At 53.5% G+C, this 56,658-nt stretch carries 51 protein-coding genes, 3 pseudogenes and 1 riboswitch (1 of these 55 running past the window's edge); of the genes and pseudogenes, 16 read left to right on the top strand and 38 right to left on the bottom strand.

Features of this window, described 5'->3' with window-relative positions; genetic code table 11:
• Positions 1–92 precede the first annotated feature (92 nt).
• The 13 genes and pseudogenes from ETR37_RS02475 to ETR37_RS02410 all read right to left on the bottom strand — a co-directional run bounded on the left by ETR37_RS02475 (position 93) and on the right by ETR37_RS02410 (position 16,401).
• Positions 93–1,067: a quinone oxidoreductase family protein gene (locus ETR37_RS02475; RefSeq protein WP_015374325.1), complete on the bottom strand. Its 975-nt coding sequence runs from the start codon at positions 1,065–1,067 to the stop codon at positions 93–95.
• Positions 1,064–1,846, bottom strand: a complete 783-nt coding sequence (locus tag ETR37_RS02470) for a 2-phosphosulfolactate phosphatase (protein WP_015374324.1) — start codon at positions 1,844–1,846, stop codon at positions 1,064–1,066. Before ETR37_RS02470 ends, ETR37_RS02475 begins: the two co-directional genes overlap by 4 nt.
• Before the next feature lie 9 nt (positions 1,847–1,855).
• Positions 1,856–2,914: a phosphotransferase family protein gene (locus tag ETR37_RS02465; protein WP_011230532.1), complete on the bottom strand. Its 1,059-nt coding sequence runs from the start codon at positions 2,912–2,914 to the stop codon at positions 1,856–1,858.
• Positions 2,915–3,012: 98 nt separating this feature from the next.
• A complete protein-coding gene (locus ETR37_RS02460) occupies positions 3,013–3,597 on the bottom strand; it encodes a TetR/AcrR family transcriptional regulator (protein WP_044743271.1) in 585 nt (194 codons plus the stop codon).
• Positions 3,598–3,690: 93 nt separating this feature from the next.
• A complete protein-coding gene (locus ETR37_RS02455; protein WP_020756250.1) occupies positions 3,691–5,310 on the bottom strand; it encodes a long-chain-fatty-acid--CoA ligase in 1,620 nt (539 codons plus the stop codon).
• A gap of 21 nt (positions 5,311–5,331) precedes the next feature.
• Positions 5,332–6,114, bottom strand: a complete 783-nt coding sequence (locus ETR37_RS02450) for an SDR family oxidoreductase (RefSeq protein ID WP_129446848.1) — start codon at positions 6,112–6,114, stop codon at positions 5,332–5,334.
• A gap of 20 nt (positions 6,115–6,134) precedes the next feature.
• Positions 6,135–7,346 carry an acyl-CoA dehydrogenase gene (locus ETR37_RS02445; protein ID WP_015374320.1) on the bottom strand — a complete coding sequence of 404 codons (1,212 nt, stop codon included), beginning with the start codon at positions 7,344–7,346 and terminating at the stop codon, positions 6,135–6,137.
• 137 nt (positions 7,347–7,483) lie between these two features.
• Positions 7,484–8,389: pseudogene (locus tag ETR37_RS02440) on the bottom strand (NAD(P)-dependent oxidoreductase); the annotation flags it as partial.
• Positions 8,390–8,448: 59 nt separating this feature from the next.
• A complete protein-coding gene (locus ETR37_RS02435) occupies positions 8,449–9,234 on the bottom strand; it encodes an SDR family oxidoreductase (RefSeq protein ID WP_060788047.1) in 786 nt (261 codons plus the stop codon).
• A 101-nt stretch (positions 9,235–9,335) separates the two neighbouring features.
• Positions 9,336–9,554 (bottom strand): hypothetical protein, encoded by a 219-nt coding sequence (locus ETR37_RS02430; RefSeq protein WP_060788048.1) that lies wholly within the window; start codon positions 9,552–9,554, stop codon positions 9,336–9,338.
• A gap of 115 nt (positions 9,555–9,669) precedes the next feature.
• A complete protein-coding gene (gene odhB, locus ETR37_RS02425; protein ID WP_015374316.1) occupies positions 9,670–10,938 on the bottom strand; it encodes a 2-oxoglutarate dehydrogenase complex dihydrolipoyllysine-residue succinyltransferase in 1,269 nt (422 codons plus the stop codon).
• A 31-nt stretch (positions 10,939–10,969) separates the two neighbouring features.
• Complete coding sequence (locus ETR37_RS02420) at positions 10,970–13,822, bottom strand: 2-oxoglutarate dehydrogenase E1 component (protein ID WP_129446847.1); 2,853 nt, start codon at positions 13,820–13,822, stop codon at positions 10,970–10,972.
• Between the two features lie 602 nt (positions 13,823–14,424).
• Positions 14,425–16,401 (bottom strand): methyl-accepting chemotaxis protein, encoded by a 1,977-nt coding sequence (locus ETR37_RS02410; protein WP_129446846.1) that lies wholly within the window; start codon positions 16,399–16,401, stop codon positions 14,425–14,427.
• A 145-nt stretch (positions 16,402–16,546) separates the two neighbouring features.
• Between ETR37_RS02410 and ETR37_RS02405 the strand changes: the two genes are divergently transcribed.
• The 3 genes from ETR37_RS02405 to yyaC all read left to right on the top strand — a co-directional run bounded on the left by ETR37_RS02405 (position 16,547) and on the right by yyaC (position 18,133).
• The gene (locus tag ETR37_RS02405) at positions 16,547–16,747 is read left to right on the top strand and encodes a YbxH family protein (protein WP_014195319.1); all 201 of its coding nucleotides are present in this window, start codon (positions 16,547–16,549) and stop codon (positions 16,745–16,747) included.
• Positions 16,748–16,820: 73 nt separating this feature from the next.
• Positions 16,821–17,501 carry a GNAT family N-acetyltransferase gene (locus ETR37_RS02400; protein WP_060788050.1) on the top strand — a complete coding sequence of 227 codons (681 nt, stop codon included), beginning with the start codon at positions 16,821–16,823 and terminating at the stop codon, positions 17,499–17,501.
• A gap of 80 nt (positions 17,502–17,581) precedes the next feature.
• A complete protein-coding gene (yyaC, locus tag ETR37_RS02395; RefSeq protein ID WP_020754921.1) occupies positions 17,582–18,133 on the top strand; it encodes a spore protease YyaC in 552 nt (183 codons plus the stop codon).
• A gap of 48 nt (positions 18,134–18,181) precedes the next feature.
• Here the strand turns inward: yyaC and ptsP are convergent, their stop codons facing one another.
• The 4 genes from ptsP to glcT form a co-directional block, all read right to left on the bottom strand.
• On the bottom strand, positions 18,182–19,918 hold the full coding sequence (gene ptsP / locus ETR37_RS02390) for a phosphoenolpyruvate--protein phosphotransferase (RefSeq protein ID WP_015374285.1): 1,737 nt from the start codon (positions 19,916–19,918) through the stop codon (positions 18,182–18,184).
• The gene (locus ETR37_RS02385) at positions 19,918–20,184 is read right to left on the bottom strand and encodes a phosphocarrier protein HPr (RefSeq protein ID WP_011230496.1); all 267 of its coding nucleotides are present in this window, start codon (positions 20,182–20,184) and stop codon (positions 19,918–19,920) included. The genes ptsP and ETR37_RS02385 overlap by 1 nt, the downstream gene beginning before the upstream one ends.
• A 106-nt stretch (positions 20,185–20,290) precedes the next feature.
• Positions 20,291–22,315 carry a glucose-specific PTS transporter subunit IIBC gene (gene ptsG / locus ETR37_RS02380; RefSeq protein WP_033005500.1) on the bottom strand — a complete coding sequence of 675 codons (2,025 nt, stop codon included), beginning with the start codon at positions 22,313–22,315 and terminating at the stop codon, positions 20,291–20,293.
• A 231-nt stretch (positions 22,316–22,546) separates the two neighbouring features.
• Positions 22,547–23,404 carry a glucose PTS transporter transcription antiterminator GlcT gene (gene glcT / locus ETR37_RS02375; RefSeq protein ID WP_129446845.1) on the bottom strand — a complete coding sequence of 286 codons (858 nt, stop codon included), beginning with the start codon at positions 23,402–23,404 and terminating at the stop codon, positions 22,547–22,549.
• 201 nt (positions 23,405–23,605) lie between these two features.
• On the opposite strand from glcT, the gene ETR37_RS19980 reads away from it, so the two are divergent.
• Complete coding sequence (locus tag ETR37_RS19980) at positions 23,606–23,734, top strand: hypothetical protein (RefSeq protein WP_015374282.1); 129 nt, start codon at positions 23,606–23,608, stop codon at positions 23,732–23,734.
• A gap of 90 nt (positions 23,735–23,824) precedes the next feature.
• Here ETR37_RS19980 and ETR37_RS02370 read toward each other — a convergent pair whose 3' ends face one another.
• The 5 genes from ETR37_RS02370 to ETR37_RS02350 form a co-directional block, all read right to left on the bottom strand.
• A complete protein-coding gene (locus ETR37_RS02370; RefSeq protein WP_174520670.1) occupies positions 23,825–24,994 on the bottom strand; it encodes a cation:proton antiporter in 1,170 nt (389 codons plus the stop codon).
• A gap of 303 nt (positions 24,995–25,297) precedes the next feature.
• The gene (locus ETR37_RS02365) at positions 25,298–26,590 is read right to left on the bottom strand and encodes an ATP-binding protein (RefSeq protein ID WP_015374280.1); all 1,293 of its coding nucleotides are present in this window, start codon (positions 26,588–26,590) and stop codon (positions 25,298–25,300) included.
• A gap of 56 nt (positions 26,591–26,646) precedes the next feature.
• Positions 26,647–26,892: a YueH family protein gene (locus ETR37_RS02360; RefSeq protein WP_011230486.1), complete on the bottom strand. Its 246-nt coding sequence runs from the start codon at positions 26,890–26,892 to the stop codon at positions 26,647–26,649.
• 65 nt (positions 26,893–26,957) lie between these two features.
• A complete protein-coding gene (locus tag ETR37_RS02355) occupies positions 26,958–27,707 on the bottom strand; it encodes an SDR family NAD(P)-dependent oxidoreductase (protein ID WP_013523280.1) in 750 nt (249 codons plus the stop codon).
• Between the two features lie 269 nt (positions 27,708–27,976).
• Positions 27,977–28,651 carry a hypothetical protein gene (locus ETR37_RS02350; RefSeq protein ID WP_011230484.1) on the bottom strand — a complete coding sequence of 225 codons (675 nt, stop codon included), beginning with the start codon at positions 28,649–28,651 and terminating at the stop codon, positions 27,977–27,979.
• Between the two features lie 171 nt (positions 28,652–28,822).
• Between ETR37_RS02350 and ETR37_RS02345 the strand changes: the two genes are divergently transcribed.
• The 3 genes from ETR37_RS02345 to ETR37_RS02335 all read left to right on the top strand — a co-directional run bounded on the left by ETR37_RS02345 (position 28,823) and on the right by ETR37_RS02335 (position 30,215).
• Complete coding sequence (locus ETR37_RS02345; protein WP_011230483.1) at positions 28,823–29,017, top strand: hypothetical protein; 195 nt, start codon at positions 28,823–28,825, stop codon at positions 29,015–29,017.
• Positions 29,018–29,217: 200 nt separating this feature from the next.
• Positions 29,218–29,802, top strand: coding sequence for a cell wall hydrolase (locus tag ETR37_RS02340; protein ID WP_129446844.1), 585 nt, complete (start codon positions 29,218–29,220; stop codon positions 29,800–29,802).
• A gap of 233 nt (positions 29,803–30,035) precedes the next feature.
• Entirely contained in the window at positions 30,036–30,215 is a 180-nt protein-coding gene (locus ETR37_RS02335; RefSeq protein WP_033005507.1) for a YkvS family protein, read from the top strand.
• A gap of 32 nt (positions 30,216–30,247) precedes the next feature.
• On the opposite strand, the gene ETR37_RS02330 is transcribed toward ETR37_RS02335, so the two are convergent.
• From ETR37_RS02330 to ETR37_RS02295, 8 genes are all read right to left on the bottom strand, one after another.
• Complete coding sequence (locus ETR37_RS02330; RefSeq protein ID WP_020754933.1) at positions 30,248–30,931, bottom strand: NAD(P)H-binding protein; 684 nt, start codon at positions 30,929–30,931, stop codon at positions 30,248–30,250.
• 53 nt (positions 30,932–30,984) lie between these two features.
• Entirely contained in the window at positions 30,985–31,482 is a 498-nt protein-coding gene (gene queF / locus ETR37_RS02325; protein ID WP_081132884.1) for a preQ(1) synthase, read from the bottom strand.
• Between the two features lie 50 nt (positions 31,483–31,532).
• Positions 31,533–32,267 carry a 7-carboxy-7-deazaguanine synthase QueE gene (gene queE / locus ETR37_RS02320; protein WP_015374274.1) on the bottom strand — a complete coding sequence of 245 codons (735 nt, stop codon included), beginning with the start codon at positions 32,265–32,267 and terminating at the stop codon, positions 31,533–31,535.
• Positions 32,267–32,704 carry a 6-carboxytetrahydropterin synthase QueD gene (gene queD / locus ETR37_RS02315; protein WP_015374273.1) on the bottom strand — a complete coding sequence of 146 codons (438 nt, stop codon included), beginning with the start codon at positions 32,702–32,704 and terminating at the stop codon, positions 32,267–32,269. The genes queE and queD overlap by 1 nt, the downstream gene beginning before the upstream one ends.
• Positions 32,701–33,372, bottom strand: a complete 672-nt coding sequence (queC, locus tag ETR37_RS02310) for a 7-cyano-7-deazaguanine synthase QueC (RefSeq protein ID WP_015374272.1) — start codon at positions 33,370–33,372, stop codon at positions 32,701–32,703. Before queC ends, queD begins: the two co-directional genes overlap by 4 nt.
• 172 nt (positions 33,373–33,544) lie before the next feature.
• The gene (locus tag ETR37_RS02305; RefSeq protein ID WP_081132883.1) at positions 33,545–34,657 is read right to left on the bottom strand and encodes a GerAB/ArcD/ProY family transporter; all 1,113 of its coding nucleotides are present in this window, start codon (positions 34,655–34,657) and stop codon (positions 33,545–33,547) included.
• Positions 34,658–34,683: 26 nt separating this feature from the next.
• On the bottom strand, positions 34,684–35,769 hold the full coding sequence (locus ETR37_RS02300; protein WP_081132882.1) for a Ger(x)C family spore germination protein: 1,086 nt from the start codon (positions 35,767–35,769) through the stop codon (positions 34,684–34,686).
• Between the two features lie 11 nt (positions 35,770–35,780).
• Entirely contained in the window at positions 35,781–37,295 is a 1,515-nt protein-coding gene (locus ETR37_RS02295) for a spore germination protein (protein WP_081132881.1), read from the bottom strand.
• A 140-nt stretch (positions 37,296–37,435) separates the two neighbouring features.
• Here ETR37_RS02295 and ETR37_RS02290 point away from each other — a divergent pair, with 140 nt between their 5' ends.
• Positions 37,436–39,046 (top strand): methyl-accepting chemotaxis protein, encoded by a 1,611-nt coding sequence (locus ETR37_RS02290; RefSeq protein WP_081132880.1) that lies wholly within the window; start codon positions 37,436–37,438, stop codon positions 39,044–39,046.
• Positions 39,047–39,105: 59 nt separating this feature from the next.
• On the opposite strand, the gene ETR37_RS02285 is transcribed toward ETR37_RS02290, so the two are convergent.
• Together ETR37_RS02285 and ETR37_RS02280 are read right to left on the bottom strand one after the other, a co-directional pair.
• Positions 39,106–40,146: a YkvI family membrane protein gene (locus tag ETR37_RS02285; RefSeq protein ID WP_013145950.1), complete on the bottom strand. Its 1,041-nt coding sequence runs from the start codon at positions 40,144–40,146 to the stop codon at positions 39,106–39,108.
• Between the two features lie 107 nt (positions 40,147–40,253).
• Complete coding sequence (locus tag ETR37_RS02280; RefSeq protein ID WP_081132891.1) at positions 40,254–41,000, bottom strand: FixH family protein; 747 nt, start codon at positions 40,998–41,000, stop codon at positions 40,254–40,256.
• A gap of 267 nt (positions 41,001–41,267) precedes the next feature.
• Between ETR37_RS02280 and ETR37_RS02275 the strand changes: the two genes are divergently transcribed.
• From ETR37_RS02275 to hepT, 4 genes are all read left to right on the top strand, one after another.
• Positions 41,268–43,403 (top strand): ATP-dependent Clp protease ATP-binding subunit, encoded by a 2,136-nt coding sequence (locus tag ETR37_RS02275; RefSeq protein ID WP_129446843.1) that lies wholly within the window; start codon positions 41,268–41,270, stop codon positions 43,401–43,403.
• Positions 43,404–44,174: 771 nt separating this feature from the next.
• Positions 44,175–44,774, top strand: coding sequence for a hypothetical protein (locus ETR37_RS02265; RefSeq protein WP_129446842.1), 600 nt, complete (start codon positions 44,175–44,177; stop codon positions 44,772–44,774).
• A 186-nt stretch (positions 44,775–44,960) separates the two neighbouring features.
• Complete coding sequence (gene mntA, locus ETR37_RS02260) at positions 44,961–45,368, top strand: type VII toxin-antitoxin system MntA family adenylyltransferase antitoxin (RefSeq protein WP_129446841.1); 408 nt, start codon at positions 44,961–44,963, stop codon at positions 45,366–45,368.
• Complete coding sequence (gene hepT, locus ETR37_RS02255; RefSeq protein ID WP_033005519.1) at positions 45,358–45,777, top strand: type VII toxin-antitoxin system HepT family RNase toxin; 420 nt, start codon at positions 45,358–45,360, stop codon at positions 45,775–45,777. Before mntA ends, hepT begins: the two co-directional genes overlap by 11 nt.
• Positions 45,778–45,804: 27 nt before the next feature.
• Here the strand turns inward: hepT and ETR37_RS02250 are convergent, their stop codons facing one another.
• The 5 genes from ETR37_RS02250 to ETR37_RS02230 all read right to left on the bottom strand — a co-directional run bounded on the left by ETR37_RS02250 (position 45,805) and on the right by ETR37_RS02230 (position 50,792).
• Complete coding sequence (locus tag ETR37_RS02250; protein ID WP_129446840.1) at positions 45,805–46,458, bottom strand: TetR/AcrR family transcriptional regulator; 654 nt, start codon at positions 46,456–46,458, stop codon at positions 45,805–45,807.
• An 11-nt stretch (positions 46,459–46,469) separates the two neighbouring features.
• The gene (locus ETR37_RS02245) at positions 46,470–47,495 is read right to left on the bottom strand and encodes an ABC transporter permease (protein ID WP_129446839.1); all 1,026 of its coding nucleotides are present in this window, start codon (positions 47,493–47,495) and stop codon (positions 46,470–46,472) included.
• Complete coding sequence (locus ETR37_RS02240; RefSeq protein WP_033024957.1) at positions 47,492–48,220, bottom strand: ABC transporter ATP-binding protein; 729 nt, start codon at positions 48,218–48,220, stop codon at positions 47,492–47,494. Before ETR37_RS02240 ends, ETR37_RS02245 begins: the two co-directional genes overlap by 4 nt.
• A gap of 129 nt (positions 48,221–48,349) precedes the next feature.
• Positions 48,350–48,868 carry a GNAT family N-acetyltransferase gene (locus ETR37_RS02235; RefSeq protein WP_033024955.1) on the bottom strand — a complete coding sequence of 173 codons (519 nt, stop codon included), beginning with the start codon at positions 48,866–48,868 and terminating at the stop codon, positions 48,350–48,352.
• A gap of 229 nt (positions 48,869–49,097) precedes the next feature.
• Positions 49,098–50,792 (bottom strand): M3 family oligoendopeptidase, encoded by a 1,695-nt coding sequence (locus ETR37_RS02230; protein ID WP_033024954.1) that lies wholly within the window; start codon positions 50,790–50,792, stop codon positions 49,098–49,100.
• Positions 50,793–51,091: 299 nt separating this feature from the next.
• On the opposite strand from ETR37_RS02230, the pseudogene ETR37_RS02220 reads away from it, so the two are divergent.
• The 4 genes and pseudogenes from ETR37_RS02220 to ETR37_RS02200 all read left to right on the top strand — a co-directional run.
• Positions 51,092–51,343 (top strand): annotated as a pseudogene (locus ETR37_RS02220) (transposase); the annotation flags it as partial.
• Between the two features lie 288 nt (positions 51,344–51,631).
• Positions 51,632–51,812: riboswitch (Lysine riboswitch) on the top strand.
• Positions 51,813–51,888: 76 nt separating this feature from the next.
• Positions 51,889–53,313, top strand: a complete 1,425-nt coding sequence (locus tag ETR37_RS02210) for an amino acid permease (protein WP_129446838.1) — start codon at positions 51,889–51,891, stop codon at positions 53,311–53,313.
• 122 nt (positions 53,314–53,435) lie between these two features.
• Positions 53,436–55,540: pseudogene (locus ETR37_RS02205) on the top strand (S9 family peptidase).
• An 18-nt stretch (positions 55,541–55,558) separates the two neighbouring features.
• Positions 55,559–56,107 (top strand): short-chain dehydrogenase, encoded by a 549-nt coding sequence (locus ETR37_RS02200; RefSeq protein WP_014195275.1) that lies wholly within the window; start codon positions 55,559–55,561, stop codon positions 56,105–56,107.
• Positions 56,108–56,168: 61 nt separating this feature from the next.
• Here the strand turns inward: ETR37_RS02200 and ETR37_RS02195 are convergent, their stop codons facing one another.
• Positions 56,169–56,658, bottom strand: partial view of a phosphate propanoyltransferase gene (locus ETR37_RS02195; RefSeq protein WP_033006192.1) — the 3' portion only. The gene runs 77 nt beyond the window's last position; the window shows 490 of its 567 coding nt (coding positions 78–567); its start codon lies beyond the right edge, outside the window — the gene reads right to left on this strand; it ends in the stop codon at positions 56,169–56,171.

The raw sequence follows: 56,658 nt of genomic DNA, 5'->3' as shown, positions 1-56,658 counted from the left end.
AAAAATCCTTTGTTTTGACCTTGTTAGGGTGCGAAATGTGAGGTTTGCCCTGAAGGCAGACAGCCTTTTGGGTCAGCCCCCCTCTTCTTTACTTATGGCACAAGCAATAGCTTGCCATGCGTTTTCCGCCCCTGCAGCAGCTGATGCACTTCAGAAGCCTGCTCAAGCGGGTAGACGCCGCCGATCATCAGCTTCAGGCTTCCTTCCTGCACCCACGCGAGCAATTCCCGCAAACTTTGTTCGTACAACGCCCGCTTTTTCATGATTTGCGGCAAGAAAAAGCCGATCACCGACCAGTTTTTCGCCATCAGCCGGACTGGATTGAGACGCGTCATTTCCCCGCTCGCCGCCCCATATACGACCAGGCGGCCGAACGGAGCGAGGCAATCGAGCGTCTGATGAAAGACATCGCCGCCCGCCATTTCCAAAGCGACATCGACGCCGCGCCCACCGGTCGCCTCCATCACGGCCGCCGCCCAGCTGTCTTTTGTATAATCAATGGTGACATCAGCGCCAAGCTGTTTGGCGAGCGCTCGTTTTTCCTCCGTGCTTGCCGTGGCGATGACCATTTTGGCGCCGAACCGTTTCGCCAATTGGACGGCAATCGTCCCAACGCCGCCGGCTGCGGCATGAACGAGCACCGTCTCTCCTTCTTCCAAGCGGCCCATCGTTTTGAGAATATGGTAGGCGCTTAGCCCTTGCACCGGCAAGGCCGCCGCCTGCCGGGCATCCATTCCATCCGGAAGCGGCACGACCGCCCGTTCATCGACGGCGACAAACTCAGCGTAGCCGCCGGATTCGATCAACGCGACGACGCGTTGCCCCGGGAGGACCGTTTGCACCTCCGGACCAACTTCACGGACAACGCCCGCCACTTCCGTCCCAGGTATGAACGGAAGCGGCGTCGGCACAACATAGCGGCCTTCCCGTCGGGCTGTATCCGCATAGTTGACGCCGATCGCTTCAGCTTCAATCACGACTTGCCGCCCCGTGGGTTTCGGACGTTCGCCTTCGCAAACACGCAAGACATCCGGTCCACCGTATTCAACGAATTGGACAAATTTCATGGCGATATCCCCTCTTTCGTTACTTTTGTCGACGCCATATCGCGCAGTTCCGGGCCGAACGGCCCCAGCTCAAGTTTTGGAACGGCAGAAAGCGACCCATGCCGGTTGATGTAGTCGATTTCTTTTTCCAAGCCGTACGCCGTCATCCAACGGCCGACGCGCGAGGCAGACAACACTTCTTTCGCCTTTCCTTCATCCGAATATTGCCGGTAAAAGAGCCATGCGGCCGTCGCGCTGTCGGACAGCTCCGCCGCGTTGATCCCTTGCTCGATCAAGCAGTGCACAAAGTAGCCGGCGCCATAAAAGTCTTCTAGGCAAAAACGGCCCGACGAGCCGGAACAAATCACAATGATCGTCTCTTCCTGATGTAAACGGCAAATATGCTCGCCGACCGCCGGGCTGTTCAGTAAGCTCGCCGCGTACACCGCACGGGCTGGCTGAGCTCTGCGAATCGCCACCGTGCCATTGGTCGTCGATAGCACGACTGTTTTCCCTGGACAAACCGTTTGCAAAAATAGCGGCGCCGGCGGATGAAAACCGGCGATCGTCCGCCCTTCGTATTCGCCGACGAGCTCATAGCTGCCCTCTGGCAAGCGAAGCGCGATCTCCTTGGCCTCCTCGGCATCGCGCACCGGGATCACCGAACGAGCGCCGGCAGCGAGAACTGCTGTAATCGACGAGGTGGCAAGCAAAACATCGAACACGACAGCCACCTTTCGATCAGCAAGCGCCATCTCATCAATGTCTTCTTTGCGCAGCACGACATGCACTTTTGTCATCACGCCGCCTCACCGTCCTGTCGCCAGCTGCCATGCATGCTCAATGAGCGCTTCGACAAACTGGCCAAAATGGCGAAACCGCTCATCGTTCGTCTGTCCGCGGCGGTAGCGGTAATAAATTTGCTGGCAAATGACCGCTAATTTAAAGTAGGCAAACGTTAAATAAACGTGTATATCGGACACATCACGGCCGCTTTTTTTGGCATATGCCTCAATAAACTGTTCGCGCGTATAAAAACCGGGACGGACGGTGACCGGCGCGCGGCCAAACCCACTTTTAATGAGTGGAGGATCGTCTTCCTCAATCCAATAACTCATGGCCACCGCCAAATCGGCAAGCGGATCCCCGACCGTCGACATCTCCCAATCAAACAGCCCAACCATTTTGGTGATGTCGTCTTTGGCAAACAAAGCGTTATTCAGCTTAAAATCGTAATGGATTACGGTTGCTTCGCGCTGCGGTGGGATGTGGGAAGCGAGCCACTTCATCAGCGCCTCGGCTTCCGGAATATCATCCGTCTTGGCCCGCTCATAGCGCTGGATCCATCCGTGCACTTGCCGTTCCATAAATCCATCCGGCTTTACCATCTGAACGAGGCGTGTGTTCGTATAATCAATTTGATGGATACGGACAAGCGTCTCGACCATCGTCTCGGAAATGCCGCGGCAAACCTCCTCCGTCGGAGTGATGCCATCGGGAAAATCACTGTCAATCACGACGCCATGCCGCCGCTCCATGACGAAAAACGGACTGCCGATCACCGATTCGTCTTCACAAAAATAGAATGGTTTCGGCGCCAACGGGAACAGCGGATGGATTTCAGAAAGCCACGTGCTCTCCCGCTTCATATCGTGCGCTTTCGGCGGCACCGGGCCAAACGGCGGCCGGCGCAGCACCGCCTCCCACTCCCCACAGCGGAGCAAATACGTCAAATTCGACCGGCCGGCGGAAAATTGCTGGATCTCGAGCTCCCCATCCGGCATGTCCGGCAGCACCGTGCGCAAAAACTTGGCCAGCTTCCCTGCCGGCAGTTCTTCCCCCTTGCGCACTGGAATAATCGCTGTCATCTCCCTCTCCCCCTTGGTCAACAATTCAAGCGCGCCATTGCCGCCGCACGAACAGCATCCATCGACACACCTCGGATCAAACTTGTTTGTCTCTCTTTTCACTCGGCTTTCGAGACAGACGGCGCGTTCATGCCATCAAGCAGGATCTCCACCATCTGCTTCGCCACCTCGGCATCGGTCAGCTCGCCGTCCGGACGAAACCATTGGTAGCTCCAATTGGCCGCCCCAAGAACGGTAAGCGTGGCGATCGATGGTGACAAATCGCAGCGCAGTTCACCGCTTTTCATTCCTTCCTCAATCAACGACTGCAGCCGATAGCGGAACAAATCGCGCTTTTCTTTTACTTTCTGTAAATGCTCTTCATTCAAATGCTTCATTTCACGAAAAAAAATACGCGCTTCCCGTCCCTGCCGTTCGACATTATGGATGAGCATGAAGACGATGTCATACAGTCGTTCCCGCACCGAGCGCTGTGTATCGCTTATAATCCGCTCCTCTTCGTCCAGCAGCCATTCAATGTAGCGAAGGTGAATATCCATCAACAGTTCTTCTTTGCTTGTAAAATAGTAATAAAACGTCCCTTTTGTCACCCCGAGGGCGTCAACGATGTCTTGGATCGATGTTTCGCTGAAGCCGTTTTGTTCAAACAGCTCAATGCTGGCAGCCATAATTTTCTCCTTCACGTTTTTACACCTCTTGCCTAAAATGTAGTCGCTGCCAGCTATTGTACCATAAAACAGCCAAGCCTGCTTCGGACTTGGCCGAAAGCCGCGCCGTTATTGCGAGCGGGATGCTTCTTCACGCAAGGCGCGGCGCAAAATTTTCCCGACGTTCGTCTTCGGCAGTTCGGCACGGAACTCGACAATGCGCGGCACTTTGTACGCCGCTAAGTTTTTTCGGCAATGGGCAAGAATGTCTTCTTCGCTTGCCTGTTGTCCGTCTTTTAACACAATGATCGCCTTCACCGTTTCACCGCGATACGGATCAGGCACGCCAACCGCCGCCGCCTCTTTCACCGCTGGATGTTCGTACAGCACTTCTTCGATTTCACGCGGATAAATGTTATAGCCGCCGGCGATGATCAGATCTTTTTTCCGGTCGACAATCGTCACATACCCTTCCTCGTCAATCGAAGCCAAATCGCCAGTGTACAGCCATCCGTCACGCAGCGCCACGGCCGTTTCTTCCGGCATGTTCCAATAGCCTTTCATCACTTGCGGTCCACGGATAATCAGCTCGCCGACTTCTCCTGGCGGCAACTCTTGCGTGCCAGTCGCCACATCGACGACTTTGTACTCAGTCAGCGGCATGCCGATGCCGACCGTGCCCGGCTTGCGAGCCGCAAACGGCGGATTGCAATGCGTCACCGGCGAGGCTTCAGACAAGCCGTATCCTTCAAGGACAACCGCTCCCGTTTTCGCCTCGAAGTCGCGCATCAATTCAAGCGGCATCGGTGCGCTGCCGCTGTTGCACGTTTTGATGCTGCTGATGCCGTACTGCTCGACACCCGGCGTATTGGTAATCGCGACATACATCGTCGGCACGCCTGGAAACACGGTTGGTTGCTTGTCGCGAATTGTCTCCAACACTTCTTTCAGCTCAAAGCGCGGCAGCAAAATGTTTTCCGCTCCTTGGTAAATGGCCAAGTTCATTCCCGACGTCATCGCGAACACGTGGAACAACGGGATGACGGTTAAATATCGCTCTTTCCCGAACTCAAATGTCCCTTTGAAAAATTCGGCGCATTGCAAGACGTTGGCGAAAATGTTGCGGTGGGTGAGCATCGCTCCTTTGGAGCGCCCCGTCGTCCCTCCCGTATATTGCAATACAGCAACGTCGTGCATCGGCTCGATCGGCACCGGGCGCACCACTCCGCTTCCTGCGGCAAGAAATTCGTCAAACGTGACATCTCCTTCAGCCAGCGCAACGGACGACGGCGCCCCAAGGCTGACGGTGACCGCCTGCTTGACGGCTGTCTCCCCTCTGACGGCGGCAAGGCGCGGATAAAGCGGTTCATAAATGACGATCGTCTCGGCGCCGGAGTCTTTGAGCAAATAGGCAAGTTCGCGCTCAACAAGCATCGGGTTCACTTGTGTGACGATCGCGCCCGCCTGCAAAATGCCATAGTAAGCGATGACATATTGCGGGCAGTTCGGCAGCATGATTGCGACGCGGTCGCCTTTTTGCACGCCGCGCGCCTGCAGGCTTGAGGTGAAACGGTTGACCGCCGCCTCAAGCTCGGCATAGGTGATCGTCTTGTCGTAAAATGTCAGCGCCGGCTGGGAGCCGAATTCCGCCGCTCGTTCATGCAGTACATCGCATACCGTTTTGTCGGGAATATCCATATAGAACGAAATGTGTTCCGGATAAAGAGACAACGCCCGTTTTTCGCCCATTTGCGTTTCCCCCTTTTTTAATTAAATGCCGGTCGCATGGCTGCCGCCGTCAACGACGAGGAGCGCGCCCGTGACAAAGGCGGACGCCGGGGAAGCGAGAAACAAGACGGCCCCTTTCAAGTCATCTTCGCCGCCAAAGCGGCCGAGCGGCGTATGCTCGAGCACTTTTTTCCCAACGCGTTCAAGAACGACTTTTGACATTTTCGTCGGGAAAAAGCCCGGAGCCACCGCGTTGACGCGAATGCCGTGCTTCCCCCATTTGGCTGCTAGGTCCCTCGTAAACGTAATGACCGCCCCTTTGCTCGTGTTGTAGCCGATCGTATTTAAAATGTCCGGGTGCGTGCCGCCAAGGCCGGCGACGGAAGCGATGTTGATGATGGCGCCGCCCGTTTGCTTCTCAATCATCACCTTGCCGGCCGCCTGGCTCATGAGAAACGTGCCGGTTACATTGACGTTCATCACCTTTTGCCATGCTTCAAGCGGCATCTCTTCGACCGGCGCTCCCCACGTCGCTCCGCTGTTGTTCACCAAAATATCGATGCCGCCAAACTCCTTCACCGTCGTTTCGACGACATGTTGGACATCATCCGGGTTCGTCACATCACACTTTAGCGCCAATGAACGGACGCCCAGCTGTTCCAACTTTTCTTTCACTTGCTTGCACGCCTCCACTTTGCGCGAGCAGACGACAACGTTCGCCCCCGCTTCGGCGAGGCCGACGGCGATTTGCTCGCCGAGCCCGCGCCCGCCGCCGGTGACGATGGCGGTTTTTCCTTCGATTTTAAACAAGTCCAACACATGCATAAACGCCACTTCCTCTCCCTTTATTGTTCATATGGACGCAACTCAAGCTTGGCTACTTGCTCTTTATGCACCTCATCCGGCCCGTCGGCCAACCGAAGCGTGCGCGAGTTCGCCCACATGGCAGCAAGCGGAAAATCGTTGCTCACCCCGGCGGCGCCGAACGCCTGAATGGCGCGGTCGATCACTTTTAAGGCGACATTCGGAGCGACAACTTTAATCATGGCAATTTCTTTGCGCGCCGCTTTGTTGCCGACCGTATCCATCATGTACGCTGCCTTCATTGTCAACAGGCGCGCCTGCTCGATCTCAATGCGCGACTGAGCGATCCAATCGCGAATGACGCCATGGTCCGCAAGCCGCTTGCCGAACGCGACCCGCGACTGCACGCGCCGGCACATAAGCTCAAGCGCCCGCTCCGCCGCTCCAATCAAGCGCATGCAATGATGGATTCGCCCCGGTCCAAGCCGCCCTTGGGCGATGGCAAATCCTTTCCCTTCTCCCCAAATGATGTTCTCTTTCGGCACTCGCACGTTGTCATACGTAATCTCCGCATGCCCGTGCGGCGCATGGTCAAAACCGAACACCGGCAGCATCCGTTCGATTTTCACCCCCGGCGTATCAAGCGGAACGATGATCATCGACTGCTGCTCATGCTTCGGGGCATCCGGATTCGTTTTCCCCATCACAATGGCGACTTTGCAGCGCGGGTCGCCGGCGCCGGACGACCACCATTTCCGCCCGTTGATGACGTATTCGTCCCCGTCGCGGACGATGGAAGCGCGAATGTTCGTCGCATCGCTTGACGCGACGTCCGGTTCGGTCATCGAAAAGCAGGAGCGGATTTCTCCGTTCAAGAGCGGGATGAGCCATTTCCGCTTTTGTTCTTCTGTTCCATAGCGGACGAGCACTTCCATATTGCCGGTATCCGGCGCATTGCAGTTGAACACTTCCGGAGCGATGAGCGAACGGCCCATAATTTCGCAAAGCGGCGCGTATTCGACGTTCGTTAAGCCGGCTCCGTATTCGCTGTCCGGCAAAAACAAGTTCCAGAGCCCTTCTTTTTTCGCTTTTTCCTTCAGCTCTTCGATGATGGGCGGCACCCCTGACCATCTTGACTCTTGGGCGTTCAGCTGCTCCTCATACACCCTTTCGTTCGGATAAATGTACTCTTCCATGAAAGCGCTTAATTTTTTGATCAACTCTTGGACTTTCGGCGAATAGGAAAAGTCCATGTCATCCCCTCCCTGTATACTAACCGGTTAGTATGTGCCCTTTATTTCTACTATACCTCGACCAAAAGAAATATTCAATATTTTTTGATAAATATATCTCACATTCAAAAAAAGAGAGGACGAATCCGCCCCCCATGTCACTGTCTGATATAGCGTTTGTACAATGCTTGCGTGCCGCTGTTTTCCTCACCGGCTTGCGCCAGCTCCTCATACATTTGTTTGGCGAGCGCCAGCCCTGGCAGCGGCAAGTTCATCCGCTCGGCTTCCTCAAGCGCAATTTTCATATCTTTAATGAAATGCTTGATGTAAAACCCCGGAGCAAAATCGCCTGACAACATGCGCGGCGCCAAGTTGCTCAGCGACCAGCTGCCCGCCGCCCCTTTGGCGATGCTTTCCAACACTTTGAATGGATCAAGACCAGCCCGCTTCGCATACGCCATGGCCTCGCAAACGCCGATCATATTGGTGGCGATGGCAATTTGGTTGCACATTTTCGTATGCTGGCCGGCTCCAGCTCCTCCTTGCCGCACGATGTTCGTGCCAAGCCGCTCGAGAATCGGCTTGCACGCCAAAAAGACGTCTTCATCACCGCCGACCATAATCGTCAACGTTCCTTCGCGCGCACCGATGTCACCGCCGGACACCGGGGCGTCCAACGCGTGAATCCCTTTTTGCTTGGCTGCTTCATAAATGGACTTTGCAAGCGTCGGCGTTGACGTCGTCATATCGATGACATACGTTCCCGGCCGCGCATTCTCCAAAATGCCGCCTTCGCCGAAATACACTTGCTCGACATCGTGAGGATAGCCGACCATCGTGATGACGACATCCGCCTCCCGCGCCAAATCAGCGACCGTTTCCTTCCAAACCGCCCCTTCCTGAAGCAAGTCTTCCGCCTTTTCTTTTGTGCGTGTATAGACGAGAAGCGGATAGCCCGCCTTCAGCAAATGGCGCGCCATGCTTTTTCCCATGACGCCAAGGCCGATAAACCCGATCGTTTTCAACGCTGTCCTCTCCCTTCTTGTCCGTTTGGCCGCAAGCGCCCAGCGATCTGCCCACCACCTGCGCTTCGCTTAGCAGCGGAGGCTTCTTTCGAAAATCGTTAAATCGCTTTGACCATGCCGCCGTCGACGATCAACGCTTGTCCGGTGACGTACGAGTTCGCTTCGGACAATAGAAAGACGACGACGTTCGCAAATTCTTCCGGCGTCCCGTAGCGGCCGAGCGGAATGGCGCTTTTCATGCGCGCTTCCATTTCCTCTTTTGTAATGCCAAGCTTTTCGGCGTTCACCTTATCTAAAAAGGCGACGCGTTCTGTCGCAATCCGCCCGGGAGCGACGGTGTTGATCAAAATGTTGTCCCGCGCGAATTCCGTCGCCAACGTTTTCGTCAGCCCGACAATCCCGGTGCGAAACGTGTTCGACAAAATCAAGCCCGGAATCGGTTCTTTGATCGATGACGAAGCGATGTTGACAATTTTGCCGCCGTTTTTCTTTAAATATGGCAGCGCTTCACGAATCAGCCGAATGTAGCTCAATAAATTGAGCTCAAACGCATATTGCCAGTCTTCGTCGCTCACCGTTTCAAACGTTCCCGCCGGAGGGCCGCCGGCGTTGTTGACGAGCAAATCGATCGTCCCAAACGTCTCGACCGTTTTGGCGACAAGCTGGCGAATGTCGTCGGCGTTGGTGACATCTGTGCGCGTATAAGCGACGCGTCCCTTATGTAAACTGTTCAATTCTTCCGCCACTTCGTGCAACTTTTCTTCGTTTCGGCTCGTGATCATCACGTTTGCTCCTTCAAGCACAAGCGCCCGGGCGATCGCCTTGCCAAGCCCTTGGCTCGAGGCAGCGACAAGCGCCGTTTTTCCCGCCAATCCAAGTTCCATCGTCATCCCTCCAACAAAAGAATGGTGTTACGTAACCATATTCGCGCTCATTCGTCATTTTCCTTCTTTCGATCAGCGAAAAAAGTGATCCGCTGGGCGGATCACCTCTCTTCGAAAAGCGACTGAAACCGTTTCATCCCTTCCTCGACGTCAAGGCGATCAACGTGAAACGAATTCGGATTGGCAGCCTTCATCGGATCAGCATCAGTCCGCACCCCAATCGCCTCGGCGCCGTCGGCGGTCGGATCGTTAATGACGCTTTCGCGGGCGCCGTCGCGGTAAAACATGTGCGGGTGATCGTTTCGTCCACGCTCTGGCATCAAATTCCCCCCTTTTTTCCGGTAGTGTTCCGTAAGACATGGAAAATCATTCACCGATCAAGGAAAGGCGGGGAAAAAGAAAGAGCCCGCGCATCGCAGGCTCCCCTTTTCCTTTTCAGCTTTCAAGCAGCAAATCTTCCGGATTTTCGATCAAGTCTTTCACCGTTTTCAAGAACCCGACGGCCTCTTTGCCATCGATAATGCGATGGTCGTACGACAAAGCAACGTACATCATCGGCCGGTTTTCGATCCGCTCTTCGTCGATGGCGACCGGGCGCAGTTTGATCGAATGCATCCCTAAAATGCCGACTTGCGGGCCGTTGAGAAGCGGAGTCGACAGAAGCGAGCCGAAGACGCCGCCGTTTGTGATCGTAAACGTGCCGCCTTGCAAATCGGCAAGCGACAACTTATTGCTGCGTGCTTTCGCCGCCAATTCGGCAATGTCGCGCTCAATTTCGGCGAAGTTTTTCCGGTCGCAGTCGCGCACAACCGGAACGACAAGCCCTTCATCCGTCGATACGGCAACGCCGATATCGTAATATTTTTTCAGCAAAATCTCATCGCCTTGGATCTCCGCGTTGACGTACGGATATTTTTTCAGCGCCGCGACAGCCGCTTTGACGAAAAACGACATAAAGCCAAGGCGGACGTCATGCTCTTCGAAAAATTTATCTTTTTTCCGCTTGCGCAAATCGATGACCGCCGACATGTCAATTTCGTTAAATGTCGTCAACATCGCGGTCGTTTGCGTCACTTCCAACAGCCGTTTGGCGATCGTTTGCCGACGGCGCGACATTTTTTCGCGGATGACCGGCTTGCCGGCCTCAGCGGTTGGAACGGCGGCCGGCGTCGACGTCGGCGCGGCTTGCGGCGCCGGCTGCGGAGCGGCGGCCGGCTGGGCGGCAAACGAGGCGACGTCTTGTTTGCGCACGCGTCCAAGCGGATCAACGGTCGGCACTTGCGTCAAGTCGATCCCTTTTTCACGCGCCATTTTCCGAGCAGCCGGCGAAGCAATCGGTCGTTGGCCTGGCGCTTGGGCAACCGCAACCGGCTGCGGCGCTGGCTGCTCAGCACGGTCGACCGGCACAGCCGGTTTTGGTTCCTCGGCCAGCTGCGGCGCCTTCTCTGGTGCAGGCGGTGCCGACGCCGCTCCTTCTCCGATAATGGCGATCGCTTGACCGACCGCAACCGTATCGCCTTCATTGGCAAGCAGCTGTTGCAAAACGCCCGACTCTTCCGCCATAATTTCCACGTTCACTTTATCCGTTTCCAGCTCGCAAATCGATTCTCCTTTTTCCACGTAGTCGCCCGGTTTTTTCAGCCATTGGGCGATCGTTCCCTCCGTGATGGATTCTGCTAACTCTGGGACTTTGATCTCAGCCACGTTGATGCCCTCCTCAAATGTTCCGTAGTCATCATTCATGCTTCGTCAATGCACAGCGGATGATGCGCTCCTGCTCTTTTCGGTGGACGACCGGATCGCCTTCCGCCGGGCTGGCCCGCCGGCGCCGCCCAATGTAACTGACATCGACACCCTCTGGAGCCAACGCCCGCAGGCGCGGTTCCATATACAGCCATGCCCCCATGTTTTTCGGTTCTTCTTGCACCCAGACGAGCTCTTTGACGTTCGGATAGCGGGCGATGATGTCTCTCACTGCTTCTTCCGGGAATGGGTACAGCTCTTCAATGCGCACGACGTGTAGCCAATCGAGCCCTTCGGTTTTGCCGATCTGTTCGGCTAAATCGATCATCAATTTGCCGGTGCCAAACACGATGCGTTCCACTTTGCCAGCGTCAGCGCCCAATCCCGGCTGTTCCAGCACCGGCGAGAACGCACCGTCAACGAACGCTTCCGCATCCGATTCCGCCAGCGGATGGCGGAGCAAACTTTTCGGCGTCATAATGATGAGCGGGCGAACTTCTTCCCTTGTCAACAGCGCCGCCTGCCGCCGCAAAATATGGAAATATTGCGCGGCCGTCGATAAGTTGGCGACCGTCCAGTTGTTTTCCGCCGCCAGCTGCAAAAAGCGCTCGACGCGGCCGCTTGAATGTTCCGGGCCCTGCCCTTCGTAGCCGTGCGGCAAGAGCATGACAAGCCCAGATTTTTGCCCCCATTTCGCCCGGCCGGATGAAATGAATTGATCAAACATCACTTGCGCCATGTTGGCGAAGTCGCCAAATTGCGCTTCCCACAGCACGAGCGTCTCCGGCGCGTACACGTTGTAGCCGTATTCATAGCCGAGCACGGCTGCTTCCGTCAGCGGGCTGTTGTACACGACAAATGACGCTTTGGCGCCGCTGATATGGTGAAGCGGCACATACTCTTTGCCGGTTTTCACGTCATGCAGCACTAAATGGCGCTGTGCGAACGTGCCGCGCTGCGAATCTTGACCAGTCAGACGGATCGGCACCCCGTCTTGCAAAATCGTGGCGAACGCCAAAATTTCCGCGTGCGCCCAATCGACTTTGCCGTTTTGCGCAAACACGCCGCTTCGCCGTTTTAAAATGCGCTCAAGCTTGTTAAAGACGTTGAATCCGTCCGGAAACTGCAACAATTCTTCGTTCACACGATGGAGCACGTCTTTCGCCACGCTTGTTTTCACTTCCGGTAGCCGATCGACGACCGGTTTGGGCGGATCCATGATGAAATCAAGCTCGTCTTCGTTTTTCGGCACCCGCTCGTAGGCGATTTTCAGCCGTTCCGCCACCTCTTGCTCCATTTCGTCGACTTCCCGCTCGGTGATGATCCCTTTTTCCATCAATTTTTGCGCATACAGCTTGCGCACAGTCGGATGTTGGTTGATGATCGCGTACATCGTCGGGTTCGTCGCCATCGGCTCATCCATTTCATTATGACCGAAGCGGCGGTAACCGATTAGGTCAATGACAAAGTCTTTTTTAAACCGCTGGCGGTAGGCAAACGCCAAGCATGCGGCCGCCAAACAAGCCTCCGGGTCGTCGGCATTGACGTGCACAATCGGCACCTCAAACCCTTTCGCCATATCGGAAGCATACGTCGTCGAGCGTGAATCGTAACTCTCCGTCGTAAAGCCGATCATGTTATTGGCGATGATATGGATCGTCCCGCCGGTCGTATAGCCGCGCAGCTGGCTTAAGTTGAGCGTTTCCGCGACGATCCCTTGTCCCGGGAACGCGGCATCGCCGTGAATCAAGATGGCAAACGACGCATCCATATTTTGCACCGGCACTCCTGGTTTTGTCCGATCTTCTTGCGCGGCGCGCGTGTAGCCAAGCACAACCGGATTGACCACTTCGAGATGGCTTGGGTTGTTAGCGAGCGTAATCCGCATCGTATGCGCGCTTTTATTGCGAAGGCGGCGCGCCGCTCCTAAGTGGTATTTGACATCGCCCGTCCACCCGTACGTGATCGCCACTGACCCTTCAGACGGAATGAAATTTTTGCTTTCCGCATGCTGAAACTCGGCGAAAATCATTTCGTACGGCTTGCCGAGCACGTGAGCCAGCACGTTCAACCGGCCGCGGTGCGCCATGCCGATGTTGACGGCGTCGATTTCATGTTCGATCGCCTGCCTGACAAGCTCATCCAAAAGCGGCACCATGGCGTCAAGCCCCTCAATCGAAAACCGCTTTTGCCCGACGTACGTCCGATGGATGAATTTTTCAAACCCTTCGACTTCCGTCAAGCGGCGCAACAAGGCGACCCGCTCTTTGTTCGCCAGGCTCGGATAGTACGCTCCGGACTCAATTTGCTGGATGAGCCAGTTCCTTTCTTCTAGATTATGTACTTGCGAGAATTCAAACGCGATTTTATCGGTATAAACTTTGCGCAAGTGCAAGATGGCATCCCAGCCGTTTTGAACATGGGCCGGAGCATGCGGGCAAAGGAACGCAACTGGAATGCGCTTTAAGTCCTCTTCCGTCAAATCGTACTCGTCAAGCTCGAGACGGCGCAGCTTTTTCTCTTCTTTGACGAGCGGATTCGTGTCGGCAGCCAGATGGCCATAATGGCGAATGCTGTCCGCCAGCTTGACAGCGGCGACAAGCTTGCTGAAGGCGTTCGGCGTTTCCGGCAGCCGGAACGTTTGATGCGTTTTGGCTGTTTCGTCATCCGCAGGAGAAACCGGTTCTTCCAAGACCGGCGCCCCCCACTGTTCGAATAATCGTTTCAGTTCCGGGTCGACACTGTCCGGGTCATCGAGATACTGTTCATACATGTCGATGACATAGCCGAGGTTCGGCCCGTAAAACTGGCTCCACGGTTGAGCGTAGTTCGTCTGTTTTGCCATCGTGAAAAAACCTCCACCTTGTTTTCGCATCGTTTGGGCTGGCAACAGCTATGCATAAAAGTCCTCATTGCGCTGCCAGCATCCCCAAACGTACAGCAAAATAACGGTATAAACGTTTTCACTATTTATTTTAGCACTATCGCTCACTAAAATCGACGAAGAAGCTGAAAAAATTTCACTTATTATCATTGTATGAATAGAAAAAAGATCGTGACTGCACGGCGGCGGGACATTCATGATTTTAAGCAAACGCCGACCGACATTCATCTCCCGCTTATTTTTGGACTGCACCCTGTACAAAGCGAAAGTGAAAGTCTCCTATTCGAAAATGATTGAACGCTCTCTTGCCTGCGCAAACGTTTAGCGGTGGGAGATTCTTTGGAACAACCGCTCCACGACAGGCTTGCCAGCCAAGCCATCCTCGTGTGTCCCACGGTTCCGTTGTCTTACGAAGACAGCAAGCGAAATCCTTCTTTATTTTGGGCGGCGTTAGGGAACATCCTTGATGCTTCATCCCCCACTTACGCACGCGGAAATGGGAGCCTTCTCGGCTGGAGATGATAAAAAAGGCGCCCCGTTGCCGCTAGGACGCCTTCCATTTTTTATGAAATCTTAAACTTCTCAACCAGTTGTTTCAACTGCCGGCTCATTTCGCTTAACGCCTCCGCCGATTCGGTCACCGTCGAAAGCGCCTGCAACTGATCATCAGCCGAAGCAGCCACTTCTTCCGCCGCTGCCGCTGCTTGTTGGGCGATGGCGGCGATGTTTTGCATCGCCCCGACGACATCGTCTTTGCTCGCGTTCATCCGCTTTGCTTCCTCCATAATCCCAGCGAGCGCTGTTGCCACTTGCTCCATCATGCCAGTGATTTTGACAAATGAATCGCCGGTCGTGTGCACCGCTTCCCGCTGTTCGTCGTACGCCTGCTTGGAGCGGCGGACCGCCTCCATCACCAGCCCGGCTTGCTGCTGGATGGCGGCGATCGTCGCGCGGATCATCTCCGTCGCTTTCGCCGATTGTTCCGCCAGCTTCCGCACTTCGTCCGCGACAACGGCGAACCCTTTGCCGTGCTCGCCGGCGCGCGCCGCCTCAATGCTGGCGTTTAACGCGAGCAAGTTCGTCTGCCCGGAAATGGCGGTAATCGTTTGAATGACATCGTCAATTTCTTTCATTTTTTTCACAAGGTCGTTAATGACGTTTTCTACTGACTCCAGCTCATGTTTCGCTTCCTCCGATTTTTTCTGCAAAATGTTTAAATGCTCCAAGCCGTCGTAGCTCGCGGTTTTCGTTTCATCGGACAGCGACTCCATGCCAGCCGTCGCATTCGTGACCGCTTCGATTTGCTGCGACAGCGCCGTCGTCCGCTCATTGATCGTATCAAGGCTTCCTGCTTGATCGGTCGTTCCTTTGGCGATTTCGCCGATCGCTTTCGCCACTTGTTCGCTTGTGGCCATCGTTTCTTCGGAGACAGCGCTCAAATGGTCGGCCGAAACGGCCAATTCATTGACCGAGCGGTTCACCTCGCTAATCAGCATCCGCATATGGTCGATCATGTCATTGAAGTGGCGGGCGAGGCGGCCAATCTCATCTTTGGCAGTGATGCGCGCGTGCACCGTCAAGTCGCCGCCCGCCGCCTTTTCGACTTGCTCTTGCAGCGCCACAATCGGCCTTGTGATCGAGCGCGCCAAGAAATAAACGACGACCAAAGCGATGATGAACGCAATCACCGTAATGACAAGCATCGTCATCCCAAGTGAGCGGCTCATCGCGGATAAATCGCTTTCTCTATAGACAGCGCCGACTTTCCAGCCGAGCTCTGGAATCGTAGTGAAGTAAATCACCTGCCGTTCGCCGTCTTGCTCGTATTCGTGCATTCCTTTTTCATGCTCGAGCATATAGCGGACCGTCGCGTTTTTCGCCATGTTTTTCCCCTTATATTGAGGGTGGACGACCGCCGTCCCTTTCGCGTCAAACAGCACCGGATAGCCGTGATAGCCGACGTCGCTCGCATTGACGATTCTTGTCACCGCATCGAGCGTCATATCGATGCCGATGACCGCAGCAATGCGGCCGTTTTCGCTCACCGCTTTGGCCAACGTCACAACGTGCTTGCCGGTAATCGCATCGACGTACGGTTCGGTCCACACCACTTCATCCGGCCGCTTCATCGCCGCTTTATACCACGGGCGGCTCGTCGGATCATATCCGTCCGGGAGCTCTGTCATCGGCGATATATACATTTTCTTCTGCTCCGTGCCAATATAGATGAATTGCACATTCTCATGCAGGCGCAAAAACGTGCGGAACTGTTTCTCAAGCTGCAGCCACATTTTTTCATCTTGAACCATTTGCAAAGCCAACGGCGATTCACTGAATTGCACTAAGCTATTCTCCTCACTTTGAAAACTGTCGCGAATATCGCCGAGCAGTCCGTCAAGCGCCGTCTGCGCCCGCTGTTTCACGTCAGCATCCACCATCTTCCGCATTTGCACAACCCCAACGAGTTGTGTTGCTGCCAATGAAATCACTAACAATAAAGCCATCAAGACGATCAATTTGCTGCGCAATGTCCGGAACACTCTCTATTTCTCCCCTCTGTTTCCTCTTTTTGTCGAACCACGTCCATTATAAAAGGACAATCGTCCTGCGTCTATAGGATGAGCTTCTTATTCATACATAGAGAGCCGCGCCTGTGGGACATTAAACGTAGGCAGGTGAACCACAATGGGCGCGATTGAACATGAGGGCTATATATTTGAGATCGAATACAGCGTCTTGCTGCAAAAAGGGGCGCTGCACGTTTATCGCGACGGTGAATTGATTGAGGAAATTGAGTTTGCATTTTGCGGCGAAAAGCCCGATGAACAGCAAATCGAAGCGCTTGTGAGCGAGTATGTCGAGCAAAAAACCTCCGGCCGCTGTTAGTTGTCGGAGGCTTTTCTTGCCATTTTTTCGCGTTTTCTGTTATGATGAAGGTAAAAAAGCAAGGGGGATCGGCATGTACGATAAACGTTTATACGTCTTTGACGGCAACACCCCGCGCGAAGCGGTCATCCGCAACTATACGACAGACGACTTTGCTGATCTCATCCGCGTGCAGCAAGAAAGTTTTCCGCCCCCGTTTCCATCGGAGTTGTGGTGGAACGAGGAACAATTAACCAACCATGTCACCTTGTTTCCCGAAGGAGCGCTTTGCGTCGAAGTCGAAGGGCGCATCGTCGGATCGATGACCGGCTTGATCGTTGATTTTGATCCAGCCCATGCCGATCATACATGGGAAGAGATCACCGACGGCGGCTACATCCGCAACCACCGCCCGGATGGCAACACGCTGTATGTCGTCGACATTTGCGTCTCGCCGCCATACCGGAAGCTCGGCCTCGGCAAGTGGCTCATGCAGTCGATGTATGAAGTCGTCGTCCATCTCGGCCTTGACCGGCTGCTCGGCGGCGGGCGGATGCCTGGCTACCATCGACATGCGGCTGAACTATCGCCGGAAGCCTACATCGACAAAGTCGTTGCTGGCGAGCTGAACGATCCGGTCATTACATTTTTGCTCCGTTGCGGGCGAACGCCGCTTGCGATTGTCCGTAATTATTTAGAAGACGAAGAATCGCTCAACCATGCCGTGTTAATGGAATGGCGCAATCCGTTCAAGCAAAAACAAGGACACAATTGACAGAAACGAAAAAAAGGAATCACCCGCATCGGCCGCGAACTAAGAAAAGGAGAACGACCGACGGAAAGGAATCGCGGCCGATGAAATCGATTTTGTATAGTGATCCGCTTGCTCCTTTGCTTATTCGCAATGAATTGTTTTCCCTGCTGCCAGCGCACATTTCCCGTTTGACCGTCGTTTGCATCGGCAGCAACCGCATCAACGGCGACAGCTTAGGGCCGTTCGTCGGCACGCTGCTGGAAAACGCTTATCCGGATCATTTGACCGTCATCGGTACACTTAGGAAGCCTGTCGATGCAACGAACATCCATCGTGTTTCCGAGCGGCTGCAACACGAGCGCGGAGCGTATGTGGTGGCAATCGACAGCATTGTCGGGCCGCAGCCGTTTGTCCATACGATCGCCATCCGCCCTGGCGCCCTTTCCCCTGGCACGGCGCTCGGCAAATCGCTGCCACCGGTCGGAGACATCAGCGTCATGGGAGTCATGATGGAGGACACGGCCGATGTAAGCGCGCTTCCGTATACGAATTTGCACATAGTTTACCAAATGGCGAAAGTTATCGCTATCGGCCTTTCGCTTACGGTCCGGCAGCGGTATGGCTATGAATCGTCGACGCCGCTGTTGGCATAACGCAAAACGAAAAAAGCGCGGCGAACGTAAACGTCGCCGCGCTTTCATTCAGGCAAGTGAAAATGTTCGTTTGACAAACGACACGACTTCCTCAGCCGTGCCGAGCGACAACACCGTTTCTTTGATGCGAGCCGCCTCTTCTTTCGACAATTGTTTCAACTGAGCGCGCGCCGGCAAAATCGAGGTGGCGCTCATGCTGAACTCATCAAGGCCAAGGGCAAGCAAAATCGGAATCGCGATCGGGTCGCCGGCCATTTCTCCGCACATCCCGACCCATTTTCCTTCGCGATGGGCGGCATCGATCACGTGGCTGATGAGCCGCAAAATCGCCGGGTTGTACGGCTGGTACAAATACGCAACCCGCTCATTCATCCGATCGGCCGCCATCGTATATTGGATCAGGTCGTTCGTTCCAATGCTGAAGAAATCGACTTCTTTCGCAAACTGGTCCGCCATGACGGCAGCTGCCGGGATTTCCACCATCATGCCGACTTCAATTCCATCCGCAACGGCAACCCCTTGGCGGAGGAGCGCCTCTTTTTCTTCAAGCAAAATGGCTTTCGCTTGGCGGAATTCATCGAGCGTCGCAATCATCGGGAACATGATTTTCAAATTGCCGTACACACTCGCCCGCAACAAGGCGCGCAGCTGCGTCCGAAACATGTCTTGCATCTCAAGGCAAAGGCGGATCGCCCGGAACCCTAAGAACGGATTCATTTCTTTCGGCAGCTGCAAATACGGCAGCTCTTTGTCGCCGCCAATGTCAAGCGTCCGCACAACGACCGGCTTGCCATTCATTTGTTCCAGCACCGTTTTGTAAGCCACAAACTGTTCGTCTTCCGTCGGCAGTTCCGAGCGTCCCATGTATAGAAATTCTGTGCGATACAATCCGATTCCTTCCGCTCCGTTCGCCAACGCTCCTTTCACATCGTCTGGCGTGCCGATGTTGGCAGCCAGCTCGACATGAATGCCGTCAGCCGTCACGGTCGCCTCGTGAACGAGTTTCGCCCATTCTGCCTTTTGCGCCTCATAGCGGGCCCGTTTTTGTTCATATTGGGCGAGCAACTCCGGCGATGGATTGATGATTACTTGGCCGTCGAGCCCATCGACAATGACGATGTCGCCGTTTTTTACTTCCGCCGTCACCGTCTTCGTGCCGACGACGGCAGGGATTTCGAGCGAACGGGCCATAATTGCTGAATGCGACGTCCGCCCGCCGATGTCGGTGGCAAATCCTTTCACATATTGGCGGTTCAGCTGCGCCGTATCGGATGGCGTCAAGTCTTCCGCGATGATCACGACTTCCTCAGAAATGAGGCTCGGGTTCGAGATTGTGACGCCAAGCAGATGGGCGAGGACGCGCTTTGTCACATCGCGGATGTCAGCGGCCCGTTCTTTCATATATTCATTGTCCATCGCCTCGAACATCGAGATGAAAAACGAGGCGGTTTCATCGAGAGCGTACTCGGCATTGACGCGCTCCGTTTGGATTTTTTCTTTAATCGGGTTCAACAATTCTGGGTCGTCAAGCACAAGCAAGTGGGCGGCAAAAATGGCCGCTTTATCTTCGCCAAGCTTTTCCAAGGCATGCTGCTTGATGGCTTCCAGCTCTTCTTTCGCTTTCGCCACCGCCGCCTCAAGCCGCGCTACTTCCGCTTCAACATCGGCAACAGCCCGTTTTTCGGCTGCCAAATCAGGGGTTTCTAAGCGGTATGCCTTCGCGATGGCAATACCGCTCGATGCAGCAATCCCATGGATCGTTTTTTCACGGATTGCGTTTCCCATTATTCTGCAAGACCTTCTTTCGCCAACGTATCCGTTAACGCCGCCATTGCTTCCGCCGCATCGGCCCCTTCTGCCGTGATTTTGATCGTTGCCCCTTTCGGAATGCCTAACGACATGACGCCCATGATCGATTTCAAGTTCACCGTTTTGCCGTTGTACTCAAGCTGGATTTCGCTGTTGAATTTGCTCGCCGTTTGCACCAAAATCGTCGCCGGACGAGCGTGGATGCCGGAATCAGAAACGACTTTAAACGTTTTTTCTGCCATGTTCATCATTCCCCTTTTCTTCAATTTTTTCTTTGCCATCATATCAAATGCAGGGGCGGGAAGGCAACGGAAAATGCTTGTCCCCGCCCCGCGGCGAATAAGCAGCTTAGCGGATCGTCACAACAGCGTCTTCTCCTCGAGCAACTGAGCCTTGCTTGTTGACGTGAACCGTTTCGCCGGCTTGGAGATTCGTGAAAATCACCGGTGTGACGATCGATGGGGCGTTCTGTTTGACATAATCAAGGTCGACGCGCAAAATCGGCTGTCCTTTTTTCACTTCGTCGCCTTCCTTCACAAGCGCTTCAAACCCTTGGCCGTTCAGCTTCACCGTATCGATGCCGACGTGGATCAAAATTTCATGCCCGCCGGCCGACTGAATGCCAATGGCGTGCTTCGTCGGAAAGACGTTGATGATCTTCCCATCAACCGGAGAGACGACCGTGCCGTCCGTCGGCATGACTGCGAACCCATCGCCCATCATTTTTTGCGAAAACACTTGGTCCGGCACTTCAGCGAGCGGAACGATTTCTCCGGACATCGGCGAAGCGATCGTTTCGGACTCCGCGGCTTCCGAAGCCGCTGTTTTCGGCTTTTCTTCTTCCGCCGCACGGGCCGGCGCTTTTCCTTGCATGATGTCTTGAATTTGCCCTTTTAACATATCCGATTTCGGACCGAAAATCGCTTGCACGTTGTTGCCGACTTCCAGCACCCCGGCAGCGCCAAGCGCCTTCAGGCGGTCTTTATCGACTTGGCCAATGTCATGGACCGACACGCGCAAACGTGTAATGCAGGCGTCCAAATGTTCGATGTTTTCCTTTCCGCCAAGAGCAGCGAGCACTTCATACGGCAGGTCGCCAGCAGCGGCCGCCTCGGCTTTCGGTGCTTCCTCGACCGTTTTTTCCCGGCCCGGCGTCGCCAAATCCCATTTGCGGATCGCAAAGCGGAACCCGAAATAATAAATCACGGCAAACACCAAGCCGACCGGAATGACGAGCCACCATGCCGTCCGGTTTGGCAGAACGCCAAACAGCAAGAAGTCAATGACCCCGCCGGAGAACGTCATCCCGATTTTGACGTTCAACAAGTGCATGATCATAAACGACAAGCCGGCAAAAACGCAGTGAATGGCAAACAGCACCGGAGCGACAAACAAGAACGAAAATTCGATCGGTTCGGTAATCCCAGTCAAAAACGATGTCAACGCAGCCGATCCCATAATGCCGGCCACAACTTTTTTGTTTTCTGGCCGCGCTTCATGGTAGATGGCAAGCGCCGCTGCCGGAAGGCCGAACATCATAAACGGAAACTTCCCGGTCATGAACGTGCCGGCCGTCAGTTCCACGCCGTCTTTCAGCTGCTCGAAAAAGATTTTTTGGTCGCCATGGACCACTTGCCCGGCTTTATTGACGTATTCGCCAAATTCAAACCAAAACGGTGCATAGAAAATATGATGCAAGCCAAACGGAATCAACGCCCGTTCGATGACGCCGAAAATAAAGGCGGCCAACGGTTTGTTCGCATCGATCATATTGTGCGAAAACGCATTGAGCCCGTGCTGAATCGGCGGCCAGATGAATGTCATGATAATGCCAAGCACGACCGCAGACGCCGCCGTCACGATCGGCACGAACCGCTTGCCGGCAAAAAAGCCGAGATATTGCGGCAGTTCAATATTGAAGTATTTGTTGTACATGTAGGCGGCCAAAATCCCGACGATAATCCCCCCAAAGACGCCGGTTTGCAGCGTCGGGATGCCGAGAATGTTGGCATACGACGGGTCAGCGCCGACCATATCGGCCGTTACACCTAAGATGACGCTCATCGTCACGTTCATAATCAAGTAGCCGATGATCGCCGCCAAGCCTGCGACTCCGTCCCCGCCGGCAAGGCCGATCGCTACGCCGACCGCAAACAAGAGCGACAAGTTGGAGAAGACGATGCCGCCCGCTTGCTCCATCACGTTGGAGACGAGCACGACCCAATCGGCTTTTAATGCGGGAATTTTATCCGTGAGCGCCGGGTTTTTCAACGCATTGCCAAACGCCAGCAAAATCCCGGCCGCCGGCAAAATCGCCACCGGCAACATGAGCGCTCTCCCGACTTTTTGCAGCGTGCCAAACGCTCGCTTCATCTTCATAACCTCCTTTAGGTTCCTTTTCTTAAGTTTTGCAGCAAACAGCCGATTCATGTATCGAAAATGGAGCGGACGCTTCCGAGGGGCATCGGCGCAATAAAAAAGGCATGACTAAAGAGAGGCAAAAAGAACGCTTACAACAGCGCGCATACATTCGCAACTGTTGCCGCCTTATTTGCCCTCTTTACTCATGCCTGATCGAGTCAGTAACACGTAAAGCGAGACAACCTATGCAGTTGTATTGTTCTTTTTCTCCGCCAGCCGTTGCAAATGCAACGTCAAATAGACCGCCTCGGCATCGTCCGCCGGCAGATGAAGCGTTTGCTGCATGACCTTAACCAACTTCCATGCTAGATTATAGCACAATGGATACGCTTCCTTCAAGATTTTCGACAAATTTTTTGGTTCTTCGACTTTTTCACCTTTTTTCATCCGCTCAATCGCATAGCGCAAATGGCGGACGAAACGCAAATAATGAACGCTCTCGCGGTCGATGTCAACGCCAAGCTGTTGCTCGACGATCTTGACAAGGTCAGCAATGAGCTGGGAATATCGATTCGCTTCTGACACGCTTTGTTTCGAAATCGCGCTATGAATATGAAGAGCAATAAAGCCTGTCTCCCCTTCAGGCAGGGAGACTCCGAGCTTTTGTTCAATCGTGCGGGCCACTTCATGGGCAATTTCATATTCCAACGGATACAAGCTTTTCGTCTCAGCCAAAAACGGGTTTTTGACGTCCAATCCTTGCTCAAGCCGCTTTAATGTAAAGGCGATATGGTCCGTCAGCGCCACATGGATGTGCTCGTCGAGCGGTGCGCCCACGCGTTGCTGAATATGTTGAACCACCTCGCTCATGAGGGCGATGAATTCTTCGCTCAATTCCGGAAGCAGCTTTTTGTATTGCTCTTGTTCGCGTTCGTTTTTCAGAACGAAACATTTTTCCACAGCGCTCTTCGCAATCTCGTCCCCCCGTTTTTTGCCGAAGCCGATTCCTTTGCCAAGCAGGACGACTTCGCCATACGCCGGATGGGAAGCGATTAACACGTTATTGTTGAGCGTTTTTTCGACGCGAAACGGCTGTTCCATCAGGCTCCCTCCTTTCCGCACCCATCGTCTGCCGCTAGTCTATGCAGACTACATTATAAACCGGACGGGCCATCGCTCTCAATGACGTTTTTTGGATGGGGAGATGCTCTTCTCGACATACTAATAAGAGGGCTGGGAGGGAGGAAAGGTTTTGCGGGCATACGGCAAGCGGAGCGAAACGAGCCGAAAGGAGGGGATCGCATGTCGAACAAAGGGAGACAAAACAAGGTGAGCCAAGAAACAGCCAACCCGACCGTCTCCAAGGCGGAGGCAGAAATGGCCAAAGACAGCGTGGATACGGCCAAACAAGCGAAAAAGAACCGCTCGTAGCGACAGCGAGGCTGCCCTTTCTTGGGGACAGCCCCGCTGTTTTGCCGCTATAGCGCCGGCCATCGGCCCGGCCGCCCACTTCGACGGCGACTAGGCCGTCCGGCGCACCGGATGAAGACGGCTGAAAATCATCTTCAATAATGGCGGCGTCACAACAGTCGTTACCAATACGACGATGATCATGACCGCAAACATGTCTCCATCAAGCAGGCCGGCTTCCAAGCCGATGCCGGCGATGATGAGCGCCACCTCACCGCGCGACACCATGCCAGCACCTACCGCCAGCGAGCTTCCCCACGAAAATCCGGCCCATTTTGCCCCCAGCGCGGCGCCGACAAGCTTTGTCAAAATCGCGAGCGCACTCCAACCGACAATCAGCGGCCAATGCTCGACGATGCCGGAAAAGTCGGCCGCAACCCCGATGGAGGTAAAAAAGACAGGGACAAACAAAGAATAGGCGATCGTTTCCACTTTCTCAAATACTTCTTCCCGATAGTCCGTAAAACTCGCGCCAAGCCCGGCCATATAGGCGCCGATGATCGCCGCCACCCCCATCGCCTCAGCAAAATAGGCAAAGGCAAAACAGATGACCAGCCCGGCTGAGACGACCGCCTCTGTCACACGCAACGGGGCAAACCACTTTAATACGAGCGGGATGGCTTTCCAAGCGAGCAAAATGGCGACGGCAAAAAAAACAGCTTTTTTCAGCACGACCGCACCAAGCTCGACGTCGCCGCCAGTTAGGCTTAATAAAAACGCCAAGGCAATGACGACCAGCACGTCGTCGATGACCGCCGCGCCGAGAATCGCGGATCCTTCCTTCGATTGCAGCTGTCCCATCTCTTTGAGCGCCTGCACGGAAATGCTGACGCTCGTTGCGGACAGCAAAAGTCCGAGGAAAAGAGCTGTGCCGGTTTCCATGCCGAACGCTGCGCTAGCCGCATACCCGGCGAGCAGCGGAACGAGAATGCCGAGCACTCCGACCGCCACAGCAGCTTTTCCAGTGCGCCGAAACTGGTCCATATCCGTCTCAAGGCCGGCGATAAACATAAGCAAAATGACGCCGATTTGGCTTAACTCCTGCAAAAGGTCGGTATCCTCGATCACACCGAGCACGCTCGGACCAAGCACAATGCCGATGAGCAGCTTGCCGAGCACGGCGGGCTGGCCAAGGCGCACGGCAAGATCGCCGGCAAGTTTGGCGGCGAACAAAATGACTGCCAGTTGGGCGATGAACACACCATCACATCCTTTTCCCATTATCCCTCCCCAAACTACGTTTATCATGTGCAATAGGTTTCATTTTTAACGGATTTCCGAAAGAAGTCTCCCACTTCAAGCAAAGCTAAGTCGGAATCGTTCCCTGCACGATCGGCAGTTTCGACCCTAAACAACTGAAAGAGAAATTTTACGAACCAAAACGCGCTGTGCACCGACAGGGCCTATGATGATCCGCAAAGCATCGGCCTCTGCCTGCCATAGAACTCGGCTGCCTATCAGCCATCGATTGAGCCGTTAGCCCAAAAAAAAACAGACATCCTCGCTCTGCGTGGACGCCTGTTGTTATGACAGCGCATTTTGCCGGCCGTTTGCGGCTTTGACGCCGCCGGACGGAAACGTCAAATGAACAGTCGTTCCCTTCCCAACCTCGCTTTCGATCCGCATCGTTCCTTTATGTTCTTGAACGATTTTCATGCTTGTCGTCAGCCCGAGCCCCATTCCTTTTTCTTTCAAAGTGAAAAACGGTTCACCGATTTTCTGCAGCCGCTCTTTCGAAATGCCGACGCCGGTGTCGGCAACATCGACATAGATCTTCCCGTCCGCTTCCGCAACGTGGACGTATAAAATTCCGCCATCAGGCATCGCTTCGATGGCATTTTTCATAACGTTCAACAACACTTGAACAATTTGGTTTTGATCGCCGTACACACAAGCTTTCGGAGCGGTGTTATGGACGGAAATGGAAACGTTGTTCAACGTCGCCTCATGGCCAATCAAGCTGATGACATACGAAATGGCCTCGTCTAGCAAAAACGGCCGATAATCGTGGCTTTGCGGCTTGGCGAGCACCAGCAGCTCGCTCACAATTTGGTTGATGCGGCCGAGTTCACTTAACATAATGCGCATATAATGATCATTCACTTCGCGCGTTTCTTGCATCATCTGAATAAATCCTTTCATGGAGGTGAGCGGATTGCGGATTTCATGGGCAATGCCGGCGGCCAGCTCGCCAAGGACGGACAGCTTTTCTTTTTTCAAGAGCAGCTCCTCGGCAAGCTTTTGCTGGGTAATGTCGCGGCCGATCGTCAGCAGCCCTTTGCGCGCTCCGTTTTCGTCAAAGAGCGGCACTTTAATGACGTCAAACGTCTTCACTTCCCCATCCGGCGTCGCAAACGACTCCTCGCGGCGGGTGACCGTTCCGCTTTTCCATGCTTCGCGGTCCGATTCGATGCACTGCTCGAAAGCGTCCTTAAAAAACGGCACCAGCTCGCCAAGTTCACGATCGGTTTTCCCGACATAGTCGATACGCTCGAGATGATAAAGCCGCTGTCCGAAATCGTTGACGCGCAGCCATCGACCCTCGCTGTCTTTAAAGCAAACGAAATCGGGCATCGAATTGATGAGCGTAAGCAGCTGTTGTTCATTTTCTTCGATCTTTTCCAGCTGCTCGCGTTTTTTTAACAGCTGGTACAAAAAAATAGCCGAGAGCAAAATAAACACGGCCCCTTTGGCGGCGCCAAGCGCCATATATACAGCGCGGCTGATCGACAGCATATTGAGCAGGGTGTCGGTGGCGGCAATCCATAAAATGCTGCCTATGATATATACTGCGATTACTTTTGTTTTGTTGACCACGTTGTCATCGAACCCCTAACATGCAAAGTCGCTGGCGGCCACGGTCGCCCTCTAGGCTACATTTCCCGCGCCCAGCCGAGCAACCGCACGGCCAAGAGGGCGGCGCGCTCATGGTCAAGCCGCTTTTTTAGCGATGCCTCAAGCCGCTCGGCCACCGCCTCCGCCTCTTCCTCATAGGCGAACGAAAATGACCACTCAAGCGCCGGAATGGCAATCACGATATATTCTTCTTTTCGATTTTCGTAAATGTAGACATTAGCCGGAGCTTGTCCGTCCATCACCGGCGTTTTGCGGATTTTCATTTTTCCGTCCCACCTTTTCCTTTCAAGCCGTCCCCATTTTGTTTATTTTAACAAACGCCCGCTCCCTACTCAATATAAATCATTTTCCTTGTCATTCCCCCGTCGATGACCAAATTGACCCCGGTGATAAAATCGTTTTCCTCATCGCATAAATACAGACAAGCGCGGGCGATATCGTCCGGTTTGCCGACGCGGCCGGCCGGGTGCTGCCGGTGGTCAATGTCTCGCAGTTGCCCATAATCGCCCGTTTCAATCCAACCGGGGCTGATGCAATTGACGCGAATGCGATCATCCGCAAACGACACCGCCAGCGCATGGGTCAAAGCGACAAGGCCGCCTTTCGATGCAGCGTACGCCTCGGAATTCGGCTCGGACATGAGCGCCCTTGTCGAGGCAATGTTGACGATGGCTCCGCCTTTTGCATTGCGGCGCATATATTTCGCTGCTTCTCGAGAAGCAAAAAAAGCGCTGCGCAAATTCGTTGACAGCACGTCATCCCACTCCTCAACCGTCAGCTCATACGGCGACTTCCAGCGTGAGACGCCAGCATTGTTGATCAAATAGTCAATGCGGCCGAAGCGGCCGGCAGCTTCTTGTACAAACCGTTCAATATCGTCCACCTTCCGCACATCCGCTGCCACAAAGATCGCCTTGAACCCGTCCGACTGCAATTGCGCGGCGAACGCTTCACCGTTTTGAATATCGCGGTCGATGATCACGACGTTCGCTCCCTGTTTTGCGAATGCTCTAGCGATCGCCTTGCCGATCCCATTCGCTCCACCGGTGACAATGGCTGTTTTCTGTTCCATGCTCATGTGCAATCTCTTCTCCCTTCCTTTGCTCCGTTTGCTTTCGGATGGGATCCAACCGAAAGAGGTAGGCCTTATGCATGGCCTTCCCTCCTACGATAAGGAACGTTTGTTCTATTCATGACCATTTTATACCTTTCGTTCTCTTGATGCAAGAGAAAGGTGGATGAGGAAAGATACCGATTCATCCCCCACTTGCGCTCACGCATGGAAGTGAGGATTTTCTCGGCCCGAGATGTAAAAAAGACCGCCATTCGGCGGTCTTTTTTGGCATCTTACCGATAGGGGCCATACGAGATTGGAAAGCCAGGTGCATACGGGGTTCCTCCGCCATAATATGGAGGCAGCGGCGCAGCGGGATAGCCATAGCCATACGGCATCACCGGGGCATACGGCTGCGGCGCCATCGGTGGATAGTACAGCGGCGCATACGGATGTGCGCCAGGAACGAAACCTGGTGTTGCACCAGCAGCCATTCCAGACAGCGTGCCAGGAACGGCCACGGGAGCCGTGCTGCCAGCCGGGGGGACGTTTTCTGCATACGGGGCCGTCATGCCATACGGAATAGCGGCGTCATCAGGCGTCATCGGCGGCGTGTTTTCTTTCCCACCCATCGGCCAAACGGAAGCATGGGCCATATTCGGCCCGGCTCCTAAACCGAGCGGCGGCGCCGGCAGCATCATATCGGAGCTGTCCGGACTGTCTGGACTGTCAAGATGGACCGGACTGACAAGCGGCGCTGGCGGCGCAACCGGTGGACACCAATAGCCATAAGGCGCTGCCGGCGGATAATACGCCATCGGCATCACTTGAGTCGGCGTCGCTTCATTTGGCGTCGTTGCCGATAGCGGAGCCATCGGCGGCACGTTATTCTCCATCCACCCGGCTTCATTGTCATGGCCGGAAGAGGTTGAAAACGGACCATTCATATACGGATCCCAATGATTCATTGTTCTCTCCCTTTCTTGCTTATATTCTCGGGGCGCGTACCCACCCATATTGTATGTCAGAACAAGCAAAGGGTGTTTGCCCGGCCAAAATATAGGTATTTAACCCAACAGGCGTCTGTGATACGATAAATAACGGTGACGATGCCGAATCAACGCTTGGGGGGACATGCGATGGATGAAGCACTGGCGGCCAAGCAAATCGATGAATTGCGCAACGGAATCATCTCCGAACTGTTGGTGAAAAAAGAGGACTTCCCTGTTTTTCGTGCCGTGCTCGTCAAACAGCCCGACTTCAAACGATTTCGCGGCATCGCCCAGCGCGGCGGCCACGTTATTTACCACTATATGGATGCTCCACGCAGCTAAAAGCTCCTGTCCCCATGGCTTCACACCCGGCTTTCCGTCCTGGAAGCCGGGTGTTTTTGCTCGCGGAGAATTTTCCATCCCTCTCTATGAAACTAGTCATTTCAATGCCTCGCGCGTTTTTTCCATCATTTCGATAATGACTCATCGCGTGATCCTTGTTACTCTAGTAGCGAGTTTGCAAGACAAAAGGAGGGATGTGGATGAAACAAGCAAAAGCATGGGTGACGGCTATGTTGTGCGGCATATTTTTCTTTGCCGGCCATGCCGATGCGGCGATGATCCACACCGTCAAGCGCGGCGATACGCTTTGGAAAATCGCGAAACAATACGGTGTGCCGCTGAAACAACTGCAGCAGACAAACCGCAAAGACGATTGGCTATATCCTGGTGAAAAACTCGTCATCCCTGATGCCGGCATCACGGCGGCGGAGAAAGATTTGCTCGCTCGCCTCGTCCATGCCGAGGCGAAAGGGGAACCGTACGCCGGGAAAGTGGCCGTGGCAACGGTCGTGCTCAACCGCGTCGACCATCCGGATTTTCCGGATACGATCCGCGCTGTCATTTATGAGCGCTCTGGCGGCCATTATGCATTCACGCCGGTCGCAAACGGATCGATCAACGAACCGGCCGACCGTGAATCATACCGCGCCGTTGAAGAAGCACTTGCTTTTCGCGGTTTAGGAAACGGCTCGCTCTATTTCTACAATCCGAAAACGGCGAAAAGCAAATGGCTGCGCTCGCGTCCAGTGACCGTCGTCATCGTCAACCATGTGTTTGCCAAGTAGACGAAAACAAGGGGACGGCTTCGCCCCTTGTTTTTTTTTTAAAATATCAGATTTTAGGAAAGAAACCCCTTTACTTGTGCATAAAAATAAGGCAAACTAGTAAAAAAGCGCCTGCTCCTTTTTATAAAGAGCGGGCACAACGGCCAGGGCGCACCGGCCGGCCGCCTTTTCGGCCGATCACGCCCGTTTTAGCCGCCGACGACTATATTCGGTTTAAAAAGGGGAATGATAGAATGGTGAAAAAAGCAAAAGTCGGGGACATTATTGAATTTAAAAATGGATTGCGCGGCATCGTGGAAAAAGTGAACGAAAACTCGGTCATCGTCGATTTGACATATATGAAAAACTACCGCGAGCTTGATTTGCAAGAGCGGACGGTGGTCAACCATAAAAATTATAAGATTATTGAATAGAAAAAAGAGGCCGTCAAGAGCCTCTTTTTTGTTTACGAAATGCGGGCGAGTTCATCACATTCATAGATGTGGACGCCGTTCGCTGCGGACGCCGCCCGGTAAAACATCGCCAAAGCAAGCTGATGGGCGTCAACCGGCTTATATTTTTTCCATTTGCCGACGAACAAAAACGGCAGCCGGCATAACAGCCACCCGGCGAGCATCTCGCCAAGGCGGAACTCCCGACGCTTGCCGACGAGCAACGATGGACGGAAAATATGAAGCGATGGGATGGAAAGCCGCTGCAACGCCTCTTCCACCTCTCCTTTGACGCGCTGGTAAAAAAACGGCGAACACGGGTTGGCGCCAACCGAAGAGACGGTCAAAAAGCTTTTCACGCGGCACTTTTCCGCCAACGCCGCCGCGCGCAGCGTATATTCATAGTCAACTTGAATGAACTGCTGCTTCGTTTTCGCCTTTTTCCGCGTCGTTCCGAGGCAGCAAAACACATCATCGACATAAAAATGCCGCTCATACGATTCAAGCCGCGCAAAATCGGCGACGACTTGCTGCAGTTTTTCATGTTTAATCGGCAGCGGGGTGCGGACAAAAATGGTCACTTGCCGGTACAAATCCGACTCAAGCAGCAACTTGAGCAGTTCCCCGCCGACCAAGCCGCTCGCCCCAAGCAAAAGAGCTGTTCTTCGCTCCAACGCCAAAACCTCCAAGGCAAACATTCACTGTCCATTATATAGGAGTGTTGGCGAAAAAACTACCTCTTTTTTGTAGTTTAGCGGTTGTCGACTTTTTCTGGATACAAGTCGTGGTTGAGCAGCCGGTATTCCGCTATTTTTTCGTATTTTGTCCCCGGGCGCCCCCAATTGCAGTACGGATCGATGGAAATGCCGCCGCGCGGGGTGAATTTGCCCCACACTTCGATATAGCGCGGTTCCATGACTTTAATCAAATCGTTCATAATGATGTTGACGCAGTCTTCGTGAAAGTCGCCATGATTGCGGAAGCTGAACAAATACAGCTTCAACGATTTGCTTTCGACGCATTTTTTGTCCGGGATGTAGCTGATGTAAATCGTCGCGAAGTCCGGCTGCCCGGTTTTGGGACATAGCGAGGTGAACTCCGGACAATTGAACTTCACGAAATAATCCCGGTCAGGATGTTTGTTGTCAAACACTTCAAGAAGATTGGGGTTGTACGTAAACGAATACGTTGTCCCTTGATGGCCAAGCAGCGTCAAGTCTTTCAATTCTTCCTCTTTTCTTCCTGCCATTCCTTCATTCCTCCCTTTGATTCATGCAACGTGAGCGGCCGCACCCCGCTTTACACGCCGCGCTTGTTTCCCCAAAGAAGCGTGTGCAGCTGCGGCAGGATGTGGACGTCTGCCAGCTCTTCCGAATCGGCGGCTTGTTCCACGAGCCATTCCAACCGACTGAGAAGCTTCGCGCGGAGTGCATCCACATCCGAATCGGCCACATCGGCGTTTCCTGTCTGCAAATAAAACGGAACACCTGGGTAGCGGCAGTGCACCTCTTTCGCATACGCCAAATCGGCGTCATCAAAGACGACGACTTTCAAGCTGATGCGCCGCACCCGGCTTTGGTCAGCCTGCAGCCGTTCCATGATTTGATCGAGCGCCGACCAGTCGGTGTCCATCCCCGAGCTTGGCGGCTTCGGGGAAAGGGTGACATCGTCAATGTCAAGCAGCCAATCCTGCCAACGGCTCCCTTGCGTTTCAACCGCAACCCGCATCCCTTTTTCATGAAGAAGCGCGATGAGCTCCCCAAGAGCCGCAATCAGAAGCGGGTTGCCGCCTGAAATCGTCACGTGGCGGAAGCGGCGGCCGCCCATGGCTTCAAGCCGCCGCCAAATGTCGTCTGCCGTCAACTGCTCGATCTCGTCTTTCGCTGATCCGTCCCACGTAAACGCCGAATCGCACCAGCGGCAGCGATAATCGCAGCCGGCTGTGCGGACGAACATCGTCTTTTGGCCGATCACCATTCCCTCTCCTTGGATGGTCGGACCAAAAATCTCTAGCACCGGAATCGTGCGCGCCATTACCGCTCCCCCGCTTTCGGCCGGTAGACGACATAACTTGTCGGCGTTTCGCGGACAAACACTTGCAAACATGTCGGCTTGTGCGGCAGCGTATCCAAATAGCGCTGAATCGTTTCATAAATCGTGCGCGCCACCACTTCCGTCGTCGGAAACCGATTCGGGTCATGACCGTCAAACCAATCGCTATGGTCATTGAGCAACGTATGATCCAGCTTTCCATGCACAAGCTGTTTGATCGTTTGAAAATTGACCAAAAATCCGCTTTCATCGAGCTCATCGCCAGCAATCGTCACATTGACGATGTACGTGTGGCCGTGCACGTTGGCGCAGCTCCCGGCCGCTTCGTGCGGGATGAAATGGGCGGCGGCGATGTGCATATCTTTGTTCAGCTCATAGCGGTAAGGGTGCATCACTTGCGGATAAAGCTGGTGCATCATGGCCGCTCCACCCCCGCTTTTTCCCGCAAATATTCATCCAACCCGCGCTTGCGCAGCAAGCATGCCGGACATTCGCCGCAGCCGTCGGCGATGATGCCGTTATAGCACGTCAGCGTCTTCGTGCGAATGAACTCGAGCGCCCCGAGCTCATCCGCGAGCTTCCACGTCTCCGCTTTCGTCAGCCACATGAGCGGCGTATGAATGACAAATTCGTAATCCATCGCTAAATTCAGCGTGACGTTCAATGATTTGATAAACACATCGCGGCAGTCCGGATAGCCGCTGAAATCTGTTTCGCACACTCCGGTGACGAGATGGCGCGCGCCCCGCTGTTTGGCAAACACCGCGGCGAATGATAAAAACAACAAATTGCGCCCGTCCACAAATGTCGTCGGCAGCTCGCCTTCCTTTTGTTCAATGGCGATGTCCCGGCGCGTTAGGGCGTTCGGCGCCAATTGCCCAAGCAGCGACATATCGAGCACCGTATGACGAACGCCAAGCTCAGCGGCAATTGCCTGAGCGACTTCAATTTCGCGGCGATGACGCTGCCCATAGTCAAACGTCACCGTTTCCACTTCACCAAACTGTTTTTTCGCCCAAAACAAACACGTCGTGCTGTCTTGGCCGCCGCTGAAGACAACGACCGCCTTTTCTTCATTCATCTTCATCATGATCAACCTCCTTCTGAATCAGCAGCAGAAGAGGTTTCCAAAACAAAAAAGGCCATACCCCTAGGATACAGCCGTCCCTAGTTTTTTATAGAGGGTTTTGCTAGAAACCTCTCCCGTACAAGCGTACGGAATTGCGATTCTTCTGTTTTTCTTCTTTACTATACCATACTTATGGCTTTTGTTGTAGCGTCTTTTTCACTTTTTCCGCTGTCCATACATACACATACAGGAGCGGAACATACACCGCGACAAGATAAAACCCTGCCTTCGCTGTCCATTCCGTCAACTGCTCAATATCTGTCTTCTCTTGGAAAAACAGCGTCCCGACAAATAAGCAAGCGAGCAACACGGGAAGCGAACGGCGCTGCTGAACAGCGAACAGCTGTTTGATCACGCGCGTCGCCGCCCAAATAGAGACCGCGATGATCGGGAACACAACGAGCACATAAATCGAGATGACAATATACTCCATCCGCTCGATAAACGGCACTTCCGGAATTTTGGCCAGCGTCAGCGTCGGCCATGTAATATGCTGAATTTGCTCTTTGTTATAAAACACGATGGAAATAAGGATCAAAACAAAATAAATGAACATCGTAAATGCGTTGGCCGCATGCGCCCACTTTTGCGAGGACGGAGCCTGTTTTAAAAACGGGTAATACATCAGCAGCATTTCAAACCCTAAATATTGCAGCACCATCTCTTTCGATGCTTTTGCCAATTGCCCAAACGAATGGTCGAACACCGGCAATAAATTCCGGTATTGAGCATACTCAAGCGGAAAGAAAACCATCGGAAAAATCGTCAACAGCGGAGTCACCACCCCCCAAACGCATAAGCCGACAACGACGCGAAACCCGCCGGAGACGACATAATACGTCATCAGCAAAAACATAAGGCTGAACTGCCACGCCCCCATCAACGGGAACACCCATACTTTAATGATTTCAATGTATGATTGAAGCACCATAAACGCCGCCAACGCGTAGTAAAAAAGAAGTCCAAGGCTCAGCACCCCGCCGATCCACCGCCCGAAGTACTGTTCATGAAGCGACACGAGGTCTCCGCCTGATGGCAAATGCGACAGCAGCCGATACATCAGCCAAATCAACACGTGCGCCGCCAGCCCGGCCATTAAGACTGCCATCCAGGCATCCTGCCCCGCCTCTTTCATCAGTGGACGCTGAAAATTGAGTGCCCCGACCCCAACTTGCGTAGCATGAATGACAAAAAACACAAGAAACGGGGAGATGAGAAACCGTTCCTGAATGGCCTGCTTCATCCTAATCCCTCCTCATGTTCCCCGTCTTATTCGCCAATGCCGGTATGGACGATATCCACCGTGACGTGCGGGCGGATGTCTAGATCCGGGTATTCACGGTAAAACGCGTCGGAATCCCAATGTCTTGTCACACTGCGAACAAAATCGCCGATGCCGAGCGGGTCAATCCGTTTTTTCTGAAAATAACGGAATAACCGACGCATATTATGCTCCAATTCGTTTTGCATTTTTTTCTTCACATCAGCAAACAAATCTTGACCCGGCTGATCGAGCCATGACGGGTAATCCCGCACCGACGCATGGATATGGACGAACACATCAAGCACATGGCGGCTTCCATCACGCTTCCATTCATATTTCGACTTCGCCCATAAGTTTTGCAGCATCACCCGATCCTCGCCCTGTTTCCCGCGATTCCCAACCTTCAGCTGGTAGACGCCGTTTTTCGTTTCTCCAAGCAAAATTTTCATTAAAAACGAATCACGCAAACTCACATGCCCGACATATTGGTCGTCGCGAAACAACGCGACCCCTTCAAGCTTGACGAAATCTCCTTTTTTTTCAAAATACGGCAAAAACGGATCGCTGCCTGGGGAAAAATAGCGATACAAAAACAAGTGCAAATTCGTTTTCGGCAAGTTCATCGACTGCTCATTCTGCTCCACCAGATTCGGCAAATACAACGTATCGCTCAGCGTCGTTTTCGCCGTGATTTTCAGCAGCTCCTTCGCGCTTTCTTCCGCTACGCCAAGCAGCAAATGACTGCCGACTTTGTTGTTGCGCGCGAGGCTGTGCGTAATTTGCGTCACCCCCCGCCTGGCAAACTCCTTGCCGAACAAAATCAAGCGCAGCTGCCCTTCCTCAACCGGCAGCGCGGATTTCGATGACAGGCGCGGAATCAAGTCGTAGACCGTCGGCGACGTCGTCGTCAGCATATTCGGCTTTGTCATCGGCCCTTGCTTGAACGTCGGGTACACCGCGGTGCCCGTGTAGCGGCCGTTCTCGAAATCATACCCCATCTGTTGAATAATTTGAATTTCATCAATCGGCCGCGAACTGGCGCAGCCGCCAAGCAACAGCAGCGCACCGACCCATGCGAGCCCACGCCTCATCATGATCCCCCTTACTCATCAATGTCGCGTTTTTGCTTCGCCGCATTCGGATCGTAACGAAACCGCGACCGCGGACGAAGAAACATCGGCCGCTCCGCCGTTTCACTGTATGGCGAACGAATGAATGTATCGCGGAAGCTGCGAACACGAAATGGATAAAACGGCAGCAAATACGGATAACCAAACGACTGCAGCCGCCCTAAATGAATGAGCAGCCCGCAGACGGCAAAGATAATGCCGATCCCGCCCCAGAAAGCGGCAAACAAAATAAATGGAAACCGGATGAACCGAATCGTGTTGGACATTTTGAAAATCGGCGTTGTAAACGAAGCGAGCGCCGCCAACGCGACGACAATCAACAAAATCGTACTCGTCAGCCCGGCATCAACGGTTGCTTGCCCGATGACAATCCCGCCGACAATCCCGAGCGTTTGCGCGACTTTCGTCGGCAGCCGCGCCCCGGCCTCGCGCAACAGCTCAATCGTAATTTCCAAAAACAGCACCTCGAGCATCGGCGGAAATGGCACGTTCGAGCGTGAATAAATGATCGGTCCAAGCAAGTCTTCGGGAATCATTTCATAATGATACGTCAGCACCGCCACATAAATCGGCGACGCCAACACGGAAAACGCAACGCCGAAAAACCGAATGAGCCGGAAAAACGTACCGAGCACCCATGGCAAGTAATAATCTTCGGGCGACGTAAAAAAATCGAAGAGAGCGGCGGGGCCAATCACGGCATACGGGGAGCCGTCGCAAAAAATGGCCACCTGACCCGACACAAGCGCATAGATGGCCCGATCGATCCGCTCGGTCGAGATAAAAAGAGGAAACGGCGTCCGTGAATTATCCGCGAGCAGCTGATCCAAAATCGCGTTGTCAAACACGACGTCAAAATGAATGGACTCAAGCCGCTGCGTCACCGTTTGAATGACTTCCGGATTAGCGACACCGTCGATGTAGGCGATGACCACTTTCGTTTTCGACATCGAACCGATCGACATTTCCCGAAACACAAGATTTGGCGTCACCACTTGCCGGCGGATGAGATGCAAGTTGACGCCGACATTTTCCACAAATCCGACTTTGGGCCCAACGACGCTGAATTCGTTTTCCGAATCATTGTTTTCCCGAAGCCCCAAATTTTCAGCCGCGGCGCCCATGAGCGCCGCTTTGTTCGGTTGCTCGCGGAATGTGACAGCGACAAACCCTTTCAGCACCTTCTCTTCAATCAGCGCCGTGTCTTCGCTCACTTCAATGCGCTGAATCGGCACGATTTGCTGCAAGTCTTCCAAACGGACAGTTGGATGGTTTGGAATGTCGTTTTGCAAATGGCAAAGAATCCGCTCTTGCAGCACTTGCGGATCGACGAGTGAATCAAAATAATAAATCGACAGCTCCTTACCTCCCACAACAAACGACACTTCGACAAAATCGCTCGATTGCCGCAGCGTTTCCCAAAGCTGCGAAATGGGCCGCTGAGGGGGGCGTTTTTTCTTTTTTTTCCAAAATGAGAATAAACCCACGAACATCCCCTCGCCTTTCCGTTTACGGCATAGTCTTCCAATCGATCGATATTTTTATGCATCCCCCTTTCATCCTATTGATTCGACAAAATCTTCTATATATTATTGAAAATAGACAAATGAAAAAAGGAGAATCGTCTATGAGCGAACTGACGAAACAGCGTCGGTCGAAACGAGCGTTGAAAAAAGTGACAGAAACGGCGGAAGCGCTGCGAAAGATGATCGACCGAACGCGTCCGCTTGAAGAGCAGCTCGACCGCATCCGCGCCTTGTTGGATGAACAGCTTGGCCATGATGAATATTTTGTTCTTGTCGATGAAAGCGGATACGGAGTTGTCCATACGAACCGCCTCCGCGAGGGAAGGGTGTTTGCCGACCCAGTCGGGCTGGCTGCCGCCCGCACGAATGAACCGCTCTTGCAAGTGTACGAACGCGATACGGGCGAGGTGCTGATTGACGCCAGCTGCCCGTTTTGGACGGAGCCAGGCGGAAGGCGGTTCAATTTGCGGATGGGGCGGCTCATGCACCGCCCGTATTTGCAATGGGTGTTAGCAAGCGTCGCCATTGCGCCCGCAGCCGTTGGGCTGGCCGCTTCCATCGCAGGGGCGCCGCCCGTTTTGGCCGCGCTGTGCGCCGCTCTCGCTGGGCTTGGGCTTGGCGCCGCCTGGCATCGGGCCATTGCCGCCGAGCTTCGCCATTGGTACAGCGTCGCCCGCACCGTCTCCTCAGGCCAATTGCAGACAGAAGTGAAAACGACGGGAAAACGGAATGAATTTCATCAAATCGCCTACGAAATCAACAAAATGATTCTCGGCATCCGCACGATCATCCATGAGCTTGGCAAAGCGGCCAAAACGGTGCATGATGTGAGCGTTGAACAGCAGATGGAAATGCGCCGCCTCTCTGAATCGTTTGACGAAATCGCCGCCGCCGTCGAAACGTTCCGCGAAGGGGCGAAACAACAAACGACCGCCGTCGAGCAAGCGGGTGACGTCATCGGGCAGATGGTGGAACGCGTGCAACTCATGCGGGCCGCCGTTGAACGCGTCGTAAGGCAAGCGGGCGACACTTGGTCGTCAGCAGCAGAAGGCATCCGCCTCATTGAGGAAACGAAAACAAACATGGACGCGATGCAGCGCGGCATCGGCGAAATGACTGCCCTCATCGACAAAGCAGCCAATGAAGCGGCGCGCGTTCATGAGATGATCGCCGCCATTCGCACGATCGCCAAGCAAACGAACTTGCTCGCCCTCAACGCCTCGATCGAAGCGGCGCGGGCGGGTGAAGCGGGCCGCGGCTTTTCCATCGTCGCCCAAGAAGTCCGGAAGCTTGCCGAAGATACAAACGCCTTCGCCGCTGAAATTTTCGCCTCGCTCGACGCCATGACGAACGCGCTCAAAGAAGCCGTGCATGCGATGCAAGGAAGTGGCCGCCACGTCGAAAAAACGAAAGACTCTCTTTGGAAAACAGGGGAAACGTTCACATCGTTTCAAGGCATGTTCGCCCAGCTGAACGACTTGCTTCAGCAAAACGAATCATATGTCAACGACATCACCGCCGACGGCGAGCAGCTCGGCGGACTGATGGAAGACGTACGCACCGTCGCCGCCGATTTTTCAAACATGGTGCAAGAAACGGCGGCGGGGCTTGAGCAACAGACGCTCGCCCTTCACCAGTTGGCGCGGGAAGCCGACACGTTGGCTGCAGCAGCGCGCGATTTAGAAAAAATGATCGCCCGCTTCCACTCATAACGAAACGAAGCCCTTTCGTCCCCCTTCACCAAAAAACTTTGGGGAACGAAAGGGCTCATTTACCGGCGCGGCAGCTGCCGGCGCCAAAGAAGCCACAAAAGCACAAGACTCATATAACCAAACAGCGGATAGATGAATGACAGCAGCTCCCCGTAATGAAACGGGCTGACCGCCGCAAACAGCAAAACGAGCAGCACGCCCAGCCATTTCCCGCCAAGCGGCGCCCAAACGCGCACTTGGCGTGCAAGTCCAAACATGCCGCCGATGACCGATGTAAAAATTTCTCCGTAAATGACGACGACATAAAGCCAATACAACACAGTAAAAAACGTATGAACGACTTCGGCCATTGGAATATCATAATCGTCCTTGTGTGGAAACGACAGCAGCACCATATGGTTCAACAGCAGCAAAACCGTCAACACCATTCCGCCTAACATCGCTCCGCGCCTCACCGCTCGCTCATCGGTCGCTTCGCGGGCGATGGGGACAAGCACCGCTTGGGCCATCGCCAAGTTAAAGGCCGCATAGGAAAACGGGGACAACATCGCCTTGAGGGAATAGTCCACCGCAGCCATGTCCGGACGGCACAAATCGCCAGCCACGATTGTTTTCACAAAGGCGATGGCGCTGAACAGCACCATCATCGGCGCAACAAACACGTTGACGCCAAACAGCCCTTTGCGGTCAAACAACATGACAAGAAGCGCCAAACCGAGCGTCAGCGTGACGCCCGCCTGCCTCGGCCAGCCGATCTGCTCTTCAAACACGGCACCCGCCCCGGCGATCATCACCGCCGTCACCCCCGCGATCATCGCCGTCATCACAAGCGTCACAAACGGACTCAACATTCTTCCGAACAAATAGCGATTCAATTCATCATAGGACGCGGCTCCAATGCGGCGCGCCATCACCATTAGGCGCGCGCCGCCCCATGTGAACAAAACGCCGCTGACCGCCACCCCGATCGTCCCAGCCATTCCGTAGCGGGTAAAAAATTCAATAATTTCCCTGCCAGTCGCAAATCCCGCTCCAATCACCGTGCCGACGTAAACAGCGGCGATTTGCCATGCTTCCGACCATTCCGCTTTCTTCTTCACTGACTGCCCTCTCCTTCTCCTTGTCCGTTGCTTTACTTCTATATATATGTCCGCAGCGGACAAGAAAGACGAGTAGAAAAAAAGGATGCCTCCCTCGGCATCCTTCGTTACTGAACCGTCACTTGTTCGACTTGATGTTCGTGCAGCCCGCCGCTTCCTTCGACGTGCACTTTCACCGAATACGTTCCTTTGTTGGCAAACGTGGCCATGGCTTCGTACTCGCCGTTTCCTTTTTCCTTTGCATCGACAAATTCATGCTTATTGTCCGCCTGCCAAATCTCAAAACGAACGGTCGCACCTGTCAACGGCTTCCCATCTTTGGAGAGGCGGACGGTCAACGCCGCCGGTTTTCCGGCTTCGAACGAACGGGACGACAGCGAAATGGCGACGGCGCCATGATGGTGTTCTTCAGCACTGCCTTGGGAATTTTCGCGCGCACCGTCAGCCGTCGCCGCCTGTTCCGGGCTGCCGGCGACAATATCTTTCTTCGGCATGTTATGCATGTCGCGCGCCGTCACATGGGCGACCACCGAATATGTTCCCGCTTCGGTGAACGTTTTTTCCACCGAGTATCGGCCGTCGCCGTCATGCTTCGCTTCAAGCATTTCCCGCTCGTCGCTTCCATGCTTCCATACTTCAAACTTGACTTCGTTCGCATCGTCTACTTTTTCGCCGCCGTACGTCACGACGCAGGCGAGCTTGGTCGGTTTGTTCAAATCGATATGATCCGGCGCATCGATTTTCACGTCAAGCACGGCCGGCGTCTCAGCTTGCTTGTTGTGATTTGTACAAGCAGCCATGATCATCATCCCCAAAAGTACAACAGCAAACGCGAAACCAACCTGTCTTCTCATCTTCACCTTTCTCCTTTTTCCTTCAAATTCATGATCATCATGAGCACCAAAGACGGAGTCTTTTCCGCCTCTTTTTCTGTTTTTCACTTTATCATAGCTTTGCCGCACCTACATTAGTATTCACCATTTTTTCAAAAACATTTCATCGTTATTACAATTTTTTTGTACAAAACACTTGAAAGTCAAAAAAGGTCAAAGTATAATAAAGTCAGAAAGTCAAAGAAAGTCAAAGTCAAATCCCGAATAAGAGAAAAGGGGGTATGTCTCATGCTATGCCAAGCATGCCAACAACGTGAAGCAACAGTGTTTGTCAACTTGCAATGGAACGGGGAAAAACAACAACTTCACCTGTGCCATGAATGCTATGAAAAGCAAAAACAACAACTGTCCATTCCGATGAACTTCGGCTTTTCACCGTTTTCCTTTGATGACTTCTTTACTAGCCCGTTCACAGCCGCCAACGCCGGAATGAGCGCGCCGAAAACGATGGCGAAGCGCCCGCAAAGCCATGGCGGTGGATTTTTGGATCAATTCGGCCGCAACTTGACGCAAATGGCGAAAGCGGGCTTGATCGATCCGGTCATCGGCCGCGACAAAGAAATCGCCCGCGTGATCGAAATTTTAAACCGCCGCAACAAAAACAACCCGGTGTTGATCGGGGAGCCGGGTGTCGGGAAAACAGCCATCGTTGAAGGGCTCGCGCTGAAAATCGCCGAAGGGCAAGTGCCGGAAAAACTATTGAACAAAGACGTGTACTTGCTTGACGTCGCTTCGCTTGTTGCCAACACCGGCATCCGCGGCCAATTTGAAGAGCGGATGAAACGGCTCATCGCCGAACTGCAAGAGCGGAAAAACATCATCTTGTTCATTGACGAAATCCATCTGCTCGTCGGTGCTGGAGCCGCTGAAGGCTCGATGGACGCGGGCAACATTTTAAAACCGGCGCTTGCCCGCGGGGAACTGCAAGTCGTTGGGGCGACGACACTCAAAGAATACCGGCAAATTGAAAAAGACGCGGCTCTTGAGCGCCGCTTCCAACCGGTCATCGTCCACGAGCCGACCGTTGAGGAAGCGATCGCCATCTTAAAAGGCATTCAGCCAAAATATGAACAATTCCATCATGTCCGCTATACGGACGAAGCGATCGAAGCGTGCGTGAAATTGTCGCACCGCTACATTCAAGACCGCTTCCTCCCGGACAAGGCGATCGACTTGCTTGACGAGGCCGGCTCGAAAGCGAACTTGCGCCTCGGCCCGACCGATGAAAAGCAGCTGCAAGAGCGGCTGATGCAAATCGCAAAAGAAAAAGAACAAGCGGCGAAAGAAGAAAACTACGAATTGGCGGCGAAACTGCGCGCTGAAGAGCTGAAGCTTGAAAAACAACTCGAGCAAGGCGTCACCCAAGAACGCCCAACAGTCGATGTGGCGGACATCGAGCAAATCATTGCCGAGAAAACCGGCATCCCGGTCGGCAAACTGCAAGCCGATGAAAAAGAAAAAATGAAACATCTCGAAGAAAACTTGGCGAAAAAAGTGATCGGCCAAGCGGAAGCGGTGAAAAAAGTCGCGAAAGCCATTCGCCGCAGCCGCGCCGGCTTGAAAGCGAAACACCGCCCGATCGGTTCGTTCTTGTTCGTCGGCCCGACCGGCGTCGGGAAAACGGAGCTCGCCAAAACGCTCGCCGAGGAGCTGTTTGGCACAAAAGACGCCTTGATTCGCCTCGATATGAGCGAATACATGGAGAAACATTCGGTCTCGAAGCTGATCGGTTCGCCGCCGGGCTATGTCGGCTTTGAAGAAGCCGGACAGCTGACGGAAAAAGTGCGCCGCAACCCATACAGCATCATCTTGCTTGACGAGATTGAAAAAGCGCACCCGGATGTGCAGCACATCTTCCTGCAAATTTTGGAAGACGGCCGCTTAACCGACAGCCAAGGCCGCACCGTCAGCTTCAAAGACACCGTCATCATTGCGACAAGCAACGCCGGCGCAACCGATAAAAAAATCACCGTCGGCTTTGAAAAAGAGGGCAACGGGCAAACAAGCGTCCTTGACTCTTTGAGCGCCTACTTCAAGCCGGAATTTTTGAACCGCTTCGACGCCATCATCGAGTTCAAGCCGCTCGAAAAACAGCACTTGCTCCAAATCGTCGATTTGATGCTCGCTGACGTCAAAGCGGCGATGCGCGAACAAGGCATTGAACTCGAAGTGACCGAAGCGGCGAAAGAAAAACTGGCCGAACTCGGCTACCATCCGGCCTTTGGCGCCCGCCCGCTCCGCCGTGTCATCCAAGAGCATGTCGAAGACAACATCGCCGACTGCCTGCTTGACGCAAGCAGTCCCGTGCGCGCAATCCGCATCGACGCCGAAGGGGACGCCATTGTGGCGAAAATCGAATCATAACTTACAACAGAGGATCCGCCGAACATCAATTTTGCTTTCGGCGGATCTTTCTTTCCAATGGACCGTTTATCAAACCGATTTTTCACCTCGATTCAGTCAAGCACACTTTTAGTGAAGGGGTGAATATTTTATAAAATAATTTTTTTGGAAATATTATTGACACTTACTTTTTTTTTTGCTAAAAATAAGTTATAAATTCTAAATATTAGGAGGGATTGTGATGTTCAAAAGAAAGATGATTCAAACCATTAGTCCGATTCTTTTGGCTGGATTGCTTTCTCTTACCCCATTTAATCTCTTACCCCATTTAATAAGACAGAAGCAGAAATCAATCCAACCTATATCCCTTATGATGGATATGAATACGTTCACAGCACAGATACAAGAGGGCTGACCATTTATTGGACTCATACCCACGTAAACAACAAATCTACTACTGACACTGTTTCCCACACAGTCAAGAGAGAAGCGTATGCAACCGCTACTGTTTCTTCGTCGTCCACATTTAACGAGATGGTCCTGGAAGTAGGAATTAGTACGGAAGTAAGTTTAGGAGCGCGGGTGGAAAAAACAACAACTGTTACTTGGACGATCCCTCCTTATTCCACCTATACCCTTCGATATGGAAGCCGTTGGGTGAAAGCGACCGGTAAAGAAAATTACTACAGCAGAGGAACTCTCATCAGCTCGAAAACCGTCAGCGGACAATGGACATATGAGGGATATTCCGACAGCATTAAACAAAACTAAACACTCATGAATGGTGATTTTATGAGCAAAAAATTTTTCCATCCCCTTTTCATCTGCTTTCTCTTGCTGGCGGCGTGCGAACGCGGACACGACCCCGCCCCTGTTGCGCCGCATCCGGTGGAGAAAGCGAAGCAGGAACATGAAAAAGCGGAGACGGAACAAAAGCCGTTATCGTTGGAACAGAAATTTCTCCCTCCGCATTTTCTAGTCAATCAATTTATTGCAAAGGCGACAAGTCGATCGATCGAGCTGACGATTCATTACACCATCTCGGAACAGCTGTACCGTTTGCTTGAACAGTATCGAGATTACTATTTCGTCATTCAATATCCAGAGGAACTCTCGCGTCTGACCCATGTTGACCGTTCCAACGCTGTCAAAGGCCCTTTGCCGGCAAACGGACAGTTATCATATACCATCACCATTTCTTCCACTTGGACAAATGATATACCAAAAGATTTGATCAATCGAATCAATCATGGAGACTTGCGGTACAATCTTCTCATTTTGGACAAAGAACGGTTCCCCGTGCATATTTTCAATGATGTTCAATGGTACCAATCGTTCGACCCAAACAAAGGATCCAGCGTCATTTCGGAAGACAGTGGTGCAAGAAAATGACGGCCGTTCGGTCAAACGTTTTCATCGACCGCACGTCCGTTTCTTGAGGTCAGACTCTTTCGCACGAATAAAGGATTTTCGCTGTAAAAAGGGGCGGTCGCCATCGCCTCTTTTTCTTTTTCCGTCTTTTCTCCAGGAACGAAAAAATTTTGCTATAATGAAGAAAAACGCAAGGGGGCATCGCGATTGCCAAACGAAATGGAGACGATCATCATTCAGACGCTCCGCCCGGCTCTTCACCCGTTCGTCATCTACCTGTTCGGTTCAGCCGCCCGTGGGGCGATGCGCCCAGACAGCGATATCGACATCGCCTTTGTCAGCGACGGCGAACCGCATGATCCGTATGAGCTGTTTCGGCTCGCGGGGCATTTGGCTGACAAGTTAGGGCGAGATGTCGATCTTGTCGATTTGCGCCAAGCCAGCACCGTGTTTCAAGCGCAAGTCGTCTCGAGCGGAAAGGTGATCGATTGTTGCGACGAACGGAAACGAATGGAGTTTGAAATGAAAACGTTGAAAATGTATGCAAAGCTGAATGAAGAGAGGGCGCCAGTATTAAAACGAATTGCAGAAAGTGGGTCGGTGTATGAAACATGATGTGATTTTGAATAAGGTCAGCATCATTGAACGATGTCTGAAACGAATTGACGAAGAATATGACCACGACCCCCAAAATTTACAAAATTATACAAAACAAGACTCGATCATTCTCAATTTACAGCGGGCGTGCGAGGCATGCATCGATTTGGCCATGCATATCGTGGCCGAGCAGAAATTCGGACTGCCGCAGCATAGCCGCGATGCGTTCGCTCTCCTCGAAGAACATGGGGTCATCTCCCCTTCCGTAAGCAAAAAGATGAAGGCGATGGTCGGATTCCGCAACATCGCCGTTCACAACTACCAACAACTGAACCTTGGCATTTTGCAAGCCATCATCGACCACCATCTCGATGATTTTAAACACTTTGCCAAAGCCATCCTCGATTATGCCAAGAAAAACGGCTAGGCCGGCTCCCACGCGGAAGCCGGCCGGTTAGCGCCGCAAACCGTTCATCAACACGTGAATCGTCCGCTCCATCTCCGCCTCATCGTCCCAATGGTGATCAGGCAAAAGGAGAAAACGGGCGGCCAAAAAGCCGGCGAGCGATGTGATCGTCAGGCGGATGACGGAATCGACCGGCAGCTCGACCAACTCTCCTTTCTCTTGAAAATGGCGGACAATACGGGCAAATTTTGGATACACGTGCTCTGTAAACACGCGTTGAAAACATTGTTTAATCTCGGAATGAAAGGCGAGCTCCTGCCAAAGCACGCGAATCGCCGGCAAATACGTTTTCACAAAGGTGTAGCGGTTGGCGAGCACCGCGCGCAAAAACTGTTCGTACGTCTCATATTCGTTGTCAAACACTTCGCGGACGAATTCTTTCGCCAAAAACGGGGCGACGGAATGAAACAACGTCGGCGTGACGATGGCCAGCAATAAATCTTTTTTCGTCTTATAATGGCGGAAGATCGTCCCTTCCGCCACCCCAGCCTTTTTGGCGATTTCGCTCGTCGACGTCGCCGCATAGCCTTTCTCGGCGAACATTTCAACGGCAGCTTCCAAAATTTTTAGCTGCTTTTCGCTGAACTGCCCTTCCTTGCCGCCGATTTGCAGCAATTCCTGAATCCATGAATGCTCGCTCATGACTCTACTCCTTACAGCTTGCGGTATTTTTTCAATGCTACTACATTTAATAGCATAAACAGCAACGTAAAGCCAAGCAGCACGTACACATCAACGGCGATGGCGCTAAAACCTTCTCCGCGCACCATAATGTCGCGCAGCGCGTCCGCCCCGTAGGTGAGCGGCATGATGACGCTTAAGGAACGAAGCCATTGTTCCATCGTGTCGAGATTGAACAAACCCGAGAAAAACACTTGCGGCACGACGACAAGCGGGATAAACTGCACCATTTGCAGCTCGTTGTTGGCGAACGCCGACAGCAGCATCCCAAGCGCCAGCGCCGTCATCGCCAGCAAAAACGTAATGAGCAGCACATACCAAAACGAACCTTCCATCATCATGTCCAACACATCAATGGCAAACCATGAAATTAAGCTTGCTTGAATCGTCGTAAACAGCCCGAACCCGACCATGTAGCCGGCGACCATTTCCCAGCGCCTGAGCGGCGTCGCCATCAACCGCTCGAGCGTCCCATTCGTCCGCTCACGCAAAAACGATACCCCGGCGATCAAAAAGACGAAAAAGAAGATGAAAAAGCCGATGAGCACCGGGCCGAAATAATCAAACGACGCCATGTCGCTTGATCCGTGCCAATACGTTGTTTTCAGCTGAAACGGGGGCTTGGGCGCCATGGACTGAAACGCCTTTTGCACCGCGGCCATCACAGCCTGATTGGCCGTCGGGTCGCTTCCTTCCAGCGTAAGGTGCGGAGCGCTTCCGCTCATGTCAAGCCACGCGTCAATGTCTTGATCGTCCAGCTGCTTTCGCGCTTGTTTTGCTGACAGCTCTTTCACGTTCGCTCCTGCTTCTTTCAACTTGTCAACAACCACCTCAGGCACGTGTTCGCTGACGGCAATGGCTGGTTTGTATTCTTCGCCATTAAACACCAAATCCATTAACAACAAGACGAACATCGGCGCGACAATCATGAGCGCCAGCGTGCGCTTGTCGCGGAAAAACTGGCGGATGATGCGGACGACAATGGCCAACACTCTCATCGACGGACACCTCCAAACGTCAAAAACGCTTGCTCAATCGTTTCCGCGCCTGCTTCCTGTTTCAATTCATCCGGGCGGCCGACGGCGATCAGACGGCCTTCGCGAATCATGCCAAGCCGCCCGCACTTTTCCGCTTCATCCATCACATGGGTCGTGACGACAATGGTTGTGCCGCGCTGGCGAATCCGCTCAAGCTCCGCCCAAATCGATTGGCGCAGCACCGGATCGATGCCGACCGTCGGCTCATCCAAAATAAGCACGTCCGGTTCATGAAGCAAGGCGATCGCCAGCGACAACCGACGCTTCATCCCTCCTGAATATTGGTGCACCGGCTTTTTTCGATCATTCGTTAAGTTGACAAGCGCCAACATGTCATCGATCCGCTCTTTTTGTTTTTTCCCTCGCAACCCGTAGATGGAAGCAAAAAATTGCATGTTCTCCAGCGCGGTCAATTCTCCGTACAGGGCATCCGACTGGGCCATAAAGCCGATCCGCTTCATGGCGCCAAGATTGGGCATATTCACGCCGAGCACGCGAATCGTCCCTTCACTCGCTTGATCAATGCCGGCGATCATGCGCACCAACGTCGTTTTTCCTGCACCCGACGGGCCGAGCAGACCGAAAATTTCTCCCGCGCGGACATCCAACGACACATCGTGGATGACCACTTTTTTTCCAAACCGCTTGGAGACACGCTCGACTTGAATACATGGATTGGCGGTCATTGCTTTTCTCCCCTTTGCATAGTAGTGAGTAATCACTCATATATAGTATAAAAAAGATAAACCTTTTTGTAAAGTGAGTAATCACTCACAAAATACATTTTTTAAGCTGCCGACGGTTCGGCAGTCCACCTACTGTTCCATCAATTGGACGTCTCGCCAGCCGTAGCACCACTCCCATAATGCTTTTCCACCGATTTCCACCCTTTCCTCGGCCAGTTTTTCACCGCCAAGCCGTTCGTAAAAACCGCGTGACGGATTGTCGGCAAGCACCCAGACGACCAGCGAATGAATGCCTTTTTGCGCCAAATCGCGGGTCAACGCTTGAACGAGTTGCCGGCCGAGCCCTTTTCCTTGCACCTCTTTAAGCAAATAAATCGCATACAGCTCCCCGTCATACTTCGCTATCGGACCGTCGGCTGCCCGATTTGGTCCGCCGGAGACAAATCCAACGACGCGCCCGTTTTCCTCGGCGACAAACACAGAATGACCCGATTGGCTGAGCACCTTCTCCCATAAGGGTTGTTTTTCTCCCACTGACAACGTCTCCAAGTATGCGTCTGGCACGATGCCGCTGTATGTCGTCTTCCAACTTTCAACGTGGACCGAAGCGATGGCCGGTGCGTCGGCCCATGTGGCTTTACGGATCATCGTTTTCCCCCTTTTCCCCAGTTTGATAGAAGTTTTCAAATTGAACGCTCTCCCTCCTACGCTTGAGCTTTGAGGTGGGAGATTCTTGGGAACACCCGCCCCACAGCAGGCTGTCAACCAAGCCATCCCCACCCTCTTCTGCTCACGTGTGGAAGTGGGGGTCTTCTCGGCGCGAGATGATAAAGAAAAGCAGGGCGGTGCCGTTCCCGCCCGCCTTTTTTGCTTCTTTTTACAAGGCTTTGTCATCGACGCTGTCGAGCCATCGTTCAATATGGCCGACGACCGAAGCGACCGCCCCGTCAGCAAACGGCGACTGTAGGTTGGCGCTTTGGACGAGCTCGGTGAACGGCCGGCTGCCGCCCAATCGACAAAGCGCCACATAGTCGCGCCACGCCGCAGCCCGGTCGTCTTGCGCCCGCTTCCAAAATTGGAACGCGCACACTTGCGCAAGGGTGTAATCAATGTAATAAAACGGGTCGGTGTAAATGTGCCCTTGCCGCTGCCAAAACCCGCCGCGCTCAAGGTAGTCATGGCCGGCGTAGTCTCTTGTCGGCAAATACACGTTCTCGATGTCACGCCATGTTTTCTTCCGCTCAGCTGGCGTCATATCCGGGTTCTCATAGACCGCGTGCTGGAATTCATCGACCGCCACGCCGTACGGCAAAAACAAAAGCGCGTCGCTCAAATGGGCGAATCGGTATTTGTCGGCGTCGTCGGCGAAAAAGAGCTCCATCCACGGCCAGGTGAAAAACTCCATGCTCATCGAATGGATTTCACACGCCTCAAGCGTCGGCCAGTTGTATTCCGGAATGTCGTAATGGCGGCTTTCATACACTTGGAACGCATGTCCGGCTTCATGGGTGAGCACATCAATGTCGCCGGACGTCCCGGTAAAGTTCGAGAAAATAAACGGCGCCTTGTAATCATCGATATACGTGCAATAGCCGCCGCCCGCCTTTCCTTTTTTGGCGACGAGGTCCATCAATTCATGTTCGACCATATAGCGGAAAAACTCGCCTGTTTCCGGCGACAGCTCTTCATACATGCGCCGGCCGTTTTCGACGATCCAATCGGCATCCCCTTTCGGCGCCGGGTTGCCGGTTGAAAACATAAACGGCTCATCGTAATAGTAGAGCTTCTCGACCTTGATGCGCTGCCGCTGGCGCTCGCGCAGCCTGGACGCGAGCGGAACGATGTGTGTTTTCACTTGCCGGCGGAAATTGGCAACCATGTCGGCATTGTAATCGGTCCGTCCTAAACGGGCATAGCCGAGCTCAACAAAGTTTTTGAACCCAAGCTTCCGGGCGATCGCTGTGCGGACGTGGACGAGCTCATCATACAGCTCATCGAGCTCTTTTTCGTGGTCCGTGAAAAACGAAAACCGCGCTTCGCTCGCCCGTTGGCGCATCGTGCGGTCCGGCGACTCGACAAACGGCTGCAGCTGGGCGAGCGTCCGCTCCTCTCCTTCAAACATGATTTTCGCCGATGCAATGAGCTTCGTATATTCGCTGGCCAGCTTGTTTTCTTTTTGCAAGTCTTCGACAACCGCCGGCGCGTATGTTTTCAGCTGTGTTTCGGCCAACGCAAACAGCTGTTTCCCCCACACTTGTTCCAATTCAGCGCGGAACAGCGAGGAAACAAGCGCGCGGTAATAATCGTTGACAAGCCCCTTGACGACTGGCTCCGTTTCGTCGAAAAAGTCTTGCTCTTTTTTATAAAATTCATCGTTCGTATCGATCGTATGGCGAATATGGCAAAGGTTCGCCATCGTGCTGTAGCGGCGGCGCAGTGCATTGATTTGCTTCATCGCCTCGTGCTGCAAGGCGGCGCTCCCGGCGCGGCGGAACGAATCAAGCGCTTCTTGAAACGATGCTTGCAATTGAGCGATGTCCGGCCGCTCATAACGAAACTCCGAAAACTTCATGCTCTGTCCCTTCTTTCCTTTCATTTTTACATTTTTTCATCACTCAACCGACCTACTGTTTATTCGCCATGAATCATCAAAATCCTTCTCGATTTCCCATTCTCTGGGTTCACCACCACAAATTATACTAATCATTTCACTCATATTTCGCAACCTTTGCATAATATATAAAAAACCACCCATATATGCGCATAAAAAGGCTCTTCACCAAAATTTTGCGCTTTCTCTTTTCCATCGGTCCATTAGGCGCGTTGGAAATCTTTATCTGAGAGAGCGTGCAAACGTTCCGAAAGAATGTGCAAAATCTGGAACAATTGGAGGCTTGGATTCATCGTTATTCGTTTTGTCCTTGTTCAGTTGTGCGAGCCATCGCAAAATCACTCGTCAAACGAACAGACGAAATCATATCATGCATTTTATCGTCTTATTCGAATGGGAAAATGGAGGAAACGAATAACAAGATTAAGCGGATCAAACGTCGGGGATACGGATACAGAAATATCCAACGTTTTGCATTTCGGGTTCGGTTAGAAACAGCTAACATACTTTAATGGCTAGTGCAAGTACATCTTTTAGTTTTTAGTGATGAACCATTCTCTGAACAAATTTCCATTTTATTTCCTCATAGAAAAAGAAGGCAACTATCATGATCTTGATCTTCGCAACCATTTCTATTTTTCAAAAACAAATCATATTCCCATTCGCGCCCTCTTCCCCCTAGAAATAGCGGCCATGGATTGGGAATCTCGTCCCATCTTCTGTATTTCCCAAAAACATATTGACGATTTTTGTCGAATCAGGTAAGATAGTGTCGGCAACCATATACCCCCTCTCCACTTCAATGGGATAGAGGTTGCGGTGAACAAAAGTAGCGCTGCCGAGGCTCGGAGCGGTCCATGACGCAGCGGGAAAGGGTTCACCGCCGAAGTTTGCGGCGCGCTCCGGCGGCGCAAGCTGGGCCTGCGGCCGAACAGGCGCAGGACTGCCATCGCCCTTGGGCGATGGAGCGCTATCGCCATTCAGTTGGATGCGAATCGATCATGCACCTGCTGAAGAGGCGCGGGTGCTTTCTTTTTTTGAAAGGAGCGTTTTGACCTTGGATCAGCAACGAAAACTTGGCATTTGGGTGTTAACCGCGCTCGTCGTTGGCAATATGGTTGGTTCCGGCATTTTCATGCTGCCGCGCTCGTTGGCGGAAGCGGCGAGCCCCATCGGCGTCATGTTCGCCTGGCTGTTGACCGGAGCCGGCGTCCTCATGACGGCGGTTGTGTTTGGCAACTTGGCAATCCGCAAGCCCGAGTTAGGCGGCGGACCGCAAATTTACGCGAAGGAGCTGTTTCCGAAAGGCTCCAATCTCTCGATTTTATCGGGATTTATGTCATCATGGGGCTACTGGGTCGGCAACTTTGCCGGCAACGTGGCGATCATTACAACATTTGCAAGCTACTTGTCGACGTTTTTCCCGGTTCTGACGAGCGGCCAAACGGTGTTCACCGCCGGGGCGTTCACCTTGAAGCTTGGGAACTTGTTGACGTTTCTCGTCTGCACGGCGCTCCTTTGGGGGATGCATATCATCATTTTGCGCGGGGTAGAAGGCGCTGGCAAGCTGAATTTTGTTGCCACCGCGGCCAAAGTGCTTGGCTTTTTCCTATTTATCGTCATCGCGCTGTTTGCCTTTGACAAAGCCGTCATCGGCCCGCTTGATGCCCCTCGCTATGACGGGAACGGACAGCCGATCGGTTTGCTTGGACAAATCAACAACGCCGCGTTATCGACACTCTGGGCGTTTGTCGGCGTCGAATCGGCGATGGTGTTCGCTTCCCGCGCGCGCAAACAAGCGGACGTAAAACGGGCGACGATCGCCGGCCTGCTCATCGCCTTAGCCATTTACATCGGCATCAGCTTTTTGGTGATGGGCGTCTTGCCGCAACGCGAACTGATTCAATCGGAAAAACCGCTCGTGGACGCCATCAATGCCATCGTCGGACCGGCGGGCGGCTACGTGTTGGCTGGCCTTGGGCTGATCAGCTTGCTCGGCTCAACGCTCGGCTGGATTTTATTGAGCGCGGAAGTGCCATACCAAGCTGCCAAACAAGGACTGTTTATGCCGGCCTTTTTGAAAGAAAACAAGAAAAACGTGCCGAGCTTCTCGCTCACGTTGTCGAACGCCTTCGCGCAATTGTTCATTTTCTCGACCATTTCCCATTCGATGGCGGCGGCGTTTGACTTCGTCATTTACATTGCCACGCTCGCTTATCTCGTTCCATATTTGATTGCTTCCGTCTTCCAGCTGAAGCTCACGCTCACTGGGGAAACGTATGCGGCAGGACGGGAGCGGCTCGCGGACGGCATCGTTGCGGCGCTGGCAACATTGTATTCCGTCTGGGTCGTCATCGCCGGGACGGCGGATATGAAAACGTTCCTGCTCGGCGTTGCCTTGCTGGCAAGCGGCGTGATCTTCTACCCGCAGGTGAAAAAGGCAGCGCAGCAGGCAAATGAAAAGCAAAAACTGTCGGCATAGCCAAAAAACGGACGCCTATCGTTTGGGTGTTCGTTTTTTTCTGTTTTGGGGCAGGATCTTTTCTTTCGTAAGACGAAATATACAAGATGGTTCCATTTTTGAAGGAAAGAGAGGTCCTGCTGATGAATAATAACGAACACCCGACGAAACGCCGCGGCATGACGGCGGAAGATTTGCTTCGCCTCCGCTCGGTGCGCGACCCGCACTACGCGCCGGACGGAACGCGCGTCGTGTTTGTGGAAAAATCGATCGACGAAGAAAACCAATACCGCTCCCATCTATATAATGTGGACGGAAGACGGCGCCGTCCGTCCATGGACGTTCGGGCGCTGTCGCGACACGAAGCCGCGCTTTTCCCCGGACGGCGAAACGATCGCCTTTTTGTCTGACCGCTCGGGGCGTGTGCAGCTTTGGCTGCTGCCTGCCAATGGCGGCGAAGCGCGCCAGCTGACGTTTTTCAAAAACGGCGTGCGCGATTACGTCTGGTCGCCGGATGGAACGTTTCTCATCGCCCTAACGACGCTTGGCGATGATGAAACGATTGAAGACCGCGAAGAACCGGAAAAGGCAGAAGTGAAGCGAGCCGACCTGAAACCGCGCGTGATCGAGCGGCTGTATTACAAATCGGACGCGGCTGGTTTTCTTGACGGCAAACGGGCGGTGCTCACGCGCATCGATGTGCTGTCAGGAAAAATCGAAGCGTTGACGGGCCGCGAGGAGGAAATCGGTTCGTTTGCGATTTCGCCAAACGGACGGACGCTTGCCTTTGTCGCCAACCGAAACGAGGATCCGGACACCACCTTTACCCGCGACATCATTTTGCTCGATCTCGAGAAAAAAACAGAAACGAACTTGACGAACGGCTGCGGCGCGTTCGCCTCGCTCGCCTGGTCGCCGGACGGAATGAAGCTTGCCGCCGTCGGCCATGATTTGGCTTATCTTGGGGCGACGCTTCACCGGCTTTACGTCTTTGAGCCGGAACGTGGAACGAAGCGGGTGTTGACCGCCGACTGGGACGTCCATCTCGGTGACGCCATGGTCGGCGACATGCACGCTGATGCGAAAGGCCCGGGCCCGATTTGGGCGAGCGACGGAAGCGGCCTGTATGTCACCGCCTCAGAGCGCGGACGCGTCAACGCATATTTCGTCTCGCTCGCCGGCCCGATCGTTCCAGTGGTCGAAGGAGATTTTCATCTATACGGATTCACCGTCCATCCGAATGGACGGCAAGCCGTCGCCGCCATCAGCTCGCCTACGTCCGTTGGCGATTTATATGCGGTCTCGCTTGCCGATGGAACGAAAACACGGCTTACGCGTGCCAATGAAGCGCTTGAACATGAAGTGGCCTTCGCCGCTGCCGAACCGTTTACGTATCGATCGGCGGACGGTTTGGAGATTCAAGGCTGGATCGTCAACTACCCCCACTTAGCTAACGCTTGAAGTGGGGGCTTGCNNTTGGTCGTTGAAGTGGGAGTCTCCTGCGCGAAATAGGATGAAACCGCCTGAGCTTGACGAAGGAGAAAAGGCGCCGCTTGTCGTCGAAATTCACGGCGGGCCGCATGCGATGTATGGATTTACGTTTTTCCATGAATTGCAGCTGCTCGCTTCATCCGGTTATGCCGTGCTGTTTACGAACCCGCGCGGCAGCCACGGATACGGCCAGTCGTTTGTCAATGCGGTGCGCGGCGACTATGGCGGCATGGATTATGAAGACATTATGGCTGGCGTCGACGCCGCCATCAGCAAGTTCGACTTTATTGACAAAGAACGGCTTGGCGTCACCGGCGGCAGCTACGGCGGATTTATGACGAACTGGATCGTTGGGCATACCGACCGATTCAAAGCGGCTGTCACTCAACGTTCGATTTCCAACTGGCTCAGCTTCTCCGGCGTGAGCGACATCGGCTACTTTTTCACGAAATGGGAAGTCGGCTGCGACGTTTGGGAAGACGCTGAGCGGCTTTGGCATCATTCGCCGCTCAAATACGTCAAACACATGCGCACACCGCTGTTAATTTTGCATAGCGAACGCGATTACCGCTGCCCAATCGAGCAGGCCGAACAGCTGTTTGTCGCCTTAAAGCAGCTCGGGCGGGAAACAAAGCTCGTCCGCTTTCCGGACGCCAACCACGATTTGTCGCGCACCGGCAACCCTGCTCTTCGGCTTGAGCGTCTTCGCCATATCGTCGACTGGTTTGACCGCTATTTGAAAGGAGCATCGCATTAATCCGAAAGGAGAACCACCATGCACGCACTCGTCATCGGTGGGACAGGCATGTTAACCGACGTGTCGCTTTGGCTCGTGCGAGAAGGGTACCATGTATCCATCGTCGCCCGGAACAGGGAACGGATGGAACGGCTCATCGCCCGCGCCGCACATCTGGAGGCCATTACCCCGCTTTTGGTCGATTATCGCGATCATGATGTACTATGTTCCTTGATTCACCAAACAATCAATGAAAACAGAGCCTTCGACCTTGTTGTCGCATGGGTGCACAGCGACGGGAAACAGGCGTTTCCGGCCATCATCCGGGAAAATAGCAGACATCCCGGTCCTTGGCGTCTGTTCCACGTGCTCGGCAGCCGGGCCCATCCGGCCGAGGCAAAGCGGGAACTCCGTTTGTCTTCCGCTTGCCTGTACCGGCAAATTCAGCTTGGCTTCGTGATCGAAGAGCACAGCACGCGTTGGCTCACCCATCAAGAAATCAGCAGCGGCGTCATTGACGCCATTCGGCGTGATGCGCCGTTTCATCTTGTCGGCACACTAGCATCAGAGAAGAAGCGGCCGCATTAATGGGAAGCGTCCTCTCGTTTGTACCGAGAGGGCGCTTTGTCCGCCTTTGGCGCGGATGGTTTCACGATGGAAGCAGTTCGACATAATCGCCCGTTTTCAAGCCGGCCGCGTTCGCTTCATCGGTGTCAATGTGCATATCTAATGCAAAATCTTCGCTGACGCGGACGATCACTTCGTCAAAAATGAGCGCCCGCTCCCCTTGCGTTTTCACTTTCACAACTTGTTTATCGCGGACGCCAAACGTCTCGGCATCTTTCGGCGTCATATGAATGTGGCGCTTGGCAATGATCACCCCTTTGTCGACGGTCACCGTCCCCTTCGGTCCGTGAATCGTAATGCCCGGCGTTCCGTCAATATCGCCGGATAAGCGGACCGGGGGCGCGACGCCGAGCTTGAAGCTGTCGGTTTTCGAAATTTCAAGCTGGGTGAGCGAACGGACCGGTCCGAGGACGCGGACGTTTTCAATTTTCCCTTTCGGCCCTTCGACCGTCACCGTTTCCTTGGCGGCGAACTGGCCAGGCTGCGACAACGGCTTGAGCACCGTCAGCTCG

The sequence above is a fragment of the Geobacillus sp. PK12 genome, assembly GCF_004123125.1.
Lineage (GTDB): Bacteria > Bacillota > Bacilli > Bacillales > Anoxybacillaceae > Geobacillus > Geobacillus zalihae.
This window is presented reverse-complemented; position numbering and strand designations above follow the sequence as displayed.

Bases quoted from the DNA above. Each gene is read 5' to 3' on its own strand.
- ETR37_RS02400 (WP_060788050.1), top strand. From the start codon at position 16,821: ATGTACGATAAACGTTTATACGTCTTTGACGGCAACACCCCGCGCGAA.
- ETR37_RS02290 (WP_081132880.1), top strand. From the start codon at position 37,436: ATGAGCGAACTGACGAAACAGCGTCGGTCGAAACGAGCGTTGAAAAAA.
- queC (WP_015374272.1), bottom strand. From the start codon at position 33,372: ATGAAGATGAATGAAGAAAAGGCGGTCGTTGTCTTCAGCGGCGGCCAA.
- glcT (WP_129446845.1), bottom strand. From the start codon at position 23,404: ATGGAACAGCCGTTTCGCGTCGAAAAAACGCTCAACAATAACGTGTTA.
- ETR37_RS02435 (WP_060788047.1), bottom strand. From the start codon at position 9,234: ATGGAACTTGGATTGGCGGGAAAAACGGCGCTTGTCGCTGCCTCGAGC.
- ETR37_RS02350 (WP_011230484.1), bottom strand. From the start codon at position 28,651: ATGAATCATTGGGATCCGTATATGAATGGTCCGTTTTCAACCTCTTCC.
- queF (WP_081132884.1), bottom strand. From the start codon at position 31,482: ATGGCAGGAAGAAAAGAGGAAGAATTGAAAGACTTGACGCTGCTTGGC.
- ETR37_RS02280 (WP_081132891.1), bottom strand. From the start codon at position 41,000: ATGAGAAGACAGGTTGGTTTCGCGTTTGCTGTTGTACTTTTGGGGATG.
- ETR37_RS02200 (WP_014195275.1), top strand. From the start codon at position 55,559: ATGCACGCACTCGTCATCGGTGGGACAGGCATGTTAACCGACGTGTCG.
- ETR37_RS02235 (WP_033024955.1), bottom strand. From the start codon at position 48,868: ATGATCCGTAAAGCCACATGGGCCGACGCACCGGCCATCGCTTCGGTC.
- ETR37_RS02305 (WP_081132883.1), bottom strand. From the start codon at position 34,657: ATGAAGCAGGCCATTCAGGAACGGTTTCTCATCTCCCCGTTTCTTGTG.
- ETR37_RS02370 (WP_174520670.1), bottom strand. From the start codon at position 24,994: ATGGGAAAAGGATGTGATGGTGTGTTCATCGCCCAACTGGCAGTCATT.
- ETR37_RS02275 (WP_129446843.1), top strand. From the start codon at position 41,268: ATGCTATGCCAAGCATGCCAACAACGTGAAGCAACAGTGTTTGTCAAC.
- queE (WP_015374274.1), bottom strand. From the start codon at position 32,267: ATGGCGCGCACGATTCCGGTGCTAGAGATTTTTGGTCCGACCATCCAA.
- ETR37_RS02465 (WP_011230532.1), bottom strand. From the start codon at position 2,914: ATGACAGCGATTATTCCAGTGCGCAAGGGGGAAGAACTGCCGGCAGGG.
- ETR37_RS02475 (WP_015374325.1), bottom strand. From the start codon at position 1,067: ATGAAATTTGTCCAATTCGTTGAATACGGTGGACCGGATGTCTTGCGT.
- ptsP (WP_015374285.1), bottom strand. From the start codon at position 19,918: ATGGGAAACGCAATCCGTGAAAAAACGATCCATGGGATTGCTGCATCG.
- ETR37_RS02245 (WP_129446839.1), bottom strand. From the start codon at position 47,495: ATGAGAGTGTTGGCCATTGTCGTCCGCATCATCCGCCAGTTTTTCCGC.
- ETR37_RS02230 (WP_033024954.1), bottom strand. From the start codon at position 50,792: ATGAAGTTTTCGGAGTTTCGTTATGAGCGGCCGGACATCGCTCAATTG.
- ETR37_RS02345 (WP_011230483.1), top strand. From the start codon at position 28,823: ATGGATGAAGCACTGGCGGCCAAGCAAATCGATGAATTGCGCAACGGA.
- ETR37_RS02420 (WP_129446847.1), bottom strand. From the start codon at position 13,822: ATGGCAAAACAGACGAACTACGCTCAACCGTGGAGCCAGTTTTACGGG.
- ETR37_RS02405 (WP_014195319.1), top strand. From the start codon at position 16,547: ATGGGCGCGATTGAACATGAGGGCTATATATTTGAGATCGAATACAGC.
- ETR37_RS02385 (WP_011230496.1), bottom strand. From the start codon at position 20,184: ATGGCAGAAAAAACGTTTAAAGTCGTTTCTGATTCCGGCATCCACGCT.
- ETR37_RS02340 (WP_129446844.1), top strand. From the start codon at position 29,218: ATGAAACAAGCAAAAGCATGGGTGACGGCTATGTTGTGCGGCATATTT.
- ptsG (WP_033005500.1), bottom strand. From the start codon at position 22,315: ATGAAGCGAGCGTTTGGCACGCTGCAAAAAGTCGGGAGAGCGCTCATG.
- ETR37_RS02250 (WP_129446840.1), bottom strand. From the start codon at position 46,458: ATGAGCGAGCATTCATGGATTCAGGAATTGCTGCAAATCGGCGGCAAG.
- ETR37_RS02470 (WP_015374324.1), bottom strand. From the start codon at position 1,846: ATGACAAAAGTGCATGTCGTGCTGCGCAAAGAAGACATTGATGAGATG.
- ETR37_RS02360 (WP_011230486.1), bottom strand. From the start codon at position 26,892: ATGAAAATCCGCAAAACGCCGGTGATGGACGGACAAGCTCCGGCTAAT.
- ETR37_RS02430 (WP_060788048.1), bottom strand. From the start codon at position 9,554: ATGCCAGAGCGTGGACGAAACGATCACCCGCACATGTTTTACCGCGAC.
- ETR37_RS19980 (WP_015374282.1), top strand. From the start codon at position 23,606: ATGTCGAACAAAGGGAGACAAAACAAGGTGAGCCAAGAAACAGCCAAC.
- ETR37_RS02335 (WP_033005507.1), top strand. From the start codon at position 30,036: ATGGTGAAAAAAGCAAAAGTCGGGGACATTATTGAATTTAAAAATGGA.
- ETR37_RS02300 (WP_081132882.1), bottom strand. From the start codon at position 35,769: ATGAGGCGTGGGCTCGCATGGGTCGGTGCGCTGCTGTTGCTTGGCGGC.
- ETR37_RS02240 (WP_033024957.1), bottom strand. From the start codon at position 48,220: ATGACCGCCAATCCATGTATTCAAGTCGAGCGTGTCTCCAAGCGGTTT.
- ETR37_RS02445 (WP_015374320.1), bottom strand. From the start codon at position 7,346: ATGGACTTTTCCTATTCGCCGAAAGTCCAAGAGTTGATCAAAAAATTA.
- ETR37_RS02265 (WP_129446842.1), top strand. From the start codon at position 44,175: ATGAGCAAAAAATTTTTCCATCCCCTTTTCATCTGCTTTCTCTTGCTG.
- ETR37_RS02330 (WP_020754933.1), bottom strand. From the start codon at position 30,931: ATGTTTGCCTTGGAGGTTTTGGCGTTGGAGCGAAGAACAGCTCTTTTG.
- queD (WP_015374273.1), bottom strand. From the start codon at position 32,704: ATGATGCACCAGCTTTATCCGCAAGTGATGCACCCTTACCGCTATGAG.
- yyaC (WP_020754921.1), top strand. From the start codon at position 17,582: ATGAAATCGATTTTGTATAGTGATCCGCTTGCTCCTTTGCTTATTCGC.
- ETR37_RS02450 (WP_129446848.1), bottom strand. From the start codon at position 6,114: ATGCATGTGTTGGACTTGTTTAAAATCGAAGGAAAAACCGCCATCGTC.
- ETR37_RS02355 (WP_013523280.1), bottom strand. From the start codon at position 27,707: ATGAGCATGGAACAGAAAACAGCCATTGTCACCGGTGGAGCGAATGGG.
- ETR37_RS02455 (WP_020756250.1), bottom strand. From the start codon at position 5,310: ATGGGCGAAAAACGGGCGTTGTCTCTTTATCCGGAACACATTTCGTTC.
- hepT (WP_033005519.1), top strand. From the start codon at position 45,358: ATGAAACATGATGTGATTTTGAATAAGGTCAGCATCATTGAACGATGT.